The sequence below is a fragment of the Sphingopyxis selenitireducens genome (genome assembly GCF_051550705.1).
GTDB lineage: Bacteria > Pseudomonadota > Alphaproteobacteria > Sphingomonadales > Sphingomonadaceae > Sphingopyxis.
Genome location: NZ_JBPULG010000004.1, coordinates 223,672 through 281,342, shown reverse-complemented (window position 1 = coordinate 281,342; position 57,671 = coordinate 223,672). Strand labels below are relative to the sequence as shown.

Genomic DNA, 57,671 nt, shown 5'->3' with positions numbered 1-57,671 from the left:
GCGCGCACCACAGCGGCGCCCTTCGCGGCGCTGAGAAGCTGAGCATGGGCCGCCGCCAGCGCCGGGTCTGCAATCGGATCGCTCATGACGGCTGGAGCCCGAGGTGCGGACGTGCCGGATCGCAGCGCCGGAAATGCGTGATGAAGTCGGCGACCGCGCCGATGATCCAGTCGGTGAAGCGCGCGCCGGCCTCGCCCGAAGCGAGCGTCGGATCGCCCGCACCGACCCCGTTCGACGCGACTTCGGTGACATCGAGCGGCAGCGCGACCTCGAAGCCGTCGAAGGTCACGCCCGCGAACTGGCTCGTCGACGGCAGGCCGAAGACGTTCGAGCGCATCGCCGGTCGCGCCGCGCCCATGCGCATCAGTTCGGGAGTGAGATGCAGCCCGACCGAGGTCACCGGATCGGCGCCATGCCCGCGCGCCCGCGCGCTTCCCGCGTCATGCACCTCGTCCCAGAGACTGTCCGGGATCATCCGCCACAGGTTGAGCGAGGCGATCATGATGCCGCGTTCGCGCCGCACCTTCTGCGCGACCTGCGCGATCAGCGGCGCGTTGGTCGAATGCCCGTTGCAGATGATGATATGGCTGAGCCCATGATCGAGGAAGGCGGTGACCATATCCTCAAGCAACATGGTGAAGGTCGCCGCGCGAAGTTGGACGCCGCCCGCCGCGCCGCGGAAGAAGTCGGCATGGCCGAAAGGCAACACCGGCGCGCAGATCGCGCCCGCGCGTTCGGCAGCCGCCAGCGCGAGCCGCTCGGCAAGCACATAATCGCCCATCGGCGCGTGCGGCCCCTGCTGTTCCTGGCTGCCGAGTGGAAGCAGGATCGGCGGGTTGCCGGCGAGCCGCGCACGAAACTCCGGCCAGCTCAAATCCTGGAGCGCGTGCGCGCGCTTCGCGGGCGCGTCCGCCGCAAGCGCCGAAGCTGCGACCGTCTCGCTGCCGCCGCGCGCGCGGGCCTTCGTCTTAGCCTCAACGCCGGTCATGGCCCGCACCGAGATAGATGGCGTTGAACAGGAGCTTGAACGCGCCGTGGGTTTGCGCGCGCAGCGCGACCTCGGGGCCGATCAGGATGATTCGACCCTTGCCTCGATCGACCTCGACGATCGCGGCAGCGCCATCGAGCCTTTCGAGACCATGCGCCCAGCCGCTGCGCAGCTTCGGCACGCCGGCGAAACGCACCGGCACCTGAACGCCGGCAGCGCCTGGCTTGAGCTTCCAGACCGGACTGTCATCGAAGAAGAGATCGACCTTGCCGGGCAGCCCGTACGTCAAGGGCGACGAAGGATCGACCGACGCTTCGACCAGCGCGCCCGGCACATAGAATTTGCTGCGCGGCGGGCGGGCGGTCTTGCCATCGACCGTTTCGGCAACCGCGTCTTCGACCGGTAGGCCCATCGCCTGCGCCACCGCCTGCGCCGAGCCGCCCATCGCGATCAGCGAGCCGCCGGCATCGACGAACGCCTGCAAAGCCGGGATTGTCTTTTCGGCGCTCACCTTCCCGAGCCAGCCGCGATATTCGGCCGGGATGTCTTCGGGTTTCGGCTGCTTGTCGTCTTCGCGCCCGCGGAACATGCCGTCGCCGCTCGCCCGCGCCGCCTGGGGCTGGAAAGCAGCGTGCGGCAGGATGACGACATCGAAATCCTTGCGCAGCTTCCCGGCATCGAGTTGCTGCGGATAGACGATGGTGAAGGGGAATTCATGCTGGTCGAAAATCCAGCGCATCCACCCCGTCGGCATGAGCCCGCCATAGATATCGACGAGCGCGACGCGCGGCCGCCTCATGGCGGAGCGCTCGCCAGCTGGTGCCGCCGAAGCACGCTCGACGTCGAGCCCGAGTTCGGCGGCCGCGGTTTCGACGATGCGCGTCGCGGCCGGGGTCGCGGGCACCCAGAGTGCGCCGGGTTCGCGCGGACCGCCCGCGACCGATACCGGCTGCGACAGCCAGGAGACCGGTTGACCGGCCTTCAGCAGCCGGTTGGAGAGGATGAAGCTGTTGTTCGCGCCATGCCCGACGAGATAGCCCGCCTTGCCCGTGCCGACGATCCGCCCCAGATTGTTCGAAAGCAGGGTCGAGACACGCTCGGAAGGCACGTCGAGCGGGTCGAGCACGCGCTCGAAGCCGACCCCCATCTGGACGGCAGGCGTATAACCTGTCGCGTCGGCGGGCGGGATCGGGTGACCGCCTGGATATTCGAAATTCTCGGGATAGTCCTGCGGCTCGAACATATCGAGGATATGCGGGCGATAGGCCTGCGCGGTGCGCACGAAATAGGTGCCCGCGGGATACTGCTTGCCGTTCGCGGCGAAGGACGCGCTGGCGCGATCGACATCGACCCCGAGCTTGATCAGCGCATTGAGGAAGCGGACCGCGGTCGGGTGGTCGCGCTGGCCGGGATCGATGACATAGACGCGCGCATCGCGGTTCGCGGGGTTCCGCATGACCGCCTCGTAGAAGCGGGGTTCGATCGAGCTGCTGCCGCGCGTGCGGGTCGCGACGGGCTTCGCACCGGTCGCCGCCGAGGCGGCATGCATCTCGGCGATCCGCGTCGGGGTCATCGTCCAGCTGTCTTCGTTGCCGCGCGCAATGCTGTTCGCGCCCATGCGGTAGATGTTGAAGAGCAGCTTCTCGCGGTTCGCGGCGGCATAGCTCAACACCGCGCGGTTGATCGTCATGCTATATTCGAGCGACTGGCCGATATGCCACTTCTGCGGCGCGATCGGCGCTGGCTGGTTGTTGCCGGGAAGCTGGCGTTCAGGGACCAGTTCGATATCGATCGGCACCGGCTTGCCGATCGTCTCGGTGAGGATGCCGATCGCATTGTGGAAATAGGAGATCGAGCGAAGATTGCCATTATACCAGGTGTCGTAATGCGCCCCGTCGCGCGACGTGCCCCCACGCTTGCCCTCGGCGAGGAGGCGCGACTGCATCGCCGCCCCGACCTCTTCGAGGCTCGTCATCACGAGCGGATCGAAGTTGAAGTTGAACGGGTCGCGGAACGGCGGGATGAAGACGACGGTGCCCGCGGGGCCGGTCTGGTGCTGGTTGAGCACGACTTGCGGACGCCAGTCGCGGAACAGGACGCGCGTGATATTCTGCGTCTCGGGCATCTCGGCCATGTAGAAATCGCGGTTGTTATCGTGGCCGACATAGGCATGGTAGAGCTTGGGCAGGCTCTCGAACCCCGCTTCACGCTTCGCCGGATCCTTGATCCGCATATACCAGTTGGCGACCAGCTCCTGCCCGTCGGGATTGTTCGCCGCGAAGAGGATGATGACATTGTCGCGGATGCGCTTCGCCTCGACATCGTCGCTGTTCACGAGGTCATAGACCTGCTGGATGATCGCCGAGTGGGTGAGTGTCTCGCTGGCATGGATGCCGCCGTCGACCCAGATTACGGCCTTGCCCTCGGCGGCGAGCGCACGGGCCTGCTCGTCGGTCAGTCCTTCAGCGCGGCCGAGCCGCTCCGAAATATCCTTATATTTGTCGAGCAATGCGAGATTCTCGGGCGACGAGACGATCGCCATGAGCTGGCGCCGTTTCTCGACCGTCGGGCCGATGTCGACGAGTTTGATCCGGTCACTGATTTCGGCGAGCCGCTTCCAATAGGTCTCGGTCTCGCTAAAGCTCGCGACATAGCGGTCCTCGCCCATATCGTGCCCGAGCACCTCCTTCGGTGTCGGGACCGGACCCGCGATCGCGGCACTCGTCGTCATCAACCACGCAAAGGCGGCAGCGGCAGCCAGTCGTTTCATAAATCAGGACCCTCTTGGTTGGCAGTGTGCGGCTAGCGATCGAGCGCGGTGACCTGACCGGGCGCCGTCAGGCCGAGCGGGAGGACGCGTGTCAGCGCAGCGGTCGCCGGCGGTGGCAGCGTCACTTCAGGTCCGCCGGCGGCGACGGCTTGACGAGCGGAGTGGAGATATGGCGCGGGGTGACGAGCCGGCCGTTCTCGATCAACCACTGGCCATCCTTGATGACATGCTCGACGCGCGACAAATCATCCAGATTCTCGTCGGGGCGGCCATCAACGACGATAATGTCGGCGAGCTTGCCGGGCTCGATGCTGCCAAGCTCGTCGCCCATGTCGAGCAATCGCGCGTTGACGATCGTCCCTGCCCTGAGCGCGTCGGTGACCGAATAGCCGCCGCGCACGAACCATTTGAGCTCGGCGATATAGCTGTTGGGCACCATCAGGCTGGCATCGCCGATCGAGTCGGTGCCGATGCCCATGACGATCCCGGCAGCCTTCATCTTCTTGAATTCGTCGAAATTGCCCTGGCTCGTCATCGTGAAGCGGCGCGAGGTCGAGCCATAGAAGCCGCCGGCGCGGTCGAGCAGATTCTGGTAGACCTGCAATGTTGGCACCGCGGCGATCTTCTTCTTCGCCATCTTGGCGATCGCCGCGTCCGAGCGCGGCAACGGATGCTCGATCATGTCGATGCCTGCATCGACCGCCATCTCGGTATAGATGGTCTCGCAGTCGCAGGTGACCTTGAGGCCGAGGAGATGCGCTTCCTCTATGCCCGCGCGAACCTCGTCGGGTGCGAAATGGCTCGCGATCTTGATGACGCTCGCGCCTTCCTTGAAGGCCTTACGCACCATAGCGCGCCACGCATCGGGCCCATCGACTTCCTTGGCATAGTCGGGACCATGGCTGGGGCTGACCGGGCGCTCGGTAGCATGACCGCCGGTGCCGGTGATGATCCAGCCTGCCGCGAACACGCGGGGAGCCGGGATCATGCGCGCCGCGCTCCATTCGCTCAGGAGGAAGGGCGCGTTGCTCACTCCGTTGAGGTCGCGCACCGATGTGAAGCCCGATTCGAGAAAATAGCGCAGGTTGCGTTGACCGCGCAGCGTCCCGCCGCCCTCGCTCGCCTGTTCGTCGATCGGCGTCGCGCGGTCGGGATAGGTGACATGGGTATGCATGTCGATCAGCCCTGGCATCACGGTCTTGCCGGCGGCGTCGATGATCCGCGCGTCGGCGCCCCAGCCGGTCGCATCCGCCGGCAGCACCGCCTTGATCCGGTTGCCCTGGATGATGACGGTCGCCGAACGGACGCCCCCGCTGACCGCATCGAACAGGCGTCCGCCGCGAATGACGAGTTCGGGGCCTGTCTCGGCGACGGGCTTGAGCGGGATGCGCACCGGATCGTCGCTCGTGCGCGCGCCGGGCGCGAGGAACGGGCGGCGATCATTGGGCTGGACGGGATTGTTCGCGGGCGCCTGGGCGGCGGAGCCGGCGGATATGGCGAGTAGCCCCGCCGCGACCGCGGCCGTGAGACAGGTCCGCGCAAGGGGCGGCTGGAAGGACAGTTTCGCGGTCATGGCGGGCAGCGGCTCCTTTGAGGTGAGGGCGGGCACTTGATTCGGCCTGAAAGACCCGCCCTCGTGGGTAGAGACGCAGCCGGGCGAGATGACCCCACCAGCCATTTTCCATTCGCGTGGTTTCCTTGCCAACGCCGCCCGCGGCCGTGCGCGAAGGCGCGCCATTATCGCGGCGCGTCATCGCGGCGCGTTTCACCGGCCGCCGCGCACTGGCGCCGCGGTTCGTCCGGGATTCAGATGCGCGAACGCGCCGCGACGATGTCGGGACGCGGCGCGGGCTGGAAATGCCCGTCGACCTCGCCCGCGGCACCAGCTTCGCGCCGGTGCCGCGGCGAACCGCTAGGCGAGCGGATTTCCCGGCCTCGCGGCCGCGGCGGGGTCAGTAGAAAAGCAGATTGTCGATTTCACCCCAGGCGCTGGCGCCCGCGTCGCGCTGAACGACGACACCGACCTGCACGAGATCGTCGCCGCGCCAGGACGGGGCCACGCCGCGGCCGGGCCGCGTCGCCACGAGCGCGGTGAACGGCACGCGCAGTTCGGACCAGCCTTCCTTGGCCTCAATCGGCGCGGTGAATTCGCCCGCGAGCGTGTTGACGACGAGGAGATAGCGGCCCGCGCCGCGCATATCGAGCCGGACCCCCGCAAATTTGCGTGCATCGACCGGGCGCACCGAACCGCGGCTGAGCGGCACGAGAACGCCGCCCTCGGGCTTGTCCTTGAGGGACATCTGCACCGCAAAGGCGAGCGCCGATCCGTTGCCGCCCATATGCGTCACGCGGTTCGTGACCACAGACGAGCGCTCGACGCCGCCGTCCATGTCGGTCAGGCGCAGCGTATCGAGCGAGCTGCGCCCATCGGCGCGCTCGAAATCGTCGATCAGCGCGGCGGCGGGCGCGGCCGGCAGCGTCGTGGCGAGATTGCCTGCGGGCGGTTTGACGCCGCCGCCATAAACGAGCTTGCCGTCGACGAACACGCGGTCGATCTTCCCCACGTCGCCGATCGTCTCCCAAGGCTTGCCGTCGATGAGGATGAGATCGGCGCGCTTGCCCTTCTCGATCGTCCCGCGATCACCCGAAAGACCGAGCGCGAGCGCACTGTTCGAGGTGCCTGCGAGCAGGGCCGCCTTCGGCGTGAGGCCGGCCGCGACGAGCAATTCCATTTCCTGGAGCGTCGAGACACCATGCTTGGCGCCGCCGATACCTGCGTCGGTCCCGACCGCAATGGTCACGCCGGCAGCATGGAGATTGCGGACATTCTCTTCGGCGAAGCCATATTTGCGGATCCGCTGCCGTGTCGCGGGGTCGTCCTTGCGCCCGGGACCGATCTCGTCGGGCTTCAGCTGGTAGATGGCGAGCGTGGGGGCGTAGAAAGTGCCCGCCTTCTTGATCCGGGCGGTCGCGTCAGCATCGAGCACGCCGTCCTGGATGCTGTGCGCGATCACGTCGATACCGGCGTCGGCCGCGATCTTGCCGCGCTCGACGGTCACCGTGTGGGTGAGCACGCGCTGTCCATGCTTGTGCGCCTCATCGGCGAGCGCCGCGAGCGTCTCGACATTCATCGAGGTTTCCTCGGGCAGCTGGCCGTAGCGCCAGCCGTCGGCGAATGCCTTGATATAGTCGGGGCGGTAGGCCTGGAGCGCTTGCACTTCGCGTCGCGCGCTTTCGGCGGTCGCCACCCATTTGGTCGTGTTGGTGTCGCCCCAATCGGCGCCGTGCCCGCCCGGCGTGCTCATCCGCGCGACGAAATTGACGTGCGGGGCATAGATATCGGCGAGCCAGGCGCGGCGCGGCGCGAAAGCTTCGGGCTGCTGGTGAAAGTCATTCACCGTCGTCACGCCGCTCGCAAGATAGGCGTTGGCAATCTGCGGCAGCGTTCCGGGCGAGCCCGCCGGCGACCAGTGGGTATGAACATCGATAAAGCCGGGGAGCAGCGCCTTGCCGTCAGCCCGCATGACCCGTGCCCCCTTGGGGACCTTGACGTCGGCGCCGACCGCCTCGATCCGCCCGCCGCGCACGACCACCGTGCCGCGATAGGGATCCTTGCCCGTCGCATCGAAGATCGTCGCGCCGGTGATCGCGACAAGGCCATCGCCCGGCTCGGCAAGCACAGCCTGGCTTGCCCAGCCAAGTCCCGCGGCGATAGCCGTTCCTGCTACGAGCATCTTCCGAAAACTGGCCACGCGCGTCTCCTCGATTGTCTGAATATCACCCTGTCCTGCTTTGACGCAGCGGCAGCGGATGTCCCCACCATCCCGTTCGGTCCGGGGACGCCATGTCGCAACAAAATGCGCTTGTCGACCGCATTGCTGCTGCGGAACCCCGGCACGCCTGCGTCTCTGCCTCCTGTACGCCCCGGGCCGGGGCGAAGCCGGAACGGAACAGTCATGAACAGAGCTTTCGCCTTCATCCTCATCTTCGCCATGGTCGCGGGCATCGCGGCGGGCTGGTTCGTCAATTCCCAGTTCCCCGCCACCAGGGCGGCAGAAATCGCCGACAATCTCTCGATTCTCACCGACCTCTTCCTGCGCCTGATCAAGATGATTATCGCGCCGCTGGTCTTCGCGACACTCGTCACGGGCATCGCCCATATGGAAGACGCCGCAGCGATCGGCCGGGTCGGCGCAAAGACGATGGGCTGGTTCATCGGCGCCTCGATCGTCTCGCTCTCGATCGGGCTCGTCATGGTGCATTTGCTCCAGCCCGGCGCGGGCCTCGCGCTCGACCTGCCGACCGGCGACGCCGCAGGTGTCGTCGCGACCGGGGACTTCTCGCTCAGGCAGTTCGTCACGCACCTCATTCCGCAGTCCATCGTCCAGGCGATGGCCGAGAACGAGATTCTGCAGATCGTCGTCTTCTCGGTGCTTGTCGGCTCGGCGGTTGCCGCGATCGACGACAAGGCTCCCGCCGTGCTCGCGCTCGTCGAACAGGTTGCCGCGATCATGCTCAAAGTCACGGGCTTCGTAATGAAGACCGCGCCGATCGCGATCTTCGCCGCACTCGCCTCAACCGTCGCGACGCAGGGTCCCGGGGTGCTCGTGACCTATGCGGGCTTTGTCTCCGGTTTCTATCTCTCGCTCGGCGTGCTCTGGCTGGTGCTGTTCCTCGCCACGCTCGCGATCATCGGCCCGCGCGCCATCAGCCTGTTCCGGGGTATCCGTACCCCCGTCCTGCTCGCCTTTTCGACCGCGAGTTCGGAGGCAGCCTATCCGAAGACGATGGAGGAGCTCGAGAAGCAAGGCGTCAACAGGCGCATCGTCTCCTTCGTCCTACCACTCGGCTATAGCTTCAATCTCGACGGCTCGATGATGTACTGCACCTTCGCGGTGCTGTTCATCGCGCAGGCCTATGGCATCGACATGAGCCTTGGCCAGCAGATCACGATGCTGCTCCTGCTCATGGTGACGTCGAAGGGCATGGCAGGGGTCCCGCGCGCCTCGCTCGTCGTGATCTCGGCCACGCTCGCCTATTTCAAGCTGCCGGAGGCGGGGCTGCTCCTCATCCTCGCGGTCGACCATCTGCTCGACATGGGCCGCTCGGCGACCAACGTCGTCGGCAATTCGGTCGCCGCTGCCGTCATCGACCGCTGGGAAGGCCGCCGCATGGCGCGCGAAGCCGCCGCCGCCGAACCCGTTCCGGCCGAACAACGCCCCTCTCTCGCAACCAAGGAGTAATCATGCCCAAGATCGAAAGCCGCCTCGCCAGTCTCGGGATCAAGCTGCCCCAAGTCTGCCCGCCCGTCGCCAACTATGTCTCGTCGACGCGCTCGGGAAACATCGTGCAGATTTCGGGCCAGCTCTCGACGCAGGCGCAGGGCGGCATCAAGGGCACAATCGGCGTCGATTGCAGCCTTGCCGACGGCATTACGGCCGCACGGCTCTGCGCGATCAACCTCATCGCCCAGTTCAAGGCGGCCACAGCGGGCGACCTCGACCGCGTCGCGCGCGTCCTGAGGCTCGGCGGATATGTCCAGGCGGGGCCCGAATTTTACGAAATCCCGTCGGTTATGAATGGCTGCTCCGATCTCATCGTTGACGTCTTTGGCGAGGCGGGCAAACATGCGCGCTCGGCGATCGGCGTTTACCGGCTGCCATTCAATTTCGCGGTCGAGGTCGATGCGGTCATTGAGATTGTCGATTAAAATAATAGACAATCATCCTTAGGCTGCTATGGGCTCTCCCCACATAAAATTGCCTTCGGGCGCAGCCGGTTGAAACTTTCTGCCGTATCGCGGTGGGGATATCGACCGGCGTTGCGTCAAAGCGAAATGAGATGGGCGTCAACGATCCATCCGCTCGCATGGAGGACGACACAGGGTCGACAACTAGGGGACATTGCATGCTTAAGCTTAACTTGCCGCTTCGCCGGGCCTTGCTGCTCGCTTCCTCGTCACTGTGCCTTGCGAGCGCCGGCACCGCTTTTGCACAGGACACCGCCTCCGCGGAGGCCGCTTCCGCCGACCCCGCGGGTTCCGAAATCGTCGTAACGGGCAGCCGCATCGCCGGCTCGAAGATCACCGAGGCGCTTCCCGTCACTGTCGTCGGCGAGAGCGAGATCGCCGCCACCGCCGCGGTCTCGGGCGATGACCTGTTCCGATCGATCCCGCAGATGGGCGACGTGTCCTTCAACAGCAGCAATGGCCAGACGAGCAGCAACTTCGCCCGCGGCGATATCGGCTCGGTCGATCTGCGCGGGCTCGGGGTCGGCAACACCCTCGTGCTCCTCAACGGCCGCCGCGTCGTCCAGCATCCGGGCAGCCAGGCCAGCGCCTCGCTCGCCCCCGTCATCACATACAACACCAACGCGATCCCAGTTTACGGCATCCAGCGGGTCGAAGTGCTGCGCGACGGCGCGGCAGCGCTCTACGGCACCGACGCGGTTGCCGGGGTCGTCAACACGGTGCTGCGCGACAATATCAACGGCGGTAGCCTGTCACTCCAATATGGCGGCGCCGAAGGCACTGGCCTCCGCGAATTCAACGCCTCGGGCTATCTCGGCAAGGATCTCGCCGAGAACCGTGGCAATATCTCGCTCCTGTTCAACTATACGCGGCGCACCGCGCTGACCTCGCAGGACCAGGATTTCACCGCGACCGCCGACCACCGCGACTTCCCCGATTTCGTGGGCACCGTCTTCGCGGGCAATAATGCGCTCGATGACCGCAGCCCCCTGTCGCCTTGGGGCGATTTCACGACCGGTGCGCGCGTCCGCCGCGGCGCAACCAATATCACGACCAACGCCGGCGTCTTCTCGCTTCAGCCGACCGCGAACGGCGGCTGCTCGGCGACGCTCGCAGGCGATATCTGCATCGACGATGGCACGCGCGCCACGACCGGTGCCGACCGCAACACGCGCTGGAACGGGCAGGCCAATTATCCGATCTCGATCTCGCCGAAGCTCGACCGCGTCAACCTGTTCGCGAGCGGCCATTATGACCTCTCCGACAGCGTGACCCTGTTCGGTGAGGCCGGCTATTATTATGGCAAGACACGCAGCGTGCAGGACAGCGTCTTCACGATCGGTTCGATCCGCATGTCGATCCCGTCGTCAAACTACTGGAACCCCTTCGGCCCCGTCACCTTCGCCAATGGCAGCGTCAATCCGAACCGCCTCGCGGGCATCGATGCCCCCGCCGCGGGCCTCCCGGTGACGATGACCAATTATCGCTTCACCGACCTCGGGCCGACGATCGTCGATGTGACCAATCGCCAGTTCCGCGCATTGCTCGGCCTGCGCGGCGAAGCGCTCGGCTTCCATTGGGAGACCGCGGCGGTCTATTCGGAAGCCTCCGTGCGCGACGTGCAGGACGGGATCAGCGCGACCCTGCTCCAGCGCAATCTCGCCCTCTCGACCCCGGACGCCTATAATCCGTTCAACGGCGGCAACCCCGCCGATCCGACCGGCATCGACACGAGCCCGAGCAACCAGGCCGCGCTCGACGCGATCCGCATCAAGAGCGTGCGCCGCGGCAAGGCGACGCTTGCCATGTGGGATTTCAAGGCATCGAAGGCCGACCTCTTCGCGCTGCCCGCAGGCAATGTCGGCATGGCGATCGGCGGCGAGCTCCGCCGCGATTCCCAGCTCGACGATCGCGACGAACGCGTCGACGGCACGACCAAATGGACCGATACGGTCACCGGGATCGTCCAGGACAGCGACCTGTTCGGGGTCAGCCCGACTCCCGACACCAAGGGCTCACGCACCGTCTTTGCGGCTTATGCCGAACTTGCGGTGCCGCTCATCGCACCCGAGATGGACATTCCGCTCATCCGCAGCCTCGAGCTCCAGCTCGCGGGCCGCTACGAACATTATTCGGACTTCGGCAGCATCTCGAAGCCGAAGGTCGCGGCGGCTTGGGACCTGTTCGAGGGCTGGCGGATCCGCGGCTCATGGGCCCAAGGCTTCCGCGCTCCCAACCTCGAGCAGACCAACGCCACGATCGTCACGCGCGGCAATAGCCGCACCGACTATATCCGCTGCGAGGCAGATCTGCGCGCGGGTCGCATCACCAGCTTCGGCAATTGCGCGCAGAGCTTCGTGACCACGGGCCGCCGTGCGGGCAATCCCGACCTCAAGCCCGAGACCTCGACCACCTTCACCGTCGGCACCGTGCTCCAGCCGCCGATCTTCAACAGCGGCAGCGTTCGCACGACATTCACCGTCGACTATTGGCAGGTGAAGCAGAAGGGGATCGTCGGCGTCTATGGCGAGGGCAATGCGCTCATCAACGACTATCTCCAGCGGCTGCAGGGCTCGACCGATCCCAATGTCGTCCGCGCCGCGCCGACCGCCGACGATATCGCCCTGTTCGCCGGCACCGGCATCGCGCCGGTCGGGTCGGTCCAATATGTCGATGACATCTACCGCAACCTCGAACCGCAGACGGTTCGCGGCATCGACTTCGGCTTCAACCTTTCGGTTCGCGACACCGGCATCGGCACCTTCGACTTCAGCGCCAACGCCGCCTATCTGCTCAAATATTTCCGCGATGCCTCGCCCGACATCCAGACCCTGCTCGATGCTCGCGCGGCGGGAACGATCAACATCGACACGATTATTCCCGAAGGCGGGAGCCTCATCCGTCAGGATGGCCTTCCCAAGTGGCGCGGCTCGGCTTCGCTGACCTGGAAGCTCGGCCAGTTCACCGCGGGTGGCTTTGTGAGCTACACGGGCAGCGTGCTGGACAATGACATTTCGGTGAGCGGCGAGAATCTGCTGCTCAAATCCTATACGACCGGCAATCTCTATCTTCAGTACGACCTCAAGGGCGGCTTCACCGACGGCACCCAGCTCCGCGTCGGCGTTCGCAACATCACGAATGCCCGGCCGCCACTCGATTCAAGTGCCTTCGGCTATATGGGCTCGCTCTATTCGCCGAACCCGCGCTACTGGTATGCGAGTGTGAAGAAGAATTTCTGATCCGCCTCCCGTCCGGCCGCCGCGCATTCCAGCACGGCGGCCGGATTGCCGCCCTTCCCATCGTTCCGCACAAGGTGATCCCGGCGTGACACGACATTCCCCAGATTCTTCCTCCCCGTCCCGCAGCCGCAGCGCCGCGCGCGCCGCGCTGCTCGGCACCGCGCTTGCATTGCTCGCGGGCTGCGCCGCCGACGCCTCGTCGGCTCGCCCGGCGAGTGCCGCGCCGCCGCCCGCCGAACCCGCCGCCGCGCCGGCGCCCGCGCCCTTCGCGAGCACCTATCAGCCGCGTCCCGCCGCCGACACTGCGATCGTCGGTGCATCGATCCTTACCGGGACCGGGACCCGGATCGACAATGGCACCGTCCTGATGGCAGCGGGCAAGATCGTCGCAATCGGCACCGACGTCGCCATTCCCGCCGGGGCGCGCGTCATCGACGGCCGCGGAAAATGGGTGACCCCCGGGATTATCGACGCCCACTCGCACCTCGGCGTCTTTCCCGCACCGGGCGTTCAGGGCCATGCCGACGGCAACGAGAATATCGACCCCTATACGGCGCATGTCTGGGCCGAGCATTCGATCTGGCCGCAGGATCCCGTATTCACCAAGGCGCGCGCCGGCGGCGTGACGAGCCTCCTCATCCTGCCCGGTTCGGCCAATCTCTTCGGCGGCCGCGGCGTGAGCGTGAAGAATGTCCCCGCAGTTACCGTCCAGCAGATGAAATTCCCCGGCGCGCCCTACACGCTCAAAATGGCGTGCGGCGAGAATCCGAAGGGCCGCTATGGCAGCCGCGGCCGCGCTCCCGCCACGCGCATGGGCGAGGTCGCGGGATTCCGCCGCGCGTGGATCGACGCCGCCGAATATGGCCGCAAGGTCGATGCCTATGAAAAGAAGCGCGCGCGCGGCGAAGGCGGCGAGGCGCCGAAGCGCGACCTCGGGCTCGAAACGCTCGCAGGCGTGCTCAAGGGCGATATTCTCGTCCAGAATCATTGCTACCGCGCCGATGAAATGGCGGTGATGCTCGATGTCGGTCACGAATTCGGTTACAAGACGCGGGCCTTCCACCATGCCGTCGAAGCTTATAAAATTGCCGACCTGCTCGTCGCCGACGATGTCTGCGTCGCGACCTGGGCGACGCGCTGGGGCTTCAAGATGGAAGCCTATGATGCGATCGAGGAAAATGCCGCGATCCTGAGCAAGGCGGGTGTCTGCGTCGCGATCCACTCGGACGAGCAGCGACTGATCCAGCGCCTCAACGTCGAAAGCGCGGTGGCGATAGCCGCCGGGCGCCGGGCGGGGATCGACATAGCGCAGGAAGAGGCGATCAAGTGGATCACCATCAACCCCGCGAAGATCATGGGGATCGCCGACCAAACCGGCTCGCTGGAGCCCGGAAAGATGGCCGACGTGGTGCTGTGGAGCAAAAATCCCTTCAGCGTCTATGCGATCGCCGAGAAGGTCTTCATCGACGGCGCGCTCATTCTCGACACGAGCGATCCGGCAACCCGCTACAAGAGCGATTTTGAAATCGGCCAACCGGTCGGGGAGGAATGAGATGCAACGACGGCTCCCAGTTTTCGCAGCACTCGCCCTGGCCCTCGCTGCGGCTGCCCCCCCGGCCGCAGCGCAGACTTTTGCGATCACCAATGCCCATCTGATAACGCCCGGCCCGGTCGGCGACGTCGAGAATGGCACGGTGATTGTCCGCGACGGCCGCATCGCCGCCGCCGGCTCCGGGGTTCTGGTGCCCACGGGCATGCGCACCATCGATGCGCGCGGCGCGATCGTCACCCCGGGGCTCATCGCGGTGAATACCGCGCTCGGCCTGATCGAGGTCAGCTCGGTCGATGGCTCGGTCGATAACAAGACGCGCAGTTCGGGGATCAGCGCCTCGTTCGACGTCCAGTACGGGCTCAACCCGGACTCGACGCTGATTCCGATCGCGCGGCTCGGCGGCGTCACCCATGCCGTCGTGATGCCCGACTATGATGACAGCGACAAGGAACGCGAGCTGCCCTTCGCGGGCAAGGCGGCGCTGATTTCGCTCGGCGCGGGCGCGAACATCCTCCACCGGCCCGGCGTCGGCATGATGCTCGAACTCGGCGAGGATGGCGCCGCGCGCATCGGCGGATCGCGCGCTGCCGAATTCGTGCAGCTTCGCCAGATCTTCGACCTGGCGCGCCAGGCCCCACGCGACGAATATCCCTTCGACCTCTCGCAGGCCGACGTCGCCGCGCTCCGCCCCGTGCTTGCGGGCACGATGCCGCTGATCGTCGTCGTCCACCGCGCCGCCGACATCAAGCAGGTGCTGACGCTCGCGCGCGACTATAAGCTCAAGATCATCCTGAGCGGCGCCGAGGAAGCCTGGCGCGTCGCAGGCGAGATCGCCGCGGCGAAGGTTCCGGTTCTCATCAATCCGACCTCGAACATTCCGTCGAACTTCGACATGCTCGGCGCTTCGCTACAGAATGCGTCGATCCTGAAGGCGGCGGGGGTCGAGATCGCGATCGGCGGCAACGACGCCGGGCACCGCGTCCGCGAGATGCGCTATAATGCCGGCCTCGCGGTATCGCGGGGGCTTCCCTATGCCGCCGGCATCGAGGCGCTCACGCTCGCGCCCGCACGCATCTTCGGGGTCGCCGACCAGATGGGCTCGATTGCGGCGGGCAAGGCCGCCGACATCGTGATCTGGGATGGCGACCCGCTCGAGCCGCTGACCCAGCCGACCGCGATCTTCATCGCAGGCAAGGAACAGCCGCTCACCTCGCGCGCCACCGAACTCGGCAAGCGCTACACGCGCTGACGCACCGCGCCGCGCCCGTTCTGAAGGTCAGGACGGGCGCGGCGTGAGCGGCAGCGCGGTGGTGAATTTGATTTCTTCCATCGAGAAGGCCGAGCTCACATCGGTGAGCCGGACCGAGCGGATGATGCGCCGGTAGACCGCGTCATAGGCGGCCATATTCTCGACGCGCAGCTTGAGCAGATAGTCGACATCGCCGGTCATGCGGTAGAATTCGACGACTTCGGGGATGTCGCGGATCGCCGAATTGAGCATTTCGAGCCACGCCTCACTATGCTCGGAGGCGCGCAGGCTCACAAAGACCGTGAGATCGAGGCCGAGCGCGCTCGCGTCGAGAATCGTGACCCGCCGCGAGATCACCCCGCTCTCCTCGAGCCGCTTGATCCGCCGCCAGCACGCATTCTGCGACATATTCGCCTTCGCGGCGACGCCGGCCACCGACAAGGTCGCATCCTCCTGAAGGATCCCCAATATCCGGACATCGGCATCGTCGAGCGAAACGCGTGTCATGGCTTTCCTCCTTCTGGGTTCGGGACACCGGCGGTGGCCATCGCGAGAGCGGGCTGCGGGGTGTCCGCGACCTCGCCAGCTGCAAATTCATCGGCGCCAATATCGGCGGACGCGCTCGCCGGCGCCATTCGCGCGATCGCCGTCGTCGCGGCGACGTCCATCGTCACATTGCCGACCGTCCGCACAAGGTCGGGGATCATCTCGACCGCGATCAGCAGCGCGAGCGGCTCGATCGGTATGCCCATCGCGACGCAGATCGGCGCGATCGAGGTCAGGAAGCTCACCTGTCCGGGGAGGCTCACCGACCCGATCGTCGTGATCGCGGCCACCGCGGCGCCCGACGCGATCGCCGATGGCGCGAGGGGGATGCCGAGCCAGTGCGCGACATAGATGGCGACCGCGAGATTCATCGCGGGGCTGGTGACGCGGAAGATCGCCACCGCGACGGGCAGCGAGACCCGGGCGACCGATCGCTCGACCCCGAGATCGGCCGACGCTTTGAGCATCGGTGGCAGCGAGGCGAGCGACGACTGGGTGCTGAGCGCAACCGCCTGTGCGGGCGCCACCGCCTTGGCGAAAGCGAGAAGGCGCACGCGGCCGCCGAAGACCGCGACCGGATAGGCAAGCGCCCAGGCAGCGAGCCCGGCGCTCGAGACAATCACGACATAATGGGCAAGCGCCCCGATCGCCGACGTGCCGGCGCGCGCGCCGACGCCAAAGGCCAGCGCAAGCACACCGATCGGCGCGAGCGCGAGGACCCAGCCGACGATCAGCAGCACCGCGCTCGCGATCGTGTCGAAAAAGGCGGTCACGGGTTCGCGCTGCGCGGCGGGCAGCCGCGCCAGTGCGACGGCGAATACCGCGGTGAAGAGAATGAGCGGAAGCAGCGCGTCGTTCGCTGCCGCTGCAATGGGGTTGGTCGGTACGATCGAGCGCAGGAAAGTTCCGATCCCGACCGTCGGCGCTTCGACATGGTGCCCATGTCCGGTTGAGATGCTCGCTGCAAGCGATCGCGCCGCCTCGGCAGGCATCGGAAAGAGCCCGAGCAGCGTGGGAACAAGGACCGCCGCCATCGCTGTCGAAATCCAGAGCAGCGCGATGAAGGTGACCACCGATCGCATCGCGACGCGGTCGCCGCGGGCGCTGTCGACCGTCTTTGCGATCCCGGTGATCAGCAGCGAGACGACGAGCGGAATGATCGTCATCCTGAGGCCGTCGAGCCAGACGCCTCCGACGCTATCGGAAACGGCGACGGCATCGTCCAGACCTTCGAGCCCGAACCGCGTCCATCCCACTCCCAGCGCCAGCCCGGCGACCAGCGCCGACAAAATGAGCCAGGTTCTCGCCATGCGACCACTCCTCCTGCCTCCTCGATGCGGGAGACCCCTTGGCTTTGACGCGCTGCGCACCGAATACCCCATCGCGCAAAGACCGTTTCCGCGAGGAAGTTTCACCCTCCTGTGGCGATTATTGCAGTTCAAAGGCGAATCCGGGACAGGTGATTCGATTGAACCAGCGACGTTCATGTAGGAATTAGATCATTTGATCGACCAAATACCGTAATAGCGGTTCAAACATCCCATGATTCGATAAAAGTGTGTCAAAGTCGGTGATGAATTCACCCCCGGAACCATGTCATAAAATGTCGCCATAAGGGGACGCACGATGACATTCAGCGCCTGTAGGGCAGATCAAGAGAATGAAAGCATCGCGACCGAAGAGGTCTGGCAAAGGTTCGAATTCAGCGCTCCGCCAGCGGAACGCCCCCCAGTAGAGGCCGCAGCGGTCTCAAACGCAGGCTCCCCCGACCTTGTTGCGGCCTTCTGGCCGCATCTTCCGCTGCTCAAGAAGTATCTCCGTCGCCGGGTGCCGGTCTCCGATCTCGACGATGTCCTGCAGGATGTCCTGCTCAGCATCATCCGCCGCGCCGACGTCGCCGCGGTTGACCATCCCAAATGCTATCTCTTCCAGGCCGCCCAGGCTGCGCTCATCGATCGCCATCGCCGCCGGACAACGCGCCGCAGCGACAGCCATTGCCAGCTCGACGAGCCCGACCATCCGGTCGACGAGATGTCGCCGCTGCGTATCCTTCTCGCGAAGGATGAGGTCCGCGCGGTCGAGAGCACGCTGAGCCAGCTCCCGGAACGCACGCAGGAAATTCTCGTGGCGATCCGCGTCGAGGGATCGAGCCTGAAGAGCCTCGCGAGCCGCTACAATGTCTCGACGAGCGCGATCGAAAAACATGTGACCAAGGCCGCCAAGGCGCTCTCGATCGTCCGCCGCAGCGATCTCGTCGCGGCGAACCGCAACGGCCCGACGCCGCAGCGGCAGAAACTCCTCTCCAATTCCATCTGAGAAAGAAAAGATAAATGACGCTTTGCAGCACGGTTCATGAGCAGACGCGGCTTATCCACGGCGACAGTCCGTGCGATGCGCTCCAGCGGACGCCGGGCCCTCCCATCCAGCGCGGCTCGACCGTGCTGCTGCCAAGCTGCGAAGCGCTCTACTATGGCGGCAAGGTGACTTACGGCCGCGTCGGCCTCTCCACCCAGCGCACGCTGCGCGATGCCTTGCGCGACCTCGAAAACGCGGATGAGGCCTTCATCTACCCCTCGGGCCTCACCGCGATCACCGGCACGCTGCTTGCGCTGCTCTCGGCAGGCGACGAGGTGCTCGCCTGCGACACCGTCTATAATCCGACCCGGCGCTTCCTCGCCGGCACGCTCGCGCGCTACGGCGTCACCGCGCGCTATTTCGATCCGGCCGACGACGCCGAGACGATCCGCGCGATGATCACCCCGGCGACGCGCGTGCTCTTCCTTGAATCTCCCGGCTCGCTGTCCTTCGAGATGCAGGACATTCCTGCCATCGCCGCGATGGCGAAGGAAGCCGGCGTGATGACGGTGATTGACAACACCTGGTCGGCGGGCGTCCTGTTCAAACCGCTCGATCATGGCGTTGATGTCAGTATCCAGTCGCTGACCAAATATGTCTGCGGCCATTCGGATGTGTTCATGGGTCTCGCTGCGGCCAAGGGCCATGCCGCCGAATTGCTCGCGACGTCGAGCTACGAGACCGGCTGGGCGGTGTCGCCCGACGACGCCTATATGGCGATCCGCGGCCTGCGCACGCTCCACACCCGCCTCGCGCAGCATGGCGCCGCCGCGCTCCAGGTTGCCGAATGGCTCGAGGCGCAGCCCGAGGTCCATTCGGTCATGTGCCCGGCGCTGCCGAGCGATCCTGGCCATGCCATCTGGAAGCGCGATTTCACCGGCATCTGCGGTCTGATCGGCGCGGTTCTTCATCCCGCGCCCGAGGCGGCGGTCGCAGCGATGGTCGAACGGCTCGAGCTTTTCGGGCTCGGCTTCAGCTGGGGTGGCTATGAAAGCCTCGCCATTCCGGTCGATCCGCAGCTCAAGGCGCGGAGCCACAAGCTCAGCTATCCCGGGCCCTTGCTAAGATTGCACATCGGCCTCGAAAGGGTGGATGACCTCATCGCGGATTTGCGGCAAGGGCTCGACACCCTTTCGCAGGAAACCTCCGCACCCCAGCACAAGCTGAGGGTCGCGGGATAAGCGCCGAAACCGGCGGAAAACAAAAATGCAGCAGGTTCAACAGGGGGAACATTTTACCGTGCTCAGGAGCAAGACCATGAAATCATATACGAGACTGCTGATAGGGGCGTCTTGCATCGCAGCGGCCACGTCGATGCCCGCCTTCGCGCAGGCCACCGCGGCCGACGACGCCGCCGGGGAGGCGGCGTCCCAGTCCGATATCATCGTGACCGGCACGCGCGGCAAGGGGCGCACCGTCATTTCGAGTCCGACCCCGATCGACGTGATCGGCGGCGAGGAACTGGAACGGCTCGGCGGCGGCATGCAGCTACGCGACGCGCTGACCCAGCTCGTGCCGTCCTTCCAGTCGACGACGGTTGGAAGCTCGTCGTTCAACAGCCTGACGCGCCCCGCGGGCCTGCGCGGCCTCTCGGGCGTCCATGTGCTCGTGCTCGTCAACGGCAAGCGCCGTCACAACAGCTCGATCATCGACTTCAACTCGGGTGCGACGTCGCAGGGCGGCAACCCGGTCGATCTCGATCTCATCCCGTCGAGCGCGATCGAGCGTATCGAAGTGCTGCGCGATGGCGCGTCGGCGCAATATGGCTCGGATGCGATCGCCGGCGTCATCAACGTCATCCTGAAAACCAATGACTCGGGCGGCAAGGCGACGCTCGAGGCTGGCCAGCGCTATGGCCGCGGCGGCAGCGGCAGTGATGGCGAGACCATCTCGGCGAGCGTCTCGCACGGCTTCGCGATCGGCGATGGCGGCTCCTTCACGCTTTCGGTCGAAGGCAAGAAGGCGAAGGCGGCCGTCCGCAACACCGACGTGACCGGCGCGCTCTACTTCCCGCTCCCCGGCGGGGCGGCCGATCCGCGCGAACTGACGGCTAACCGCCGCACCTATCTCGGCGGGCTGCCCGAAGTGAAGGACGTCAAGGTCGCGCAAACGCTCGTCCTGCCGCTCGGCAATGTCACATTCTACTCGGACGGCACCTTTGGCTATCGCGATGCGCGCGTCGGCCAGGCCGGCCGACGCCCGAACAGCAACCAGAATATCATACAGATCTATCCGGACGGCTTCTCGCCATTCTATACGCTCAAGGAAACCGACTTCCAGTTCACCGGTGGCCTGCGCGGCGAAGCAGCGGGCTGGAACATCGATCTCAGCAGCACCTATGGACGCAACCATGCCGAAAATGGCGCTGACAATACGCTCAACGCGTCGCTCGGCCCGTCGAGTCCGACCGAGTTCAAGACCTTCAGTTCGGCGTTCGACCAGTGGACGAACAATCTCGATTTCACCCGCCGCATCGAGTTCGGCGGCGAAACCGCGCTGCAGGTCTCGATGGGAGCGGAGTATCGCTACGAATCCTATGTGACCAAGCCGCTCGACGTCGATAGCTACCGGGCCGGTGGCTATTTCTATCCGTCGGGGCCGCTCGCCGGGCGTCCGGCGCAGGTCGGCGCACAGGGCGCCATCGTCGTCACCCCGGAGGATGCTGCGGACGTAAACCGCAATATCTGGGCAGGCTATGTCGACCTCGCGCTCGACGTCAGCCCGCGCTTCCTCGTCACGGCCGCGGGCCGGTTCGAACATTTCGACGACAGCTCGGGCAGCGTCTTCAGCGGCAAGGTCAGCGCGCGCTATGAACTGACCGATTGGCTCGCGCTGCGTGGCGCGTTCAGCAATGGCTTCCGTGCCCCCTCGCTCGCGCAACAGGACTTTGCGCAGACTTCGACCTCGATCAATCTCGTCGGCGGCGTCTATATCCCTGTGCTCACCAAGATCGTGAAAACGAACTCGGCGGTCGCGCAGGCGCTTGGAGCACAGCCGCTCAAGCCGGAGAAGTCGAAGAACTTCAGCCTCGGCTTCACGCTGACGCCGGCGGCGGGCCTCTCGCTGTCGGTCGACGCCTACCAGATCGATCTCGACGACCGCATCACCCTCACCGGCCTGTTGTCGGGGGCGGGGATCCGGAACATCCTGATCGCCAACGGCTTCTCGGGCGACCAGTCGGTGCGCTTCTTCACCAACGCCGTCGATACGCGCACGCGCGGAGCCGATGTCGTCGGCACCTATGCGTTCGATGTCGGCAGCGCCGGACGCCTGCGTACGAGCGTCGGCTTCAATTATAATGATACCGACATCAGGAAGATCGCAGCCAACCCGAGCGAACTCGCGGGCCTCGGCCTGACCCTGTTCGACCGGCGCACGCAGGGCTGGTTCACCTCGACACCCAAGACCAAGCTGATCCTCGGCGCCAATTTCGAATCGGGCCCGCTCACGATCAACGTCAAGGAAACCCGCTACGACAAGTTCAAGTCGCTCGATAATCTCGTCAACAACCTTCCCGTCAACGACCAGAGCTTCGGCGCCAAGTGGATCACCGATCTTGAGGTGTCGTACGGCGTGACCGAGAAATTGCGGGTTGCCGCGGGCGCCTATAATCTCTTCGACGTCTATCCCGACCGCACGACCATCGCCAACACCATCGGGCTCGCGCCCTATGGGGCGGGACCGTTCGGCCAATATGGCGGATATTATTATGGCCGGATCTCGCTCGATTTCTGATCTCGCGCCTCGACCCTGCGGCTTGCATCATGCGCGATGAATTGATGCAGCTGCTGTCGTGGGTTGTCCTGTCCGCCGGCATTGCCGGCGGCGGGGCACCCGCGGCGCCCGGCCCGGCCTTCACGCCGGTCCAGCCCGGCACCTTCGCTATCGCGGGATCGCTTTCGAACAGCTGGGCGGACTTCGACAATGACGGCGATCCCGATCTTGCGGTTTCGCTCAAGACCGGCGAGATTCGCCTGTACCGTAATGATGCCGGAACCTTCACCAACATCGGCCCGGCACTGGGCCTTCCTGTCACAGGCGCCGAAATGCGCGGCCTGTCGTGGGGCGACTTTGATGGCGATGGCTGGATCGATCTCTACGCCGGTGCCACCAAGACAAGCGAAGCCAATTTGCTGTTCCGCAATGAGGAGGGCCATCGCTTCGTCGATCAGGGCTCCCCGCCAACCGCTCCGGGCCGCTCGGCCCGGCAGTCGAGCTGGGTCGACTATGATAATGACGGCGACCTCGACCTCTTCGCAGCCAACCGTGCCGGGCCCAATGCGCTGTTCCGCCAGGATGCGGGCCGCTTCGTGCGGGCCCCGGCCGAGCAGGCCGGCGACGATGCGCGCCCGACCGTGGGCGCCTGCTGGTTCGATTATGACCGTGACGGCGATCTCGATCTCTTCCTCGCCAACCAGGCGGGCGCGACCGACGCGCTGTGGCGCAACGATGGCGATCGATTCGTCGACGTCGCCGCCGCGCTCGGAATGGACCGTCCGGGGCGCGCGGCCGAAGAGGGCAGCGTTGGCTGCGCGGTCGGCGACTATGACAATGACGGTCAGCTGGACCTGTTCGTCGCAAGCTATGGCGTCAACATCCTCTATCGCAACCGGGGCGACGGCAGCTTCGAGAATGTTGCCCCGCGCCTCGGCCTTGCAGACGATAATCATGCCGTCGCGGCCGCATGGGGCGACTTCGACAATGACGGCTATCTTGATCTTTTCCTGACCGCCTACACAAGAACGACGGGTCAGCAACAGCCAGCGAACAAGCTCTATCGCAACCTCGGCGGCAAGGGCTTTGCCAATATCCTGCCCGCAGGCTCGACGCTCAACGTCGCCGATCACGGGGTTCAGTGGGTCGACTATGACCGCGACGGCGCGCTCGATCTGTCGGTGACCCGCGGATACACCGACACTGGCGGCCATTTCCTCTTCCACAATGATCTCGGCAAGGCGGCCGCACGGCGCAGCCTCGCGGTGCGCGTCCTCGACAAGGCCGGGCGCTTCACGCGCATGGGCGCCGAGGTCCGGCTCTACGACGCCGCCGGCAAGATCCTTGCGACCCGCCAGGTCTCGACCGGCGAGGGCTATAACTCGCAGGGAACGCAGCCAGTCCATTTCGGCCTCGTCTCGACCGCGCCGGTGACAGCAGAGGTGACGTTCATGAGCAAATCGGGACGAAAGACACAAAGACTGAACGGCATCCATCCTACTCGCCACGCCGGGTCCGAACTCATTGTCCGCGAACGGTAGATGAGCCTATCCGCCTATGACGGCGGTTGCTTCCACCGCCGCCGACAAGAATTTCGAACTGGCGATCGCGGTCACCGCCTTCGGCCTCGCCCCGCCAGTTGCCTTCGCCGCGGTCGTCGGACCGCTTGTTGGGTTCCCCGTCCTCATTCTGCTCGTCAATGTCGCCTTCTAATTCGGAAGGCGCTGGCTCACCGCACTCACACCGGCGCGGGAATCCAAGTCATGGCCCTACTGATCCGTGAAATAACGACGCATGAAATTGCCGTCGAAGCGATGGCTATCGAAATTCTTTTCCAGCGCGGTCCCATCAATCTTGATTGCCGCTTGGCAAAACATTTACGGAATGCATCGATGTAACAATCTATTTTATCTATAGAAGTTGAGAAGGCTCGGCACCTCGCCAATCCGAGGGTCTGTAGTGGTGCATTGTGGAGACGAAGATGCTTGATTTTGGGGCCTTGGCAGGTGGTGATGGCAACGGTTCACCCGTACTTGAACCGAGAAAAATCTTCACCACCCTCGTTCACCATCCCCGATTCAAGTTCCCTTCCGCCAATCAGGGCGAAGTTCTGGACAAATGGTTCGACCTCCGGAACCGGCGCGACAACAACGATGAGCGAACCGGCAAGCGGATATCCGATGCGCTCGGCACGGCGACAGAGCAACGCGCGATGAAGAATAGCGCTCGAGGATCTGATCGGCGGGACTGGGCGGACGCGGTACCGCCGGAGCGACGATCCCCGCCTCGCGGAGGACTTCCACAAATCTGTCGATCGACGCCGGATCGACGCCGCGCAAGCCGCAACCCCGGTTCTCATCCTCAAAAAAGCGGGTCACGAGTTGGTCGCTGATATCGCCGCGATCGAAACGGTGCTTGATCAGCCACTGGATGAAGCAGTTGACGATCCCGACCGAATATCTTGCCGTGACCGTGCTGTAGCCGTCTTTGCGCAGCCGGGCCGTGTACAGGTCGATGCAGTCCCTGAAAGGCCCCGCCCGCAAATCGCGGATCGTCCAGCTGCCGTTCAAAAAATCATCCAGCGTCATAGCTTCCTCCTCTGCGATGAGTGCAGAGGAAGAGCGTAAAACTATGCCGAGCCGATCACCGCACAGTTACTGGAAAGCCGGGGCATCCAGCGCCCACTCGGCATAGTGGGCCGCTCGGCATAATCAAAATTATGCCGAGCTCGGCATAACTTGGAGTAGCGCGCCTTCACGTAGGCTTCCTTCAGCTTCTCGAAGCGCGCGCGATCGGCGCGCGTCTCGCGCGGCCAGGCATCGAGGAGCCGCATATCGATGCGTTCAGCCTGCGTGCGGAGGAAGCCAAGATTGTGAACATGCGGCGTGTAGAAGGTGCAGACCAGCAGGACACAGTGATAGAGAAATTCGGAGCTTTGATGGAGATCGAATGCTGCTGGCTTCAGAAAGCCCTTCTCCCGACCGACTGCCGATAACTCGAACCGCTGCATGGCGAGCGGAAACCACTCGTCAAAATATTCCTTCGCCATCGCCAGCGCTTGCTCGGGCGTTTTCGGCTTGGGCTTGTGCAATTCCTTGTCGTCATATTCGTAGAGCGCGATGCCGTCCTTCGCGACGTCCATGAAGAAATAGCGACCGTGCGCGAGCCCGTCATTCACCTCCTGCAGCGTGTGGACGATTAAATTGACCGGCGTGTGCAGCGTCTTGTCGATCGCGAGCTCGCGGATCAGCCGATCCTCGAGCTTCAGCCAGAAATCGACCCGCTCGGTCAGGCGCTTGTCGTTGACGATGATGAGCAGATCGAAGTCCGAGCGATAGCCCTTGGCGGTATGCGGCTCGTCGACCCAGCCGCCGCGCGCATAGCTGCCGTAGAGGATGAGCTTGTCGATACGGCCCTTTTTCTTCCAGCTCATGGTCGCGAGCGCGATCGCATCCTCGAATTCTTCGAAGATGATGGCCTTAACGCGTTCAAGTTCACGCTGCTTGTTCGGCGGTAGATGATCGAGATCGGTTCGCATGACTATTCTCACCCTGTAATTCCGCTCGCCGGATGGCAAGCGCCGTTGCACTCAAATCCGCGCTCAACTTCCGGGCGGCACGCGAAAATCCCAGACGGGGATGCCGAACGCGCGTGCCTTGTCGACGAGATTGTCCTGGATGCCGGTGCCCGAGAAGACGACCAGCCCGGCGGGCATCGCATCGATCATCCGGTCGTTGCGCTTGAAGGGCGCCGCCTTCTTGTGGCGGTTCCAGTCAGGACGGAATGCGACCTGCGGCACGCGGCGGGTATCGGCCCAGCAGGCGGCGGCACGCTCGGCACCGGTCGGCGTCGCGCCATGGAGCAATATCATGCCGGGATGCCTGGCATGGATGCGATCGAGCGCGGCCCAGATATGCTGGTGATCGTTGCAGGTGGGACCGCCGCTGAAGGCAACGCGGGTGCCTTCGGGGATCAGGGCAGCGGCCTTTTCACGGAGCCTCTTGTCCATGAAATCACGGCTGTCGATCACCGACGCGGTCATCGCCTTATGCTGGGCGCGCGATCCGGTGCGCGGCATCCACGCCTTGCGGACATAAAGACGGAACTGCTCGGCGGCGCATCCGCGGAAATATTCCATGGCATCGCGGCGCTCAATCATCGTGATGCCTTCGGCGATCTTGCGCTCCAGTTCGACCGAGCGGATTTCGCTGCCGTCCTGCTCGCGCTGCTGCTCGCGCTGCGCCTGCTCGTTGCGATCGAGGTCGCGTTCGATCCGCTCGCCGGCACGGTGAAAGATATTGACGATGTTCCAGGGCAGATCCTCAAGATCGGGCTCGATGCGCGTGTCGATCAAACAGCCCGCCATTGCGTCGAAGATGTCGGCGACGGCGCCGCCGGCAAGCCGGTCGTCGGGCAGCGGCCGCCCGTCGAGCTCATCGTCATAGGGCCGGTGACCGTAGAGCTGCATTTCCTGGAGAAGATATGCGCTGGCGCCGGGCCCGTGCGGTTCGCCGGGTTCGGGAAGGTCGGACAGGTCGGTCATGGCGTTTCTCTTGTCTGGCGGCCGCGCCTCTCGCGGCCTTCGCGGCGACGCCTCCGCGGCGGCGGGTGCGGGTCCGCACCGCACGGGCGCAGCCCGGGCGGCCGAAGCGAAGCGAAGGATGGTGGACGCGTGGCTATTTTGCCTCGCGATGCAAAGGGGCGCAGCCCCGGCGGAAAATAGCCGCGCGCCAAGCCATTGCGCAGCCCGCGCCCGCTACCGCAGTCGCCCCCTAGCGAAGGCCGGAGGCGCGACCGCCCGGGAAAAGGGGTGCGATCACCCTGTTTTTCACCTGTACATGGCGAGCTGCACGGGCACGGCGTTGGTCACGAAATATGGGGTCGGCGCTGCGCTATTCGAAGGCTCTGCTCCGGGCAGGCTCAACCAGATACTCGGCGAGGCGATGTGGTCGAAGATGTCCGAAATACTGCTGTATATTTCGGACATGGAGAAACCCGCATCCGGATTGAAAGCCGCCATCCTCGATCGTGCCGAGGTGCCCGGCAGCCTCTGACCGATGCGCGGTGGAGCCGGTCTTTTCGGTTTTGGCCTGGTCTGCGGCAAGGGTATCCGGCGGCGACCCGCGTAACTTCAGCTATGAATTAACTCTTGGAATCAATCATATCGCACAATAACCTAAATATCGTCTAACATGATAACCTAAAATATGTCTTGCGCGATAACCTAAAAACCGTACACCACGATAACCTAAAAACCATCCAGCAGAATAGCCTAAAACTTAACCCGGAGGCACCATGGCCACCCCGCAAGAAAAGCTCGCCGATGCGCTCGAAACGCTGCACCAGTTGCAGGAGAAGGGTCGGATTGCCATCCGCGGCGAGGATCTCGATCGCCCCCAGCGCGAACTGCTCCTCAAGCATGGCTTTCTGCGCAGCGTGATGAAAGGTTGGTACATCGCCAGCCCGCCCGAAAGCGCGCAGGGCGAGAGCGGCATCTGGTTCACCGCCTATTGGAGCTTCTGCGCCCAATATCTCGCCGACCGCTTCGGCGACGACTGGTCGCTCACCCCCGAGCTGTCGCTCGCGCTCCAGACCGGCAACCGCACCGTGCCGCAGCAACTGCTCGTTCGCGCCGAGAAGGCCGGAAACAAGGCAACCGGCCTGCTGCTCGGCACCTCGCTCTTCGATACGCGCGCTGCTCTCCCCGAGGCGAACGACCTCGTCGTGCAGGACGGTCTTCGGCTCTTCTCGATCCCCGCCGCGCTGATCGCGGCGAGCCCGGGTTATTTCGACGCAAACAGGATCGACGCGCGCGCAGCGCTTGGGACGATCCGCGATGCGTCGGAGCTGCTCGAGCGGCTGCTCGAAAAGGGCCAGAGCGTCGTTGCCGGTCGGCTCGCGGGCGCCTTCCGCAACATCGGGCGCGGGCGGATCGCCGACGACATTCTCAAGACCATGGACCGCGCCGGCTATCGGGTCCGCGAAGTCGATCCTTTCACGGAAAAACTCGCCAACGCGATGCCGCTGCGCGAACGGTCCCCTTATGCCGGGCGCATCCGCCTGATGTGGGAGGCGATGCGGGGCCCGATCATCGAGCGCTTTCCCAAAGCGCCCGGGCTCCCCGCCGATGTCGAGGCCTATCTCCAGCGCGTTCAGGACGTCTATGTGACCGACGCTTATCATTCGCTGTCGATCGAGGGGTATCGCGTGAGCCCTGACCTGATCGAGCGGGTGCGCACCGGCGCCTGGAATCCCGACCTCGATGCCGCCGACCGCGAACTGCGGAACGGCCTCGCCGCGCGCGGCTATTGGCTCGCCTATCAGGCGGTTCTGGCAAGCGTCCGCAAGGTCGTCGGCGGCGCCAATCCCGGCGAGGTCGCCGACGCTGACCATGGCGACTGGTATGGTGAGATGTTCAGTCCCAATGTCGAGCTCGGTTTCGTCGAAGCGAAGGATCTCGCAGGCTATCGCAGCGGGCAGGTCTATCTGAGCGGCGCGCTCCATGTGCCGCTCAGCCCCGACGCGGTGCGCGACGCGATGCCGGTCTTTTTCGAACTGCTCAGCGAGGAGACCGAAGCCTCGGTCCGCGTCGTCCTCGGCCACTTCATCTTCGTCTATATCCATCCCTATATGGACGGGAATGGACGAACCGGCCGCTTCCTCATGAACCTGATGCTCGCAGCCGGCGGCTTTCCGTGGACGGTCATCCCGGTCGAACGGCGCAAGGATTATATGGCCGCGCTGGAAGCAGCGAGCAGCGAACAGAATATCACGCCCTTCGCCGACTTTATGGCAGGCCTTGTCGAAAGCACCCTGAAAGGCGAAGCGGCTGCCCAGTTGCCCGGCGCGCGCTGATCGCGCCGTCCCATCCGCAGACGATGCGCCTGCTTACCGGGCGAGAAGGCGCATCGCATCGACGGGCTGCATCTGGTTCCGAACCCACGCGCGGCCCGCCAGCGCATATTCGGTCGGACAATGGCCCGGAGTTCATCGCGACTGCCGTGCAGGAATGGCTGGCGAAGGTCGGCGTGAAGACGCTCTACATCGCCCCCGGATCGCCATGGGAGAATGGCTATTGTGAATCGTTCAACGGGTCGCTGCGCGATGAACTGCTCAACGGCGAGATCTTCTACTCCCTCGCCGAGGCCCGGATCCTGATCGAAGCCTGGAGGCGACATTACAACACCGTCCGGCCGCACAGCTCGCTGGGATATCGGCCACCCGCGCCGGAAGCCGTTCCATCGCCAGTGTCGCCCCCCGGTTCCGCTTCGCTCCACCTACGGCCAACACTGGCGATGGAGGCGTCAATGCACTAACAATCCGAACGGACCAACCGGTGGGAGCCGGTCAGGTGCGACCAGTGCTCGACGCCGATGCGCATACTGTTCCGCCGCATCCCATGGCTCGACGGAATGGAATATACCGAACCAGATGCACGCGCCTGCATGCCCTAAATCCTCGTCGGAGCCGGGTTCGGCGCCCTGGAAGGTTAAAGGTCATCGCGGCGCCAACGGGATCAATTTAAATCTAGCGTGCGCAGCGATAACATTCTTCGGCCACCCCGAGATCGGGTCTATCCGCGCCAGTGGCGGCCGCGATGATGATGGTGCATCCGGCGCTTCTGGGCGCGTCGCTCGTAGCGATGATCATTTCCGCTGGAATATCGGTCATTCGAGCGGTAGCCCCCGTCATAGTCATGCCGGGGTACGTCGTGGCGCGGCGAGCGATAATCGCGGTCATGCCCCCGCGGGGCGTCGTGGGCGCGGCTCCAGCCACCACGATCGCCATGAGTCTGGGCGACAGCCGTGCCGGGAACGGCAAAGGCAAGCATCCCTGCCACCATGGTTAGGAATTCGCGCATGTCAGTCTCTCCTTTGCAGCTTCCGGAACCCCCCCTTCGTCGTTGAGTGACTTCTGAACATGCGGCTTTGCCTGGGCCGGGCGGCGATCCGGGCCATGTTCGCGGCAAGGCGGCAGAAATCTGGGGCTTCATCCCGGCAACGAAGGCCCGCCCCGGCATTCGCCGGGACGGGCGACCAGTCATTTTCCCTTCGCTGCAACGGCAGCGCGAACTTCGGCTTCGAGCTGCTCCGGCGAGGAACTGGACAGCTTCCGGCCGTTGATGAAGAAGGTCGGCGTTCCGCGCACGCCGACCGCGCGCGCATCGGCGATATCCTGCTCCATCCACGCCATCGCTTCGGCCGAAGGCATGGCGCGCGCCTTCGCGACATCGAGGCCCGCCTTTTCGGCTGCGGCCCATGCCGCGTCCATCTTGCCGTCATGCCAGTCGGGCTGAGCTTCGAGGACCGCGGCCATCACCGGTTCGAGCTTGCCCTGGACGCGGGCAGCCTCAAGCAGGACGATCGCTTCGGCCGATCCCGGGTGGAGGGGCAGATAGCGCATCACCAGCCGAACATCCTTCGGATAGGTCGCGAGAATTTCCTTCACTTTCGGAAAGAAGGCGCGGCAGGCTTCGCATGACGGGTCGAAGAATTCGACGATGGTCACCGGCGCCTTTTTTGGCCCGATGACGGCCGAGTGCGGCCGGATGAGTTCGTCGACGGGACCGGGCGCCGCTAATGGCGCCGGCTCGCCAGCGACCGATCCGCTGTAGAACATGGCGCCGCCGGTAAATGCGAGCGCCGATACGACCAGGGTCGCAACGACTCCGAAACGTCGATTCATGATTTCAGTCTCCTTTGGAAGTTCAACAAGAGGGTAAGGATCAGCGCGAAGGCGACCAGCGACAGGAGGGGCAGCGGCACGCCTCCAATTGTCATGCTCTCGCCCGAGCATGACGGACCGCCGGTACAAGGGACGATCGGGGCCGGAATGACACCGACGTAGAGCAGGCTATGATAGAGGGCGACGAGACCACCGCCCGCTGCAAGCGCGAGTCCATAAGGAACGACGGCGCGGTCCGACTTGAACGCCGCGATGCCGAGAATGATCGCGAGCGGGAACATGAAGGCGCGCTGGAACCAGCAGAGGTCGCACGGTGTCTGGCCCATGACCTCGCCGACGAAGAGGACGGCAAGACTCGATAAAAGTGCGATTGCCCAGGCCGAACCAAGCGAGCGCCATTTGTGCGGGGCGAGAAGGGGAAAACTCGTCATCGCCGTCCGGTCCGATACTTGGGCTTCGGGCGGGTCGGCGGCGATTGATGCTTTCCATATTTCGATTTGAGATAGCTGAGCAAAATGCCGTCGATCGAAGCGATCATTCTCTCGAAGCTCGTCTTTATTCCGGGGAGACGCAGCCAGGCAAAGAGCCCGCGGCAGCGGTAGCGATGGACGAGCTTGGTGCCATTGCCGGTCGGAACAAGAGTGTAGCTCTCCTCGTAACTCACGAGGAAGCTGGTACGCACGTCGATGGCAAGCTGCCGGTCGGGATGCGCCACTACGGCCGTTGCCGGGACCTCATGAAACTTCGGCTTGTGCGGGTCCATGCGCACCGAATAGCGGATCGTTATCGGGTCCTCGGAGAGCCGTTCGATCCGCACATACGGATTCCATATTCTATGATTTTCGAAATCATCGAGAACCGCCCATATTTGGGCCGGGGTGTAGGGGAGTTGATACTCCCGCTGAAACTCCATCACCACATCCGCTTCCTCTATCGGTCCGTCGCCGGAACAGGGTTTGAACAGCCTCCCTCGACCACTGGTGCCGGGCCAGTTTCGGCGCCGCCGGTGGTGAACCATCGACGAAGGCGAGGTGCGATTGCGCGCTCGAAGCCGATAGCGAGACTGAAGGAGGCGGGGACGATCAACAGCGTGAGCACGGTCGAGAGGGTCAGCCCGCCGATCACGGTCACCGCCATCGGCGCACGCCAGGCACCGTCGCCGGTGAGCGACAGGGCGGTCGGAATCATCCCCGCGACCATCGCGACCGTCGTCATCAGGATCGGCTGCGCGCGCTTATGGCCGGCATCGATGATCGCCTCGTCGCGCGGGACCCCTGCCGCCATTTCCTCGATCGCGAAGTCGACGAGCAGGATGCTGTTCTTGCCGACGATGCCCAGCAGCATCAGTACGCCGATGAACACGGGAAGCGACAGCGGGTAGCCCGTCAACAGCAGCGCGATCGCGCCGCCGAGCGGGGCGAGCAGCAACGAACCCATGTTCACGAAAGGCGGGATGATCTTGCGGTAAAGCAGGATCAGGACCGCGAGCACGAGGAAAATGCCCGACACAACCGCGATCGCGAAGTTGCGAAGCATCTCGGCCTGCCATTTGGCGCTCCCGAGGACGAGCCGCGTGACGCCGGCGGGCAGCGCCTTGAGCGCCGGCAGCGCCTCCAGCTTCTCCATCGCCTGACCCGTCACGAGTCCCGGAGCGAGGTCGGCACCTATAGTGAGCTGGCGCACCTGGTTGGTGCGATTGATCTGGGTGGGGCCGGCGCCGAACCCGATCTCGACGACGACCGACAGCGGCACCGTTCCCCCGTTCCGGGTCGGAACCGGCATGTTGCGGAGCGTATCGAGGCGTTCGCGGGCGGTTTCCGCAAGCGCGACGCGGACCGGAATCTGCCGGTCAGACAGCGAGAATTTCGCGCTGTTCTGGTCGATCTCGCCAAGCGTCGCGACGCGGATCGACTGGCTCAGCGCCTGGGTCGTCACCCCGAGCTGCGCCGCGAGCGCGAAGCGCGGGCGGATAACGATCTCGGGTCTCTGGAGATTGCCTTCGACGCGTGGCGACCTGATTTCCTTCACACCTGCCATTTCGGCAAGCAGCCGGCTGCTGACATCTTCGAGCTTCTTCGGGTCATCGCTGCCGAGCGTGATCGAGATGTCGCGGCTGCTACCGCCGCCGCCGCCATGCTGCGACTGGAAGTTGATGCGGGCATCCGGCACTTGGGCCAGCAGCGTCGCGCGATCCTTCTCGAATTCGGTCGAGGTGAGCTCTCGGTCCTTGCGAAGCTTGAGATATACCGTCGCTGTGCCAACGTCGATCCGCGAGAGGGCGGAGACGACGAGCGGATCGCGCTTCATGAGTCCCGTCACCTGGTCCGCAACGACCTCTGTTTGTTCGAGCGTCGCGCCCGGCGCGAGCTGGATCGATACCCGGCTTGTGTCGGAGTCGATCGAGGGCTGGAAGGTCATTGGGAGAAGCGAGAAGCTGAAGATTGTCGCGAACAACGCCAGCACGCCGATGCCGACGACCCAGATGCGATGATCCCGGATATAGCCGAGCCATTTCCAGCGCCCGCCGCGCGCTCGCGCGGTATCGGCGGCCCTGGTGTCCAGGCTCCAGCGCAGTACGCGCATATAGGTGTCGATCAGCGGCCCCTCGCCATGCTTCTGCTGACCTTGCGCTGCGAGGAAATAGGCCGCGAGCATGGGCGTTATCATACGCGCGACCGCGAGGCTCATCAGAACCGCGGCCACGACTGTCAGCCCGAAATTCTTGAAATATTGCCCGGCGACGCCGGGCATCAGCCCGACAGGCAGGAACACCGCAACGATCGTCATGGTTGTCGCGAGAACGGCGAGGCCGATTTCGTCTGCGGCGTCGATCGACGCTTGATAGGCCGATTTGCCCATCCGCATGTGGCGGACGATATTCTCGATTTCGACGATCGCGTCGTCGACGAGCACGCCGGCAACGAGGCTGAGCGCGAGAAGAGTCATCATGTTGAGCGAAAAGCCCATGAGATCCATGAACAGGAAGGTCGGCACCGCCGACAGCGGTATGGCGAGCGCGGAGATCAGCGTCGCACGCCAATCGCGGAGGAAGAGAAAGACGACCACCACCGCGAGGATGGCGCCTTCGACCATCGCATTGATCGCCGAATGATACTGCCCCTTGGTATATTCGATATCGCTGAAAAGTTCGGTGAATTTGACCTTGGGGTTTTCTTTCTCGAGTTTGCGCAGCTCTTCGACTGCCGCGTCGTAAACGGTGACGTCCGAGGCACCCTTCGCGCGCTCGAATCCGAATGTGAGCACTTGCCGCCCGTCCTGCTTCGAAACGGAGCGCTGCTCGGCGTAGAGGTCCTTGACTTCGGCGATGTCGGCTAGGCGCACGGTCCGGTTCGTCCCGACCGAAATCAGCGTTTCGCCGAGCGCTTTCGCGCTGCTGGCGTTGCCGAGGATGCGGACCGCCTGCTCGGACCCCGCGACCTCCATCCGGCCGCCAGCCGCGTTGACGTTGAGCTGCACGAGCTGGGTGTTCACCGCTGCGGCGGTGAGACCATATGCGCGCATCCGCTCCGGGTTCAGGATGACGCGAATTTCGCGGCTGACCCCGCCTCGGCGATAGGCGTCTCCCATTCCGGGAACCGCGATGAGCCGCTTGGCGACGACATTGTCGACATACCAGCTCAGCTCTTCGAGTGTCATGTCTGTCGCAGAAGCCGACCAGTAAGCAAGCGTGTTGCCCGAAGTCGACAGGCGAATGACCTGCGGTTCGAGAATGCCGTTCGGAAGGTTGCTGCGGATTTGCGTGATCTTGTCGCGAATGTCCGTCACAGCGCGGTCGATCGGCGTGCCGATCGCAAACTGCACGAAGGTCTGCGACTGCCCCTCGGTAACCGTCGAGTTCAGCTCGTCGATCCCCTCGATCGTGCGGACCGCCGCCTCAACGCGCTGCGTAACCTGGGTTTCGAGCTCGGTGGGCGCGGCACCCGGTTGCGCGATGATGACGATCGCTCCGGGGAAGTCGATATCAGGATCGCTCTGCACCCCCATCATCAGGAATGAGACGATCCCGGCCACTGTCAGGCCGAAGAACATGACGAGCGGCGGAATCGGATTCCGGATCGACCAGGCCGAGATATTCTTGAAGCTCATCCTCGCTCTCCCTTCCGGTTTCGTGAAGCGGCGACCGCGCCTGCTCAGCCCATGCTGCGATCACGATAGGCGAGCAGGCGGAGCGCGTTGGCGACGACCACAAGGGTCGAGCCCTCATGGGCCGCTACCGCCGCCCCAATCCCGAGTCCGAAGATCGTCGCCGGCACGAGGACGACGACCACCCCGAGGCTGACGACCAGATTCTGACGAATGATCCGCCGTGTCTGTCGGCTGAGGCCGATCGCGAACGGAAGATGCGCAAGATCATCGGCCATGAGGGCGACGTCGGCGGTTTCGAGCGCCACGTCGGAACCTGCCGCACCCATCGCGATGCCGACGGTCGCGCTTGCCATAGCTGGCGCGTCATTCACGCCGTCGCCCACCATCGCGACCGGCTGCTCGGCCTTGAGATCACGAATGGCGTCGACCTTCTGGTCAGGCATCAGGTCGCCCCAGGCTTCGCCGATCCCGACTTCGGCTGCGATCGATTCGGCGACTTTCTGGTGATCGCCCGAGATCATGATCATACGCCGGATGCCAAGGTCGCGAAGCTTCGCGATCGCGGTCCGCGCGGACTCGCGCGGCGTGTCCATCAGGCCAATTGCCCCGAGGTCGCGATCGCCCATGCGGACCACCATCGTCGTTCGCCCCTTGTCGCGGAGCCCAGAGATCGCCGCAGCGACCTCCGGGCCGATTGGGGCAACCCCGTCAGCACCGAACATTTCGGCCTTCCCTATCAGGACGGTTTCGCCTTCGACCCTCGCGATGACCCCGCGTCCGGTCAGGCTGTTGAGATCGTCGGCAGTCGGGACGCGCGTCGAGGTCAGCATCTCCTCGCCGTCGCGCGCGATGGCCGCAGCGAGGGGATGATCGCTGAGCCGCTCGACCGCCACAGCGATCCGCAGCAGTTCCTCCTTGGGAACCCCTGTGGCTGGAATGACGTCGGTGATACGCGGCTTGCCCTCGGTCAGTGTGCCGGTCTTGTCGAACGCAAGTGCGGTCAGCGATCCCAGATTCTCGAGAGGCCCGCCGCCCTTCACGAGCACGCCGCCGCGCGCGGCACGCGCGACGCCCGAAAGCACGGCGCTTGGCGTCGCGATCGCGAGCGCGCACGGGCTCGCCGCGACGAGCACCGCCATCGCGCGGTAGAAGCTGTCGCGGAAGGGTTCGTCGACGACCACCCAGGCGAAGAGCAGTACGAAGACCAGCGCAAGGACGCTCGGTACGAAGACGCGCTCGAAGCGGTCGGTGAAGCGCTGCGTCGGCGACTTCTGCGTCTCCGCCTCGCTCACCATTTTCACGACCTTGGCGAGCGTGGTGTCTGCAGCAAGGCGGGTCACCGCGATCTCGATCGCGCCATGGCCGTTGATCGTGCCGGCGAAAACGCGATATTTTGCGTCGAGCGCATCAGGCTTCGTGGCGGCCGCCGCGCGATCGGCCACTGGCTCCTTGTCGACTGGGACGCTCTCGCCAGTCACTGGAGCCTGATTGACCGCCGAGCGCCCGACGACGACGAAGCCGTCGGCCGGCAGCCGCTCATTGGGCTTTACCACGACCGTGTCACCGATCTGCAAAAGCTCGACCGAGATTTCGCGGCTGCTGCCGTCTGCGGCTTTCACGACCGCAGTTTGCGGCGCCAGTTCGGCGAGCGCTTCGATCGCGCGCTTGGCGCGACCCATGGCATAATGTTCGAGCGCGTGCCCGAGGCTGAAGAGGAAGAGGAGCAACGCGCCCTCGGCCCAAGCACCGAGCGCCGCCGCGCCCGCGGCGGCCACGAGCATCAGCGTGTCGATCTCGAAGCGCTTGAGCTTCAGATTCTCGATCGCCTCGCGGACAGTAAACCAGCCGCCGAAACCATAAGCAGCGATATAGAATGCGAGCGGCACCCATTCCGGCGCCGCGGCCAGCTTCTCGATGGCAAAGCCGATGCCGAGGACGAGACCGCAGAGGAGCGCGAAGATCAGCTCGGTCCGCTCGCCGAAAATGCCCCCATGATCATGGCCATGGTCGTGGCTGTCCTCGCCCTTGTGGCCATGTTTGTGGTCAGGCCCATGCGCATGATCGGGTCCATGGTCACGGCCATCATCGCCATGTTGGTGGGGGGCTTCTGCCGGGACAGCCGCGACGACGGCAGCCGATTTCTGTGTGACGCCCATATCCGAAAGCACCTTCCTGATGATGTCGACCGAAGTTTCCGAGCGCTGGAACTCTGCACGCAGGGTACCCGCGACGCCGACCTCGGCCTCGATGATGCCGGGGATTTCGCGTAGGCGTGTTCCGATCGTCCGAGCGCGCCGCGAATGGCCTACGCCTTCGAGATCGCCCCAGAAGAGATGCTGATATTGGCCTGTGAGCTCGGCACCAGCGCTGCGCGCGAGCTGCCGCACCCGCTCGAGCGGGAGAATATCCGGACGGTAATGTATGCAGAGCTGCGGGGGCGAACCATCGCTTGAGCGGACCACATGGACCTTGTCGACGCCTTCGCGTCCTTCGAGTTCGCTCGTCAGGCGCGCGACGCAGCGGTCGGCGGTATCGGCGACTTCGGGGAGGAGCAGCGGAATATCGAGCCGCAACTGGTCACTCATGATGCCATCCTTTTCATGTCAGTGCTCGAAGGCGGCCGGGGACGACCGGTCCTGTCAAAAGGATGAGGTGCGGGAGCTTTGGTGGGTTTTGTCCCACTCCCGCACCTCCCTGACCGCCATCGACCCTCGACCGGGGTGGCGGGGGCAAGGAGCCAAGGGCTCCTGGCGGCCAAGATTTCGGATCCCTCATGCGCGCCGACCACTCGGCCGCGCATATCGGGACTGAACTGTCATACGACGGAAATGCTGTTCAAGCGCCATGTTCGACCGCTTGAGAAATACGCTGCAAACCCTGCGAAGGACGGGATAGCCGAGCCACGAGAAGATGCCACGGCATACAAGACGGTGTGTAACCTCTACCCCCTGTCCCAGCTTCTCGAGCTCGTAGCTTTCTTCGATTACGAGAAGACCACGCGTGCCTGTCCGCCACGAGAAGCTAGTCAGCCAGTCGAGACCGGTGATCCGCCCCTCGGATGCAAATTCCGGGCCCTGCTTGCCGCGAGGAGAATAGACATAGCCCACTCGCTCGTCGTCGCCCGGCCGGTCGGTGAACCGAAGCGTGGGGTGCCAGTCGGCATAACGGTCGACATCGACGAGCAAACGCCAGACGCGGCCGATTGGGACCGGCAGGCGGAGCGAGGCACCTACCGAGAACATCGGCACGCTCCTCGCCCCGGAAAGCCGGTCCGCGACGCAAGCCAGGGACCTGCGCCGCGGTGGAAACCGGCAAGGTGCCGGTCAGCTCTGGACATCGGGTGGCGCCGCAGCGGATTTCCCGCCGAGGATGTCTACAGCTTCGATGGTAATGAGTCCGATATCGGGTATCTCCCCCAGCTGCGCCGCGAAGTCGCGGAGCCGCTGCTCCTCGTCGATGATCTCGATCACGACCGCCCTGTCATTTTCCAGCGCATGCTTGCGGTGGAGATGCGCCGAGCGACCGAAACCAAGAACCGCTTCGAGCACCGTCACGCCTGCCAGTTTTTGCTGGCGAGCGAGTTCGGAAATGAACTCGAAGACCCGCTGATCGCCGAAGAAGGCGGACTCATCGGTGTAGATGCGCAAGAGCTTGGATGCTTTTGTCATGACACTCTCTTCCTATTCCGCGACCGGCTCGACCGCCGGCTCTGTTTTCCGCTTCAGGAACTTCGGCTGCCAGTCCGCCCCGAGTACGACCTTTGCAATCGCGGGCAGGACGAGCAGCGTCAGGATCGTCGCCGCGATGAGGCCGCCGATAACGGTCGTCGCGAGCGGCTTCTGCACCTCGGCACCTGTGCCGGTCGCAATCGCCATCGGCACAAAGCCGATAGCGGGCACGAAACCGGTCATAATCACCGCGCGCATCTTCTCGGTCATGCCTTCACGAATTGCTTCCGTGAGCGGGACGTCATTCTCGAGCCGCTCGCGGATCGCCGTCATCACGACGAGACCGTTGAGCACCGCGACGCCGGCAAGGCAGATGAAGCCCACCGCCGCAGACACGGAGAAGTTGATCCCGGTCAGCGCGAGGGTGAACACCCCGCCCGCAAGCCCCAGCGGCACCGCGAGGAACACGGCGGTCGCCCGCCCGAAGGTGCCGAGCGCCATGTAGAGCAGGATGTAGATGCCCGCGAAGCAGAGCGGAACCACGATGGAGAGCCGTTGCGATGCGGCCTGCAGGCTTTCGAACTGCCCGCCCCATTCGAGATAATAGCCCGCCGGGAGCTTCACATTGGCGATCTTGGCCTGCGCTTCTGCGACGAAGGACCCCGCATCGCGGCCTTCTAGGTTCACCTGCACCACGACGCGCCGCTTGCCATTTTCGCGGCTGATCTGGTTGAGCCCTTCGGTCAGCCGGATCTGCGCCACTTGCGCAAGCGGTATCTGTCCGCGGTTCCCGCCTTCCGAGGGAAGGAGGACAGGAAGCGCGCGGATGTCGTCGAGATTGACGCGGGTCGCATCAGGAACACGGACGGTGATGTCGAACCTGCGATCGCCTTCGTAGAGGAGACCCGATTCCCGCCCGCCGAGTGCGGCCGACACCGTGTCGGCGACTTCCTGCACCGACAGTCCGTACCGCGCGATCGCATTGCGATCGAGCTTCACGTCAAGCGTCGGTGCGCCGCCGACCTGATCGGCCTTGACGCTGCCCGCACCCGGAATGCGCTGGAGCACGCGCACCATCTCGTTCGCCGCGAGCGACATTTTGTCGAGGTCGTCTCCGTAGAGCTTGATGGCAACGTCGCCGCGGACGCCCGCGATCAGCTCGTTGAATCGAAGCTGGATCGGCTGGCTGATCTCGTAAAGCTGCCCGAGCTGGCCGCCAGCGGCCTTCTCGATACGCTCGACGACATCGGCCTTCGAATCGACACCTGCCGGCCACTGATCTTGTGGTTTCAGGATCACGAAGCCGTCCGAGATGTTCGGCGGCATCGGGTCGGTCGCCACCTCGGCTGTACCCGTCTTCGAGAACATCAACTCGACTTCGGGCAGGCTCGAGATCGCCGTCTCGACGTTGCGCTGCATGGCGAGTGACTGTTCAAGGCTCACCGAAGGCACGCGCGTCGAGGCGATCGCCATATTCTTCTCGTCGAGCTGCGGAATGAATTCCGAGCCGAGCAATCCGAACGCCGGGATGGCGAGGAGGAAGAAGGCAAAGCCCCCGGCGATGAAAGCCCAAGGTTTTGCGATCGCCTTGTCGAGCAGCGGAAGATAGCGCTCCTTCGACTTGCGGATTACCCAGACTTCCTTCTCTGCAACCTTCCCGCGGATCATCAGAGCGACGAGCGCCGGAACCAGCGTGATCGCGAGAATGAAGGCTGCGACGAGAGCGAGCATGATGGTGATGGCCATCGGCGAGAAGGTCTTGCCCTCGACGCCCGTGAACATCAGCAGCGGCGCGAAGGCGAGCAAAATGATCGCCTGCCCGAAGACGGTCGGTTTGATCATCTCCTGGCTGGCGCGCATTGTCTCCTCGAGACGTTCGCGAAGATTGAGCAATCTCCCTTCATGTTCCTGCCGGTGCGCCAATCTGGCGAGGCAATTTTCGATGATGATCACCGCACCGTCGACGATCAGACCGAAGTCGAGCGCGCCGAGGCTCATCAGATTACCGGGCACCCGGAACGCATTCATGCCCATCGCCATCATCAGGAAGGAAAAGGGGATGACGAGCACCGCGATGATCGCGGCGCGCCAGTTGCCAAGTAGGAAGAAGAGCGCCGCCGCCACGAGCAGCGCGCCTTCGGTGAGGTTCTTTTCAACCGTGCCGACGGTCGCGTTCACGAGCTTGGCGCGGTCTAACACCACCTTCACTTCGACGCCGGGCGGCAGGGTCTTTGACACCTGCGCGAGCTTCGCCGAGACCTCCTCGGCGACAGTCCGGCTGTTCTGGCCAATCAGCATGAGCACGGTGCCGATCACCGTCTCTTTGCCGTTCATGCTGCCCGCACCGGTTCTAAGGTCGCCGCCGATCTTCACGTTGGCGAGCTGTGCGACGGTGACCGGCACGCCCCCGCGCGTCGCGACGACGGCGTTGCGGATTTCGTCGACCGAGCGCACGCGTGCATCGACGCGCACGAGATAGGCCTCGCCGGCCCGGTTGTAATAGTTGGCACCGACCGCAAGATTCGCGCGCTCAAGAGCTTCGCCGAGTTCGCTGTAGGAGATGCCGTAGCTGGTGAGGCGGGTCGGATCGGGCTCGACCACGAAAGTCTTGGCATAGCCGCCGATCGAGTCGACGCCGGCGACGCCGCCGACCGACTTGAGCTGCGGGCTGACGATCCAGTCCTGGACGGTGCGAAGATAACCCGATTTGGCAATCTCGTCGGTGAGGATATCGCCCTCGGGGGTCAGGTAGCCGCCGTCGGGTTGCCAGCCGGGTTGGCCCGCGACCTTCTTGGCTCCCTTCCCGTCGGGATTTTTGTAGCCGACGGTGTACATGACGACCTCGCCGAGACCCGTGGTCACGGGACCGATCTGCGGCTGCGCCCCGTCGGGAAGATTTTCGCCCGCCTGGAGAAGCCGCTCGCCCACCTGCTGGCGCGCGAAATAAAGGTCGGTTTCATCGGTGAAGATCGCCGTCACCTGGCTGAAGCCGTTGCGCGAGATCGAGCGTGTCGTCTCGAGCCCCGGAATGCCCGCCAGCGAGATTTCGATCGGGTAGGTTACGAGCTTCTCGATTTCGACCGGCGAGAGACGCGGGTCGATCGTGTTGATTTGCACCTGCTTGTTGGTGATGTCGGGGACGGCGTCAATCGGCAGCTTGGTTAGCTGCCAGACGCCGAGCCCGGCTATCACGAGGAAGAGAAAAAGGACCGCCCAGCGCGCGCGGACGGATAGCGCCATCAGTTTCGCGATCACGGTCTATTCCTCCTCGCCCGCGCCCTTGCCGAGTTCGGCCTTGAGCAGGAATGCGTTCTTGGTCGCGACGACCTGGCCTGGCTTGAGGCCGGAGAGGATCTCGACACGGCCGGCGCTGCGCTGGCCGACGGTGACCCGTTGCGCTCGGAAGCCCTGCTTCGTGCGCACGAACACCACCTCGCGGCCTTCGAGTGTCTGGAGCGCCTCGTCGGCGATCACGATCGTTGCGGGGCCAGTGGTCCCGGCGCCACCACTCGGAAGCAGACGCACCCTGACCGCAAGCCCCGGCTGCAACGCCCCGGGTACGTCGAGCACGGCGGTTGCCGAGCGTGTGTCACCGGACAGGCCGGGGGTCACAGCCCGCACACGGGCATCGATCGTCCGGCCATCGGGGAGCTCGATGATCGCACGGTCTCCGGGCGAGAGTCGCTGTGCATCGGCCGGGCCGACTGCGGCCTCGATCTGCACCTTGCTGGGATCGGCAACGCGGAACAATTCGGTTTCGGGTTGGACGAAGGCGCCAAGACTGGCGTTCTCGGCCGTGATCCGTCCCGAGATCGGGCTTGCCACGATGACGCTGCTGCCATCGCGCGTCACCTGCGCGGCGCTCGCTGCCGCACGTGCGCGCTGCGCTTCGGCCGCGGCGGCCGCGGCTTCGGCTTGCGCCTGCTCATAGTCGACGCGCGCCGACACTTTCTGGTCGAACAAGGTCTTCTCGCGGTGGAGATTCTTCTGCGCGAGCGTCGAGCGCGCCTCGGCGGCAATCCGTTCGGCCGCAATTTGGGCGGCGTCGCGGCTTTGCACGATCGCGATCGTCTCACCGGCGCTGACCGGATCGCCGAGCCGCTTGAAGAGGCGGGTGACCGCGCCGCCCGCGCGGGCGGTGACGATCGCCTCGCCGCTCGGCGCGGCGGTAACGGTCGCCTGCGAGATGATTTCCGAGCCGAGCCCGCCTGCACCGATCGTCTCGACGCCGATTTCAGCGGCCTTGATCGCGTCCGGCGAGATGGCGAGGGTGCTCGGAAGAGCTTCGCTCGCCGCTTCCGTTTCGCCTTCGGCTGTCGGCGCGGGTGCCGGATCGGCGGTGCAGCGTGCAACGCCGAAGCCTGTGACGGCGGCGAGTAGCATCCCGCCCGCGACAGTGCCGAGGAGACGCTTGTCCTTGGTGATCATTTTCTATCTCCGCTGTTGATGCGGTTCGCGCGCCGGCTGGCGGCGCACCCCTGTTGACTTGGAAAGACGGCGGCGAAGACGCCCCCGCCCACTGAAAGGGCCGGCGCGCTCATGGCTGATGATCCGCATCGCCATCGGCGGCCGCCTGACGGGACAAGATGGCGCGGGCTTCGGCGCGATCCTGGCGTGCCGCGATCAACTCCGCCTGCGTCGCCGCATAAGCCTGTTGCGCGTCGATATACTCGACGAGCGAGGACTTGCCGGCGCGATAGCTGAGCTCGGCGAGCCTCACGCCTTCGCGCGCCTGCTCAATGCCACTGCCCTCAAGCGCCGCGAGGCGGGCCTCGGCGGCTTCGAGTTCGGCCTGGGCATTGGCGATTTCCGTCTCGGCGTTGATTACCGCATTCTCGCGCCGAGCGATCGCCGCGGCGACATCGGACTTGGCAGCCGAAATGTTGCCGCGATTGCGGTCGAAGATCGGGAGCGGAACCGAGACATTGGCAATGAGCGCGCGATCGCCGGTATCGCGAAGCTGTCGTACGCCGAAGCCGACCGAGGGGTCGAGGCGACCATCGGCGCGCTGCCCTTGGAGGCGCGCTTCGGCGATGAGGCGGTCAGTCTCGGCAAGCCGCACGTCGAGCGTAGCCAGCGAGTCCACTGAGGCAGGCATCACCCAGAGGTCCCCTTCGACCAGTTCGGCTGGCGCAACCGAACTACCAAGGAGCGCTGCCAGCGAACGGCGCGCCGTTCGCTCTTCAGCCTCGGCGGTGCGAAGTTCGGCGGTAGCTTGGACCAACGCCGCATTGGCACGGAAGGCACGTAGCGGCGGCTCGTTGCCGGTGTCGACCATTGCCTGCGCGACGCGGACGAGTTCGCGCGCGCGCGTCTCATTCTCGCGCGCTAGCGCCAGGCCGTCGCGGGCCGCAAGCGCGGTCGCGAATTGGTTGCGAACCTCTAGCGCGAGATCCGCACGGGCAATTTCGAGCCGATATTGCGCGGACAGAAACTCGGCGTCGGCGAGCGTCATGCGCGCACGGCGCCGGCCGCCGATATCGAGGCGCTGGTTCACCGAAACGGTCGTTTCGAGACCGTTGAGGCCCGAATAGGGTCCGGTGCCCGCGAAATTCTCTACATCGACGTTGAGGATGGGGTTGAAGCGATAGCCCGCCTGACGCTGGCGACCGCGAGCGGCCTCCACTTCGGCTTCGGCGGCAACCACGCGCGGCGAACGCGCGTCGGCTTCCTCCATCGCCTGGGCGAGGGACAATCGGGCGGGAAGCGGGCCGGTACGCACCGCCTCGCTATCGGACGAAGGCGGTCCCACCAGCGCCGTCGCTGCCGACTGGGCAGCGGCGGGCGCGGAATTTACGCCTGCAACGAGCGCCGCGAGACTCGCGGCGACAACTATGGATTTCATGAAAAAGAGACTCCTGACGTTTCCAGGGAGAAGCGCACGCGAAGGGCGCGCGCGGACCTAGGGCGTCAGGCGATTGGAGGGCGGAAGGTCCCGATATAGGCGAGGAGCGGCAAGGCGGCCGTCAGGATGCGCGTATGCGCTTCAGAGACAGGGGTTTCGGTCGCTGCCGACAGCGTTTCTGCCGGGACGCCCGCGTGGTGGCCATGGCAACCATGAGCGGCGGCGGGAACCGGCTGCTTTTCGCCGGGGGAGGACTTTTTCTTGCCGCCCTCGTCGCTTTCGATCGCGGGTGCAGAAACGCAGCCCGCTTCGAACGCCGCAACGAAAAGGCTCGCCTCGGCCCGATCCTCGGTCGCATGCACCAGCGACCCCGCAACCGTTCCGGAAGCAAGGAGAAGGGTCAGAAAAAAGAGGATCACCCGTCGCATTGAAACCGGCCCCTAGCATCGAAACGGCGCGGTGAAAAGTAGAAGATTTTCAATCAACTTCGGCGGCACTCTTCGAACCCCCGAACCGGCTCCGTAATATTATCTCATTGAGGTAAGAGAGCAGTGCATCTTGCCCCACGATATTTGCAGAAGCGTCAAAAGAAATAGGATATCCGCCGAACAATCGCGCGTTAAGCACAATAATTCTAGTCTTGTCTTTTGCTCTTACTTCTATCGCTACGCTATTGGCTCCGGCCTCCTTTGTTCAGGACGCCGTTAGAGCGATGCCCTTCCCGTGACAGAAGGGGATAAATCAAAAGCCGAGCGGCACAGCGTCCTGCCGGAACATCAGGGCTTGACCCTGTATCTACTACAGGGTGCAATAGCCTGCCCTGCACAAAAAAGGGGAAAGAGGATGGTGCCGCCGACAACGAATCGCGTGAGCATGGCCTTCATAGAGCCGCTGCTGCGCGATCAATACCGCCTGTTTTGCGAATCACGCCGAATCGGAGATGAAGCCGCTGCGTGGCAGGCGCTGGAATGGAAACATATACTGAGCCAGCCCTATATGGGGGCACATCTCGCCTCCCACTGGCACATGTTTCGCTATGCGATCGAGCTCGGCGATGCCCGTGAAGCTGCCGGTCAGGCGATGCGGTTCCTGCTCGTCCCGCTCGGTTCGCTGACCGGCCGTCTCCCCGCGTGGAATAATGGCCGCGCACGGGTGAGCGCCTTCAATCCCATGCCGATGCCGAAGACTTTGGCCGCGCTGATCGAAACGGCCCGGTCGACGGAGAGCGGCGCTGCGCGAACCGATTGATCCGGATTTGGGCTTCCGGAACAGGTCATTCGCTGTTAGGGGCCCGACCATGTCCGGTGCTCCCCTTCGCCTGTTGCTAGTGTTGATCCTGCTGCTCAGCGGGCTCCACAATGCTGCACCGGCCATGGCGGGCATGACGCACCATGCGACGGATTCTCATCTTTCGCACCATGTCGAGCCGGACCATGCGTCGGACAGCGACACGCAAAAAGGTCAGCAGGAGGCGGACCTCCACGGCAGCCACCATAATTGCCCGGTCGCATCCGATCAGACCCTCGCAGGCCATGACGATCTGTCCTGTTTTTCCGGCGGCCTGCTCTTTGTGCTGCCCGCGACGCGCTTGGCTTCGCGCGCGCTCGCCCCTCCCCTGAACCCTCCCCTCGCCTGAACGACGCCTGCCGCGCAGCTCTTCACGGCCTGCGCTCAGCCGAACCGTTCAGGAGTGAGAATTTATGCATATTCATATGCGCGCCGCCCTGTTGGCCGGGGCTGCGCTGCTGGCGGGGTCCGCATGGGCCCAGCCGCTTACGCTCGACCAGGCGGTCGAGCGGGCCATTGCCGCATCGCCCGAGCTTAGAGCGGGTGAAGCGGGGGTCGACGCCGCACGCGGCGATCAGCTGCAAGCCCGTGTCCGTCCCAATCCGACCGTATCAGTCGACATGGAAAATGGCGTCGGGACGGGCGGCTACGGCTTGTTCCGGCAGTCCGAACTGACCGTCACCTATTCGCAGCCACTTGAGCGCGGGGGCAAGCGCGAGGCGCGCATGGCCCTCGCCGAGCGCGGGGTCGTCCTCGCCGAAGCACAGTGGCGCATCGTACGGCTCGACATCGCGCAACAAGTGCAGCGCGCCTATATCGACGTCCAGATCGCCGAACAAATGGTCTGGATCGCCGAGGATCGCGTCAAACTCGAGAAGGAGATGCGCGTCGAGGCGATCCGGCGCGTGCGCGGCTACAAGGATCCACTCTTCGTCGAAACGCGTGCTGATGCCCGCATTCTCGAGGCCGAACTGGCGCTGAAGGAAGTCCAGGCGAAACGCCAATCGGCACGCGCGCTGCTCGTTTCCTTCTGGGGCGGTGCTCCCGACAGCCTCGTTATTGCCGAGGGGATAGAGAAGCCTGATCCGCGCGACCCGCCGCTGGCCGAAGCGGACACGGCGGTCTTCGACGCAGCAGTCGATCGCGCGCGGGCGCAGGTCGTCGTCGAACAGAGCCGCGCCCATCAGGACTATACGGTCTCGGGCGGGACGCGTTTCTTTCGTGAGACCAACGATGTCGCCGTTCTCGGCGGCATCTCGATCCCTCTCGGACGTTTCGACCGCAACCAGGGCAATATTGCCAGGGCGCAGGCCGAGCGGCGGCAGCTCGAGTATCAGTCCGAGGCAAGCCGCCTCGAGCGGCTGCGGCGCTTGGCGTCGCTTCGCGCGGATGCCGACGCCGCGCGCGTTCGTGCCGAAGGCATCATGACAACCGTCTATCCCAAAGCGGTGAAGACGCTCGCTCAGGTGCGCGAAGGCTATGCTCGCGGAGGCTTCCTGTTCGCCGACGTGCAGGACGCAGCTGACGTCATCATTCAGATCCAGGGTCAGTGGGCCGACGCCATGACGAACTACCGCGACTTGCTCGCACAGATCGATCGCCTGACCGGCCGCTTCGATGCGCCCCCCCTTGCGGAGACTATTCCATGAAGAAATTCCCGTTTCCCGTCGCTGCCGCGGCGCTATTCCTCGCTATCCCGCTCGCTTCCTGCGGGGGCGGTGCCGAAGGCGAAGACAAGCATGAAGAAGGCGAAAGCCATAGCGAGGGCGAGGGCGAAGAAGACGCCGAAGGCCCGAATGGCGGCAAATTGCTCAAGAGTGGCGATTTCGCTGTCGAAGTAACCATCTTCGAAAATGGCACCGAGCCGCAATTCCGCGTCTTTGCAACGCGGGACGGCAAGCCGGTCGACCCCAAGGAGGTCCAGCTCGCCATCACGCTCACCCGCCTTGGCGGCGACGTCGACCGCTTCGACTTCCGCCCGCAGGGCAAGTTTCTCGCGGGCCAGGGCGTCGTCACCGAACCGCACAGCTTCGATGTCGAGGTCGTTGCTGTGGTCGGCGGCAAGCGGCACGTCTGGAAATATGCGAACCCCGAAGGCCGGACCCGGATCGCGGCCGACGCGGCGAAGGCGGGCGGCATCGAAACCGCGGCGGTCGGGCCAGCGACGGTCGGCGAGATGCGTGAACTTTACGGCACCGTGCAATTGTCCCCGACCGCTCGCTCCGAAATTCGCGGCCAGTTCCCCGGCCGCGTCGTCTCGGTGACCAAGGCGGTAGGAGACAGCGTCCGCCGCGGAGACCTGCTTGCGCGCATCGAGTCCAGCGAGAGCCTCCAGGTCTATCCGGTATATGCGACGGTCGGCGGCGTGATCGCCGAGCGTAACGCCAATCCCGGCGACGTCACCGACGGGCGCGCGCTCTATGTGGTCACCGACCCCGCGCAGACCACGGTCGTCTTCAACATCTTCCCCCGCGACCTCGCGATTATTCGTCCAGGCATGCGGGTGACCGTGGAGACGCAGGACGGCGCCGAGATCGCGACCGCACCGCTCGGACAGTTCCTGCCCGACGGCAACGCCGAGGCCGGCACTGCGCTGATCCGCGCGACGATCCCGAACCGTTCGGGAACCCTGCGGCCCGGCATGGCGCTGCGGGGCCGCGTGATGGTCAATCCCGTCACGGTGCCGCTCGCGGTCCGGACCGAGGCAATCCAACCCTTCCGCGACTTCAAGGTGGTCTATGCCAATTTCGGACAGGACTATGAGGTCCGGATGCTGAAGCTCGGCCGCACGTCACCCGAATGGACCGAGGTACTGTCGGGCATCAAGCCCGGCACCACCTATGTCACTAAGGGCAGTTTCCTCGTTCGCGCCGACATCGAAAAGTCCGGCGCGAGCCACGACCATTGATCGGGGAGCAGGATAATATGCTAGCCAGAACCATAGGCTTTTCGATCCGGCAGCGATGGCTCGTCCTCGCGGTGGTCGCGCTCCTGTGCGCGATCGGCGCGTGGAGCGCGACCAAATTGCCCATCGATGCCGTTCCCGACATCACCAACGTCCAGGTCCAGATCAACACCAAGGCCGAAGGTTATTCGCCGCTCGAGTCCGAGCAACGCATCACCTATCCGATCGAGACCGCGATCGCGGGTATTCCGAGCCTCAGCTACACCAGGTCGATCTCGCGCTACGGCCTGAGCCAGGTCACCGTCGTCTTCGAGGACGGGACCGATATCTATTTCGCGCGCCAGCAGGTCAATGAGCGGCTCCAGGCCGCCCGCGGCCAGCTTCCGCCCGGAATGGAACCCGAAATGGGCCCGATCTCCACAGGCCTCGGCGAGATCTTCATGTTCTCGATCGAAGCCGAGCCGGGTGCACGAAAGCCCGACGGCACACCCTATACGGCTGAAGATCTCAGAACGATGTCGGACTGGGTCATCCGCCCGCAGATGCGGACGATTCCCGGTGTTGCAGAAATCAACACGATCGGCGGCTATGCCCGCCAATATCATGTGACGCCGAACCCGGCCTCGCTCGCATCGCTCAACCTCTCGCTCAATGATGTCGTCACCGCGCTGGAGGCCAATAATGCCAACCGCGGCGCCGGTTATGTCGAGCGCAGCGGCGAACAGATCCTGATCCGCGTGCCAGGTCAGGCAAATAATGAGCGCGATCTGTCGCAGATCATCGTCACCACCCGCGGCGGCGTTCCGATCCGGATCGCCGACGTCGCCAATGTCGCGATCGGTTCGGGACTTCGCACGGGCGCTGCGACGGAAAATGGCAAGGAAGTCGTCCTTGCGACGGTCTCGATGCTGATCGGCGAGAATCCGAGGGTCGTGGCGCAGGCCGCGGCCGAACGACTCGTCGAAGCCTCGCGTGCCTTGCCGAAGGGCGTCGTTGCGAAGCCGCTGTACGATCGCACCGCGCTCGTCGAACGTACTATTTCGACCGTGCAGAAGAACCTCGCCGAGGGTGCGCTTCTCGTTATTGTGATCCTGTTCCTTCTTCTCGGCAATTTCCGGGCGGCGCTGATCACAGCGGCGGTCATTCCGGTCGCTATGCTGATGACGCTGACGGGCATGCTCCAGACGCGGACATCGGCAAACCTCATGAGCCTTGGCGCGCTCGACTTCGGCCTCATCGTCGACGGGGCCGTCATCATCGTCGAAAATTGTCTCCGCAGGCTTGGCGAGGCGCAACATCGGCTCGGGCGCCTGCTCGATCGCGACGAACGCTTCGGCCTTGTTGCCTCGGCGAGCGCAGAGGTGATCAAGCCGAGCATCTTCGGCATCATCATCATCACCGCCGTCTATCTGCCCATCTTCGCGCTAGAGGGCGTCGAAGGCAAAACCTTCCATCCGATGGCGATCACGGTCGTGCTCGCGCTCACTGCCGCTCTCCTGCTGTCGCTCACACTGGTCCCGGCCGCGGTGGCGCTCTTCGTGACCGGCAAGGTCGAGGAGAAGGAAAATTGGCTCATGCGCGGTCTCGGCAAGGGCTATCGCCCGATGCTCGACCGCGTTCTGAATTGGCCAAAGGCAGCACTTTCGGGCGCGCTGCTGCTCGTCGCGCTCAGCGGCGTGGCGGCGACGAGTCTCGGGTCCGAGTTCATCCCGGACCTCGATGAAGGCGACATCGCGATGCACGCGATGCGCATTCCGGGAACGAGCCTCACCCAGTCGATCGCAATGCAGGAGGCACTGGAAAAGAGAATCAGACAGTTCCCCGAGGTCGAGCGGGTTTTCGCAAAGATCGGCACGCCCGAAGTCGCAACCGATCCGATGCCGCCATCGGTCGCCGACAATTTCATTATGCTGAAGGACCGGAAGGCGTGGCCCGATCCCAGAAAGCCGCGCGACCAGCTCGTCGCCGAGCTCAACAAGGCGGTGAATGAAGTACCGGGGAACAATTACGAGTTCACCCAGCCGGTGAAGATGCGCATGAACGAGCTGATCGCTGGTGTCCGCGCCGACGTTGCGATCAAGCTGTTCGGCGACGATCTTGACCAGTTGCTCGAATCCGGACAGGCGATCGAAGAAGTTGCCGGCGGGATTGCCGGTGCGCAGGACGTGAAGCTCGAACAGGTCACCGGCCTCCCGATGCTCTCGGTCACGCCCGACCGCGACAAGCTCGCGCGCTACGGCGTCAGCATGGAGACAGTGCAGGATGCGGTTTCGACAGCGACCGGCGGCCGTCAGGCCGGCGAGCTTTTCGAGGGTGACCGCCGCTTCGACGTTATCGTCCGGCTTCCCGAGGCCATTCGCACCGATCTCGCGTCACTCGGCAATCTCCCCGTCGCGCTTCCGGCTGGCGGCTTCGTGCCGCTTTCGGAACTGGCGGAGATATCGCTCGCGGCGGGGCCGAACCAGATCAGCCGCGAAAATGGCAAGCGCCGCGCGGTGATCACCGCGAATGTCCGCGGCCGCGACCTCGGCTCGTTCATCGACGAGTTGACCCAGAAGGTCGAAGCCGAGGTGGTTCTGCCCGACGGCTATTATGTCGAATATGGCGGGACGTTCGAACAGCTTCAGTCCGCGACCGAGCGCCTCCAGATCGTCGTGCCGCTCGTGCTGCTGCTGATCTTCGGGCTGCTGTTCATGCTGTTCGGCTCGGTGCGCGATGCGGCGGTCGTCTTCTCGGGCGTGCCGCTGGCGTTGACGGGAGGGGTGGCGGCTCTGGCGCTGCGCGACATCCCGCTATCGATCTCGGCGGGCGTTGGCTTCATCGCGCTATCGGGGGTCGCGGTGCTCAACGGCGTGGTGATGCTCTCCTTCATCAAGGATTTGCGCGAACGCGGAAAAGGCCTTGTCGAGGCGATCCGCGAGGGGGCGCTCACCCGTTTGAGGCCCGTCATGATGACCGCGCTCGTTGCCTCGCTCGGCTTCGTACCGATGGCGCTCAATGTGGGGGCTGGATCCGAGGTGCAGCGGCCGCTGGCGACCGTCGTCATCGGCGGGATCATCTCATCGACGATCCTGACTCTGCTCGTGCTGCCGGCGCTTTACCTCCTGGTCCATCGAAGAAGCGCGAAGGCCGAAGAGCAAGAGTCGGCGCACCCGAGCGGCGTGCCCAGCCCGGCAGGCTGACATCGTCCCGAACGGCCGCCGTTCCCCCCTGTCGGCGGCAGCCGGGAGTGCTGACTGGGGCGGAACCCAAGCGGGTTCCGCCTCCTTTTAGCGATGGTGAGGATTGAGGAGCTTGCAATGAATGAAAAAGCATCCGGGAGCGAACGCGAAAAGCGAACGCTCCAGATCGTTCTCGTCCTGAACGCGGCGATTGCGATCGCCTTCCTTGTAACAGGCGCTCTTGGCGATTCGAGCGCGCTCATCGCCAATGGGCTCGACAACCTGTCCGACGCCGCCGTTTATGCGTTGAGCCTCGTTGCGCTCAGCCACGGCCTGCAATGGAAAACCCGGGCCGCCACGGTGTCGGGCGTCATGCTGCTGATTTTCGCAGTCGGCGTTTTGTTCGATGTCGGACGCCGCTATTTTGAAGGAAGCGAACCGATCGGCCCGACGATGATGATCATGTCGGCCGTCGCCGCGGTGGTGAACTATGCGTGCCTGAAGCTGCTGCAGCGCATTCAGAATCCGGACGTCAACCTCAGAGCAGCAACAACCTTCAGCTTCAATGACTTCATCTCGAATGGCGGCATATTGATCGCGGGTGTTCTCGTCTGGTGGCTCGGCAAGAACTGGCCGGACCTTCTGGTCGGGTTCGCGACCGCGCTGATCGCCATCAAGGGCGGCATAGAGATACTTCGCGACGCGCGCGCCGAAATGCGCAAGTCAGCAACCGGGCAGGAGTGAAGTCCGGTGTGGACCGCTCCCTCATAACGAACACCGAAGCCGACGCGCATTTTGGGGTACAGGCAAAGGCGCTCGGCCTCGATCCCGACAGCACATGGGTGGGCGGCTCTGTCCCCATGGCAGCGGAGGAAATCAGGCATATCCTCGCCGCCTATGCCGGGGAAACAGAAGGGCAGAGGCTTCTCGAGTTCGGCTGCAATTATGGCGCAAGCGCGATAGTCGCCGCGAAGATGGGAGCCACGGTTGCCGCGATCGACGTCGATGATGAGGCCATTGCGCTCGCACAGCTCAACGCCGAACGATATGGTGCAGACGCGGCCGTCGACTTTCGCCATTTACCCCATTCGCGGCACATTCCCTTTCCGGACGAAAGCTTCGACATCATCCTCGCCATCAGCGTCCTCGAATATGTGCGGCGCGAGGAGTTGGCGAATATTCTGCTGGAGCTGCGGCGGCTGCTGCGCCCGGGCGGTCTTCTTCTCGTGTCGGGAACGGCGAGCCGCCTTGCCCTGCGCGAGGTCCAAACGGGGCGCTGGTTCGTTAACTATTGGCCGCGCTGGGTCGATCGCAAACTGCCGGGACGCACGTCAGAGTTTCAGCGCGGCCTCAATCCGCTTCGCCTCATCCGCGCCTTTGCCGATTTCGAGAATCTCGATCTTGCCGACAAGGGTTCGCGCTGGTGCGCGGCGCGCGCGCGGCGATGGGGCAATCGCCTCTGAAGCTCGGCACCGCACGATGGCTCGCTCGTCTCGCGGCGGCGTTCGGGCTGTCGGTCGGGATGATGGGTTCGAGCTTCAGCGCGACCTGGCGAAAGCCGCGCGCGACCCGCTGACTGCCGCCCCGGAACGCGGTCCTGAGCATTGCGACAAAGAAAAGGGCCGGGACGCGCGATGCGTCCCGGCCCCCTGATGGGACGCTTTCGCGACCCTTACATCGCGCGCTTCATCTCGCTGTGCGCGCCCTGCGCCTTGACGATCACGGTCACAGGGGCATCGCCGCGGTTGCGCCAGAACCAGCCGTGATTCCCGTCGAACTCGGCGGTCATGACGCCTTCGTCGCGCGTCACATTGCGGTCTTTCTTGTAGCTGATCGACTTGCCGCCGCCGTCGCCATGAACGTCGACGTTCACAGGGCCGCCGACCGCGGTCCAGGAGAAGTTGGACTTGCCGCCCGCCTTCATGACCAGCTTCACTTCGGCGCCTTCGCCCGGGGCGAGCGTGATGCGAAGCTCGTCCTGCCGGCCGCCTGCCACGGCGGCGGGGGCCGCGGCGCCAGCTTCGGCCGGTGAATCCTGCGGCGCGGCCTCGGTTTCGCCGACCGACATGCCCGATGCCGCCGCCTCGATCTGGGCGCTCGTGTCCGCAGCGCGGTCTGCGGCGGCCTCCTCTGCAAGCTGCGTCTTGATTTCGCCCATTTCGGTCAGACCGAGCACGCGGCCGACGCCCGTCGGGTCGATCGCATATTCGGAGGGCATGACGACGGTGACGAGCAGCACGCCCGCGGTCGCCATGGCGATGACGGTCGAGGTGATGAGCTTGCCGGTGCTCGGCAGCTCGGACTTCGAGGGAATGTTCGAATTATACATGAGAAGAGCCCTTGATTAGGAGACCGCGTAGCCGGTCAGCTGATATCCGATGAGAAGGAAGCCCGCGGCCATCATGACCACGTTCGCGGTGTAGGCGTGCTTCCAGAAGCTGTCGGTCCGGCGCCAGAAGCCCATCATGATCAGGATCGCCCCGAGCGCCAGAAGCTGGCCGATTTCGACCCCGACGTTGAAGGCGAGCAGGTTCGGCAGCAAGCCGTCCGGCGAGATGTCATATTCGATGATCTTCGTGGCGAGGCCGAAGCCATGGCAGAAGCCGAATATGAGCGTCGCAACCTTGGTGTTCGGCTGGAAATCGAACCAGCGCTGATAGGCGCCGAGATTGTCGAGCGCCTTGTAGACGATCGAGAAGCCGATGATGGCATCGATGATATAGCTGTTGATCCCGAAGTCGAAGAAGACCCCAAGCAGCATCGTCGTCGAATGGCCGATCGCGAAGAGGCTGACGTACAGCGCGATATGCTTCATCCGGTAGAGGAAGAAGATGATGCCGAAGAGGAAGAGGATATGGTCGTAACCGGTGACCATATGCTTCGCGCCGAGATACATGAAGGCGAGGATGTTCACGCCGCTGATCTCCTGGATATATCCCTTGTCACCTTCGGCGACGGCATGGGCCATGGCCTCGCCCGTCGCGAAGACGAAGGACATGGCGGCGAGAACGAAAAACAGCAGCAATCGCCAGCGCGCATTATCCATGCGCCCTGGCCCTGTAAGAGCCTTGATCATAAAATTATCCTGAAATGCGTAGATGGATGCCGCGACGAGCGGCGCCGGTATCGCAGTCTGGCGAGGTCGGGTGGGCGGTCGAGCCTTGACCCCCTGCGACCGTCGAGCGCCGCAGGCGCAAAGCCGGTCCAGGTCGCTGTCACAACCGACGGGTCGATCCGCAGAGCCGCCGTTGCCAGCGGCGGATCATGATTATGATCGGCCGGGTTATGCCCGTGCATGTGACCTGCACCGCGCTCATTCTCGTCGCCGGTGTCATGGGAATGTCCATGATCGGCAACCTCGGCAGCGAGCTCGGCGTGCCGCTCGGCCTCGGCCGCGAGCATCGCGACCGGGCTGTGGCTGAGCGTCGTGTTGGCGACGGACAGCAGCATCGCCGCCGCCGTCAGGCAGAGCATTATCAGCGGCAATAGGCTTGGGCGCGAGCGGCGGAGCATGAGCGGGTCAGAGAATATCCGTGATGGACCGGAGCTAGAGATATTTCGAAATGGCGCGAAACTCGGCCATCGCCTTGCCGCCCACATCCGCTTCGCCGCCGATGCAATGACCGATATGATCCTCGATCAGGGTGCGCTTGGCATTGGCAACCGCTTTCTCGACGGCCGACAGTTGCATCGCGATATCGGTGCAGGGACGGCCTTCCTCGATCATGCCGACGATGCTCTTCAGATGCCCCGTCGCGCGGTTGAGGCGCTTGATGATGGCGGGATGGGTTGTGTGTTGGTGGGAGTGATGATCGGCCATGGTCAATTCTCTTAGGTCACGACGCCCCTCAGGCGCGTGGCCTCAATATCTCTCAAACCACTGCGGTACAGTTGACGGCATCGCGGTAGCTTTTCTATAGGGCCTATATCCCCCCGGGGGGATATAGTTCAAGTCCGGAAAAATGCTCACAGTCCTCGCCAACCGCACTTATCGGCATCTTCTGCTTGCCCAGGTGATCGCATTGATCGGGACGGGGTTGGCAACAATTGCGCTCGGGCTTCTTGCCTATGATATCGCTGGCGGCGACGCGGGGGCCGTCCTCGGGACAGCGCTCGCGATAAAGATGGCAGCCTATATCGGCATCGCGCCAATCGCCGGTGCCTTTGCCGACCGCCTGCCACGCCGTGGCCTGCTTGTCACGCTCGACCTAGTTCGCGCCGCGGTCGCGATCTGTCTGCCATTCGTCAGCGAAATCTGGCAGATTTATCTTCTGATCTTCGTACTCCAGTCGGCGTCCGCTGCCTTCACGCCCACTTTCCAGGCGACGATTCCTGACGTGCTCCCCGACGAGCACGACTATACCCGTGCGCTGTCGCTTTCGCGGCTCGCCTACGACATGGAAAATATATCCAGCCCTCTTCTCGCGGCCGCGCTCCTCACCATGATCAACTTCCACTGGCTCTTCTCCGGGACTGCCGTCGGCTTCATCGCTTCAGCGGTTCTGGTGCTTTCGGTAACCCTGCCGCGCCCCGAGCGTTCGGCAACCCGCGAAAGGAGCATCTATGCCAAAACGACCCGCGGCATCCGCATTTACCTGAAGACACCCCGGCTCCGTGGGCTGCTCGCTATCACCCTCGCCGCCGCTGCCGCCAGTTCGATGGTCATCGTCAACACCGTAGTGATCGTCCGAGATCGGCTCGGCATGACGCAGCAGGACGTCGCGCTCACGCTCGCTGCCTATGGCTTCGGATCGATGGCCGCCGCCTTCATCCTGCCGCCCATCCTCGATCGGATCTCTGACCGTCGCGTCATGCTCCTCTCGGCGTCGATCCTCGCTGCGGTGCTCGCCGCGCTCGCTTGGATCAGCGGCATCGTCCCGGTGAACACGACCTATTGGTACATCCTCCTCGGCGGTTGGGCGGTGCTGGGCATCGGCTATTCGATGAGCATCACGCCGTCAGGAAGGCTGCTAAAGCGGTCGGCCAATGCCGAAGATCGTCCGGCGCTGTTCGCTGCACAGTTCGCACTCAGTCACATCTGCTGGCTCATCACCTACCCTCTTGTCGGGCAGCTTGGTGCGGGCGTATCGATGACCGCTGCCTTTGCCGCGATGGCGGCGATCGCCCTCTTTGGGACAATACTCGGCAGCCTGTTCTGGCCTGCCAGCGACCCCGAATCGGTTGCGCACGATCACCCCGGCCTGCCGCCCGATCATGACCATCTTCGCCGCCATCATCCCGAGGGTGCTAGCCACCCCTATGTGATCGACGATCTGCACGAGCGATGGGAGAGCAAATCATGACAAGACTTCCTCACCCGGCGGAGGCGGTGCCGCGGCGCAAAATGACGAAGTGACGCTGCTCCGACGCGCCGAAGGTCAGCGATCGATAGCGGATTGATTCGGAATTGAAGCGCTTACGACAGCTGTCTGGTGCGTCACCTCCGCGAGCGTTGCGGTCATGCGGTTGATCTGAGGTTCTGCTTCAAGACCATTGGGACCGTAGCGAGTGACGAGATTCTCACGCGACACACTTAACATACGAGACGGCATGGGTCCGCTTTCACACGACAAGCTATCACGGCGGCATCCGCCCTCAACACAAGATGATGCTCCGTACGGCGCACCTCAACGGCGCTACTCCCGCAATGAAGAAGAAACGCCGTCAGATAGAACTCGATTGCCTGACCGCTGTAAGTTGGAAAGGTGCCCAACTCATGGGGTACCCTAGCTGGCCCCTCGCAGGACAATGATACTGATCGGACAATAGCCGCAGTGCAATGGGCCCAGCCTATTCGCCCGGATAGGTTTTGACGTCGCTCGTCATCTCGCGCCCACACCCAACATTGGTT

At 64.3% G+C, this 57,671-nt stretch carries 48 protein-coding genes and 1 pseudogene (1 of these 49 running past the window's edge); 23 read left to right on the top strand and 26 right to left on the bottom strand.

Going from position 1 to position 57,671, the window contains the following annotated elements:
* The 5 genes from ACSYDV_RS14620 to ACSYDV_RS14600 all read right to left on the bottom strand — a co-directional run.
* Nucleotides 1-86, bottom strand: the 5' end (the start) of a protein-coding gene (locus ACSYDV_RS14620) for an MBL fold metallo-hydrolase (RefSeq protein WP_438324544.1). It extends 844 nt beyond the left edge of the window; the window shows 86 of its 930 coding nt (coding positions 1-86); it begins with the start codon at nt 84-86; its stop codon lies beyond the left edge, outside the window.
* Nucleotides 83-988 carry a creatininase family protein gene (locus ACSYDV_RS14615; RefSeq protein ID WP_438324543.1) on the bottom strand — a complete coding sequence of 302 codons (906 nt, stop codon included), beginning with the start codon at nt 986-988 and terminating at the stop codon, nt 83-85. The genes ACSYDV_RS14620 and ACSYDV_RS14615 overlap by 4 nt, the downstream gene beginning before the upstream one ends.
* Nucleotides 975-3,758 (bottom strand): M14 family metallopeptidase, encoded by a 2,784-nt coding sequence (locus ACSYDV_RS14610; RefSeq protein ID WP_438324542.1) that lies wholly within the window; start codon nt 3,756-3,758, stop codon nt 975-977. The genes ACSYDV_RS14615 and ACSYDV_RS14610 overlap by 14 nt, the downstream gene beginning before the upstream one ends.
* A 121-nt stretch (nt 3,759-3,879) precedes the next feature.
* Entirely contained in the window at nt 3,880-5,331 is a 1,452-nt protein-coding gene (locus ACSYDV_RS14605; RefSeq protein WP_438324541.1) for an amidohydrolase family protein, read from the bottom strand.
* 379 nt (nt 5,332-5,710) lie between these two features.
* Nucleotides 5,711-7,510, bottom strand: a complete 1,800-nt coding sequence (locus tag ACSYDV_RS14600) for an amidohydrolase family protein (protein ID WP_438324540.1) — start codon at nt 7,508-7,510, stop codon at nt 5,711-5,713.
* Nucleotides 7,511-7,714: 204 nt separating this feature from the next.
* Here ACSYDV_RS14600 and ACSYDV_RS14595 point away from each other — a divergent pair, with 204 nt between their 5' ends.
* The 5 genes from ACSYDV_RS14595 to ACSYDV_RS14575 all read left to right on the top strand — a co-directional run bounded on the left by ACSYDV_RS14595 (nt 7,715) and on the right by ACSYDV_RS14575 (nt 15,547).
* The gene (locus tag ACSYDV_RS14595; RefSeq protein ID WP_438324539.1) at nt 7,715-9,001 is read left to right on the top strand and encodes a dicarboxylate/amino acid:cation symporter; all 1,287 of its coding nucleotides are present in this window, start codon (nt 7,715-7,717) and stop codon (nt 8,999-9,001) included.
* 2 nt (nt 9,002-9,003) lie between these two features.
* Complete coding sequence (locus ACSYDV_RS14590) at nt 9,004-9,468, top strand: RidA family protein (RefSeq protein WP_438324538.1); 465 nt, start codon at nt 9,004-9,006, stop codon at nt 9,466-9,468.
* A 197-nt stretch (nt 9,469-9,665) separates the two neighbouring features.
* Nucleotides 9,666-12,746 carry a TonB-dependent receptor domain-containing protein gene (locus ACSYDV_RS14585; RefSeq protein WP_438324537.1) on the top strand — a complete coding sequence of 1,027 codons (3,081 nt, stop codon included), beginning with the start codon at nt 9,666-9,668 and terminating at the stop codon, nt 12,744-12,746.
* 169 nt (nt 12,747-12,915) lie between these two features.
* Complete coding sequence (locus tag ACSYDV_RS14580) at nt 12,916-14,298, top strand: amidohydrolase (protein ID WP_438324808.1); 1,383 nt, start codon at nt 12,916-12,918, stop codon at nt 14,296-14,298.
* Between the two features lies 1 nt (nt 14,299).
* Entirely contained in the window at nt 14,300-15,547 is a 1,248-nt protein-coding gene (locus tag ACSYDV_RS14575) for an amidohydrolase family protein (RefSeq protein ID WP_438324536.1), read from the top strand.
* A 27-nt stretch (nt 15,548-15,574) separates the two neighbouring features.
* On the opposite strand, the gene ACSYDV_RS14570 is transcribed toward ACSYDV_RS14575, so the two are convergent.
* On the bottom strand, nt 15,575-16,054 hold the full coding sequence (locus ACSYDV_RS14570) for an Lrp/AsnC family transcriptional regulator (protein ID WP_438324535.1): 480 nt from the start codon (nt 16,052-16,054) through the stop codon (nt 15,575-15,577).
* On the bottom strand, nt 16,051-17,403 hold the full coding sequence (locus tag ACSYDV_RS14565) for a dicarboxylate/amino acid:cation symporter (RefSeq protein WP_438324534.1): 1,353 nt from the start codon (nt 17,401-17,403) through the stop codon (nt 16,051-16,053). Before ACSYDV_RS14565 ends, ACSYDV_RS14570 begins: the two co-directional genes overlap by 4 nt.
* A gap of 316 nt (nt 17,404-17,719) precedes the next feature.
* On the opposite strand from ACSYDV_RS14565, the gene ACSYDV_RS14560 reads away from it, so the two are divergent.
* The 6 genes from ACSYDV_RS14560 (at nt 17,720) to ACSYDV_RS14535 (ending at nt 24,060) form a co-directional block, all read left to right on the top strand.
* Nucleotides 17,720-18,409 carry an RNA polymerase sigma factor gene (locus ACSYDV_RS14560; protein ID WP_438324533.1) on the top strand — a complete coding sequence of 230 codons (690 nt, stop codon included), beginning with the start codon at nt 17,720-17,722 and terminating at the stop codon, nt 18,407-18,409.
* 14 nt (nt 18,410-18,423) lie between these two features.
* Nucleotides 18,424-19,629, top strand: coding sequence for a cystathionine beta-lyase (gene metC / locus ACSYDV_RS14555; protein ID WP_438324532.1), 1,206 nt, complete (start codon nt 18,424-18,426; stop codon nt 19,627-19,629).
* 76 nt (nt 19,630-19,705) lie between these two features.
* The gene (locus ACSYDV_RS14550; RefSeq protein ID WP_438324531.1) at nt 19,706-22,183 is read left to right on the top strand and encodes a TonB-dependent receptor plug domain-containing protein; all 2,478 of its coding nucleotides are present in this window, start codon (nt 19,706-19,708) and stop codon (nt 22,181-22,183) included.
* A 29-nt stretch (nt 22,184-22,212) separates the two neighbouring features.
* A complete protein-coding gene (locus tag ACSYDV_RS14545) occupies nt 22,213-23,703 on the top strand; it encodes an FG-GAP repeat domain-containing protein (protein WP_438324530.1) in 1,491 nt (496 codons plus the stop codon).
* 16 nt (nt 23,704-23,719) lie between these two features.
* A complete protein-coding gene (locus ACSYDV_RS14540; protein WP_438324529.1) occupies nt 23,720-23,875 on the top strand; it encodes a hypothetical protein in 156 nt (51 codons plus the stop codon).
* Nucleotides 23,876-23,925: 50 nt separating this feature from the next.
* A complete protein-coding gene (locus tag ACSYDV_RS14535) occupies nt 23,926-24,060 on the top strand; it encodes a hypothetical protein (protein WP_438324528.1) in 135 nt (44 codons plus the stop codon).
* 180 nt (nt 24,061-24,240) lie between these two features.
* Here the strand turns inward: ACSYDV_RS14535 and ACSYDV_RS14530 are convergent, their stop codons facing one another.
* The 3 genes from ACSYDV_RS14530 to ACSYDV_RS14520 all read right to left on the bottom strand — a co-directional run bounded on the left by ACSYDV_RS14530 (nt 24,241) and on the right by ACSYDV_RS14520 (nt 26,705).
* Nucleotides 24,241-24,750, bottom strand: coding sequence for a hypothetical protein (locus tag ACSYDV_RS14530; protein ID WP_438324823.1), 510 nt, complete (start codon nt 24,748-24,750; stop codon nt 24,241-24,243).
* A 41-nt stretch (nt 24,751-24,791) separates the two neighbouring features.
* Nucleotides 24,792-25,700, bottom strand: coding sequence for a nucleotidyltransferase and HEPN domain-containing protein (locus ACSYDV_RS14525; protein WP_438324527.1), 909 nt, complete (start codon nt 25,698-25,700; stop codon nt 24,792-24,794).
* A 63-nt stretch (nt 25,701-25,763) separates the two neighbouring features.
* On the bottom strand, nt 25,764-26,705 hold the full coding sequence (locus ACSYDV_RS14520) for a DUF2493 domain-containing protein (protein WP_438324526.1): 942 nt from the start codon (nt 26,703-26,705) through the stop codon (nt 25,764-25,766).
* 295 nt (nt 26,706-27,000) lie between these two features.
* Between ACSYDV_RS14520 and ACSYDV_RS14515 the strand changes: the two genes are divergently transcribed.
* From ACSYDV_RS14515 to ACSYDV_RS14505, 3 genes and pseudogenes are all read left to right on the top strand, one after another.
* Entirely contained in the window at nt 27,001-27,216 is a 216-nt protein-coding gene (locus ACSYDV_RS14515) for a hypothetical protein (protein ID WP_438324525.1), read from the top strand.
* Nucleotides 27,217-27,457: 241 nt separating this feature from the next.
* Nucleotides 27,458-29,017: a Fic family protein gene (locus tag ACSYDV_RS14510; RefSeq protein ID WP_438324524.1), complete on the top strand. Its 1,560-nt coding sequence runs from the start codon at nt 27,458-27,460 to the stop codon at nt 29,015-29,017.
* A gap of 89 nt (nt 29,018-29,106) precedes the next feature.
* Nucleotides 29,107-29,478 (top strand): annotated as a pseudogene (locus ACSYDV_RS14505) (integrase core domain-containing protein); the annotation flags it as partial.
* A gap of 257 nt (nt 29,479-29,735) precedes the next feature.
* Here ACSYDV_RS14505 and ACSYDV_RS14500 read toward each other — a convergent pair.
* The 12 genes from ACSYDV_RS14500 to ACSYDV_RS14445 form a co-directional block, all read right to left on the bottom strand.
* A complete protein-coding gene (locus tag ACSYDV_RS14500) occupies nt 29,736-30,023 on the bottom strand; it encodes a hypothetical protein (protein WP_438324523.1) in 288 nt (95 codons plus the stop codon).
* A 179-nt stretch (nt 30,024-30,202) separates the two neighbouring features.
* A complete protein-coding gene (locus tag ACSYDV_RS14495; RefSeq protein ID WP_438324522.1) occupies nt 30,203-30,847 on the bottom strand; it encodes a DsbA family protein in 645 nt (214 codons plus the stop codon).
* Complete coding sequence (locus ACSYDV_RS14490; protein ID WP_438324521.1) at nt 30,844-31,278, bottom strand: disulfide bond formation protein B; 435 nt, start codon at nt 31,276-31,278, stop codon at nt 30,844-30,846. Before ACSYDV_RS14490 ends, ACSYDV_RS14495 begins: the two co-directional genes overlap by 4 nt.
* Nucleotides 31,275-31,760, bottom strand: a complete 486-nt coding sequence (locus ACSYDV_RS14485; RefSeq protein WP_438324520.1) for an SRPBCC family protein — start codon at nt 31,758-31,760, stop codon at nt 31,275-31,277. The genes ACSYDV_RS14490 and ACSYDV_RS14485 overlap by 4 nt, the downstream gene beginning before the upstream one ends.
* 17 nt (nt 31,761-31,777) lie before the next feature.
* On the bottom strand, nt 31,778-34,954 hold the full coding sequence (locus ACSYDV_RS14480; protein WP_438324519.1) for an efflux RND transporter permease subunit: 3,177 nt from the start codon (nt 34,952-34,954) through the stop codon (nt 31,778-31,780).
* A gap of 44 nt (nt 34,955-34,998) precedes the next feature.
* The gene (locus ACSYDV_RS14475; RefSeq protein WP_438324518.1) at nt 34,999-37,539 is read right to left on the bottom strand and encodes a heavy metal translocating P-type ATPase; all 2,541 of its coding nucleotides are present in this window, start codon (nt 37,537-37,539) and stop codon (nt 34,999-35,001) included.
* Nucleotides 37,540-37,725: 186 nt separating this feature from the next.
* Nucleotides 37,726-38,196 (bottom strand): SRPBCC family protein, encoded by a 471-nt coding sequence (locus tag ACSYDV_RS14470; RefSeq protein ID WP_438324517.1) that lies wholly within the window; start codon nt 38,194-38,196, stop codon nt 37,726-37,728.
* An 81-nt stretch (nt 38,197-38,277) separates the two neighbouring features.
* Entirely contained in the window at nt 38,278-38,622 is a 345-nt protein-coding gene (locus ACSYDV_RS14465) for a DUF190 domain-containing protein (RefSeq protein ID WP_438324516.1), read from the bottom strand.
* A 12-nt stretch (nt 38,623-38,634) separates the two neighbouring features.
* A complete protein-coding gene (locus ACSYDV_RS14460) occupies nt 38,635-41,877 on the bottom strand; it encodes an efflux RND transporter permease subunit (protein ID WP_438324515.1) in 3,243 nt (1,080 codons plus the stop codon).
* Nucleotides 41,878-41,880: 3 nt separating this feature from the next.
* On the bottom strand, nt 41,881-43,050 hold the full coding sequence (locus ACSYDV_RS14455; protein ID WP_438324514.1) for an efflux RND transporter periplasmic adaptor subunit: 1,170 nt from the start codon (nt 43,048-43,050) through the stop codon (nt 41,881-41,883).
* A gap of 109 nt (nt 43,051-43,159) precedes the next feature.
* Nucleotides 43,160-44,467 carry a TolC family protein gene (locus ACSYDV_RS14450; protein ID WP_438324513.1) on the bottom strand — a complete coding sequence of 436 codons (1,308 nt, stop codon included), beginning with the start codon at nt 44,465-44,467 and terminating at the stop codon, nt 43,160-43,162.
* A gap of 65 nt (nt 44,468-44,532) precedes the next feature.
* Nucleotides 44,533-44,895, bottom strand: coding sequence for a hypothetical protein (locus tag ACSYDV_RS14445; protein WP_438324512.1), 363 nt, complete (start codon nt 44,893-44,895; stop codon nt 44,533-44,535).
* Nucleotides 44,896-45,190: 295 nt separating this feature from the next.
* Between ACSYDV_RS14445 and ACSYDV_RS14440 the strand changes: the two genes are divergently transcribed.
* The 8 genes from ACSYDV_RS14440 to ACSYDV_RS14405 all read left to right on the top strand — a co-directional run bounded on the left by ACSYDV_RS14440 (nt 45,191) and on the right by ACSYDV_RS14405 (nt 53,396).
* Nucleotides 45,191-45,715: a DUF3703 domain-containing protein gene (locus ACSYDV_RS14440; protein WP_438324511.1), complete on the top strand. Its 525-nt coding sequence runs from the start codon at nt 45,191-45,193 to the stop codon at nt 45,713-45,715.
* Between the two features lie 49 nt (nt 45,716-45,764).
* Nucleotides 45,765-46,103, top strand: a complete 339-nt coding sequence (locus ACSYDV_RS14435) for a hypothetical protein (protein ID WP_438324510.1) — start codon at nt 45,765-45,767, stop codon at nt 46,101-46,103.
* Nucleotides 46,104-46,167: 64 nt separating this feature from the next.
* The gene (locus tag ACSYDV_RS14430) at nt 46,168-47,403 is read left to right on the top strand and encodes a TolC family protein (RefSeq protein WP_438324509.1); all 1,236 of its coding nucleotides are present in this window, start codon (nt 46,168-46,170) and stop codon (nt 47,401-47,403) included.
* Nucleotides 47,400-48,662 (top strand): efflux RND transporter periplasmic adaptor subunit, encoded by a 1,263-nt coding sequence (locus ACSYDV_RS14425; RefSeq protein WP_438324508.1) that lies wholly within the window; start codon nt 47,400-47,402, stop codon nt 48,660-48,662. The genes ACSYDV_RS14430 and ACSYDV_RS14425 overlap by 4 nt, the downstream gene beginning before the upstream one ends.
* A 17-nt stretch (nt 48,663-48,679) precedes the next feature.
* Entirely contained in the window at nt 48,680-51,841 is a 3,162-nt protein-coding gene (locus ACSYDV_RS14420) for an efflux RND transporter permease subunit (RefSeq protein WP_438324507.1), read from the top strand.
* 117 nt (nt 51,842-51,958) lie between these two features.
* Complete coding sequence (locus ACSYDV_RS14415; RefSeq protein WP_438324506.1) at nt 51,959-52,564, top strand: cation efflux transmembrane domain-containing protein; 606 nt, start codon at nt 51,959-51,961, stop codon at nt 52,562-52,564.
* Nucleotides 52,565-52,572: 8 nt separating this feature from the next.
* Nucleotides 52,573-53,283 (top strand): class I SAM-dependent methyltransferase, encoded by a 711-nt coding sequence (locus ACSYDV_RS14410; RefSeq protein ID WP_438324505.1) that lies wholly within the window; start codon nt 52,573-52,575, stop codon nt 53,281-53,283.
* The gene (locus ACSYDV_RS14405; RefSeq protein WP_438324504.1) at nt 53,244-53,396 is read left to right on the top strand and encodes a hypothetical protein; all 153 of its coding nucleotides are present in this window, start codon (nt 53,244-53,246) and stop codon (nt 53,394-53,396) included. The genes ACSYDV_RS14410 and ACSYDV_RS14405 overlap by 40 nt, the downstream gene beginning before the upstream one ends.
* Before the next feature lie 96 nt (nt 53,397-53,492).
* On the opposite strand, the gene ACSYDV_RS14400 is transcribed toward ACSYDV_RS14405, so the two are convergent.
* The 4 genes from ACSYDV_RS14400 to ACSYDV_RS14385 form a co-directional block, all read right to left on the bottom strand.
* A complete protein-coding gene (locus tag ACSYDV_RS14400; RefSeq protein WP_438324503.1) occupies nt 53,493-54,149 on the bottom strand; it encodes a transmembrane anchor protein in 657 nt (218 codons plus the stop codon).
* A 15-nt stretch (nt 54,150-54,164) separates the two neighbouring features.
* A complete protein-coding gene (locus ACSYDV_RS14395; RefSeq protein WP_438324807.1) occupies nt 54,165-54,818 on the bottom strand; it encodes a HupE/UreJ family protein in 654 nt (217 codons plus the stop codon).
* A 74-nt stretch (nt 54,819-54,892) separates the two neighbouring features.
* Complete coding sequence (locus tag ACSYDV_RS14390) at nt 54,893-55,270, bottom strand: hypothetical protein (RefSeq protein WP_438324502.1); 378 nt, start codon at nt 55,268-55,270, stop codon at nt 54,893-54,895.
* Between the two features lie 97 nt (nt 55,271-55,367).
* Complete coding sequence (locus tag ACSYDV_RS14385; RefSeq protein WP_438324501.1) at nt 55,368-55,640, bottom strand: metal-sensing transcriptional repressor; 273 nt, start codon at nt 55,638-55,640, stop codon at nt 55,368-55,370.
* A 142-nt stretch (nt 55,641-55,782) separates the two neighbouring features.
* Between ACSYDV_RS14385 and ACSYDV_RS14380 the strand changes: the two genes are divergently transcribed.
* Complete coding sequence (locus ACSYDV_RS14380) at nt 55,783-57,123, top strand: MFS transporter (RefSeq protein WP_438324500.1); 1,341 nt, start codon at nt 55,783-55,785, stop codon at nt 57,121-57,123.
* The last annotated feature ends 548 nt before the right edge of the window (nt 57,124-57,671 follow it).

Excerpts from the sequence above, each read along its gene's own strand:
- ACSYDV_RS14450 (WP_438324513.1), bottom strand. The coding sequence starts at position 44,467 with ATGAAATCCATAGTTGTCGCCGCGAGTCTCGCGGCGCTCGTTGCAGGC.
- ACSYDV_RS14425 (WP_438324508.1), top strand. The coding sequence starts at position 47,400 with ATGAAGAAATTCCCGTTTCCCGTCGCTGCCGCGGCGCTATTCCTCGCT.
- ACSYDV_RS14570 (WP_438324535.1), bottom strand. The coding sequence starts at position 16,054 with ATGACACGCGTTTCGCTCGACGATGCCGATGTCCGGATATTGGGGATC.
- ACSYDV_RS14535 (WP_438324528.1), top strand. The coding sequence starts at position 23,926 with ATGGCCCTACTGATCCGTGAAATAACGACGCATGAAATTGCCGTCGAA.
- ACSYDV_RS14485 (WP_438324520.1), bottom strand. The coding sequence starts at position 31,760 with ATGGAGTTTCAGCGGGAGTATCAACTCCCCTACACCCCGGCCCAAATA.
- ACSYDV_RS14415 (WP_438324506.1), top strand. The coding sequence starts at position 51,959 with ATGAATGAAAAAGCATCCGGGAGCGAACGCGAAAAGCGAACGCTCCAG.
- ACSYDV_RS14470 (WP_438324517.1), bottom strand. The coding sequence starts at position 38,196 with ATGTTCTCGGTAGGTGCCTCGCTCCGCCTGCCGGTCCCAATCGGCCGC.
- ACSYDV_RS14540 (WP_438324529.1), top strand. The coding sequence starts at position 23,720 with ATGACGGCGGTTGCTTCCACCGCCGCCGACAAGAATTTCGAACTGGCG.
- ACSYDV_RS14430 (WP_438324509.1), top strand. The coding sequence starts at position 46,168 with ATGCATATTCATATGCGCGCCGCCCTGTTGGCCGGGGCTGCGCTGCTG.
- ACSYDV_RS14455 (WP_438324514.1), bottom strand. The coding sequence starts at position 43,050 with ATGATCACCAAGGACAAGCGTCTCCTCGGCACTGTCGCGGGCGGGATG.
- ACSYDV_RS14575 (WP_438324536.1), top strand. The coding sequence starts at position 14,300 with ATGCAACGACGGCTCCCAGTTTTCGCAGCACTCGCCCTGGCCCTCGCT.
- ACSYDV_RS14565 (WP_438324534.1), bottom strand. The coding sequence starts at position 17,403 with ATGGCGAGAACCTGGCTCATTTTGTCGGCGCTGGTCGCCGGGCTGGCG.
- ACSYDV_RS14595 (WP_438324539.1), top strand. The coding sequence starts at position 7,715 with ATGAACAGAGCTTTCGCCTTCATCCTCATCTTCGCCATGGTCGCGGGC.
- ACSYDV_RS14525 (WP_438324527.1), bottom strand. The coding sequence starts at position 25,700 with ATGCGAACCGATCTCGATCATCTACCGCCGAACAAGCAGCGTGAACTT.
- ACSYDV_RS14475 (WP_438324518.1), bottom strand. The coding sequence starts at position 37,539 with ATGAGTGACCAGTTGCGGCTCGATATTCCGCTGCTCCTCCCCGAAGTC.
- ACSYDV_RS14520 (WP_438324526.1), bottom strand. The coding sequence starts at position 26,705 with ATGACCGACCTGTCCGACCTTCCCGAACCCGGCGAACCGCACGGGCCC.
- ACSYDV_RS14495 (WP_438324522.1), bottom strand. The coding sequence starts at position 30,847 with ATGAATCGACGTTTCGGAGTCGTTGCGACCCTGGTCGTATCGGCGCTC.
- metC (WP_438324532.1), top strand. The coding sequence starts at position 18,424 with ATGACGCTTTGCAGCACGGTTCATGAGCAGACGCGGCTTATCCACGGC.
- ACSYDV_RS14590 (WP_438324538.1), top strand. The coding sequence starts at position 9,004 with ATGCCCAAGATCGAAAGCCGCCTCGCCAGTCTCGGGATCAAGCTGCCC.
- ACSYDV_RS14560 (WP_438324533.1), top strand. The coding sequence starts at position 17,720 with ATGACATTCAGCGCCTGTAGGGCAGATCAAGAGAATGAAAGCATCGCG.
- ACSYDV_RS14550 (WP_438324531.1), top strand. The coding sequence starts at position 19,706 with ATGAAATCATATACGAGACTGCTGATAGGGGCGTCTTGCATCGCAGCG.
- ACSYDV_RS14420 (WP_438324507.1), top strand. The coding sequence starts at position 48,680 with ATGCTAGCCAGAACCATAGGCTTTTCGATCCGGCAGCGATGGCTCGTC.
- ACSYDV_RS14610 (WP_438324542.1), bottom strand. The coding sequence starts at position 3,758 with ATGAAACGACTGGCTGCCGCTGCCGCCTTTGCGTGGTTGATGACGACG.
- ACSYDV_RS14385 (WP_438324501.1), bottom strand. The coding sequence starts at position 55,640 with ATGGCCGATCATCACTCCCACCAACACACAACCCATCCCGCCATCATC.
- ACSYDV_RS14605 (WP_438324541.1), bottom strand. The coding sequence starts at position 5,331 with ATGACCGCGAAACTGTCCTTCCAGCCGCCCCTTGCGCGGACCTGTCTC.
- ACSYDV_RS14395 (WP_438324807.1), bottom strand. The coding sequence starts at position 54,818 with ATGTCCTTCGTCTTCGCGACGGGCGAGGCCATGGCCCATGCCGTCGCC.
- ACSYDV_RS14500 (WP_438324523.1), bottom strand. The coding sequence starts at position 30,023 with ATGCGCGAATTCCTAACCATGGTGGCAGGGATGCTTGCCTTTGCCGTT.
- ACSYDV_RS14480 (WP_438324519.1), bottom strand. The coding sequence starts at position 34,954 with ATGAGCTTCAAGAATATCTCGGCCTGGTCGATCCGGAATCCGATTCCG.
- ACSYDV_RS14545 (WP_438324530.1), top strand. The coding sequence starts at position 22,213 with ATGCGCGATGAATTGATGCAGCTGCTGTCGTGGGTTGTCCTGTCCGCC.
- ACSYDV_RS14445 (WP_438324512.1), bottom strand. The coding sequence starts at position 44,895 with ATGCGACGGGTGATCCTCTTTTTTCTGACCCTTCTCCTTGCTTCCGGA.
- ACSYDV_RS14390 (WP_438324502.1), bottom strand. The coding sequence starts at position 55,270 with ATGCTGCTGTCCGTCGCCAACACGACGCTCAGCCACAGCCCGGTCGCG.
- ACSYDV_RS14615 (WP_438324543.1), bottom strand. The coding sequence starts at position 988 with ATGACCGGCGTTGAGGCTAAGACGAAGGCCCGCGCGCGCGGCGGCAGC.
- ACSYDV_RS14380 (WP_438324500.1), top strand. The coding sequence starts at position 55,783 with ATGCTCACAGTCCTCGCCAACCGCACTTATCGGCATCTTCTGCTTGCC.
- ACSYDV_RS14435 (WP_438324510.1), top strand. The coding sequence starts at position 45,765 with ATGTCCGGTGCTCCCCTTCGCCTGTTGCTAGTGTTGATCCTGCTGCTC.
- ACSYDV_RS14530 (WP_438324823.1), bottom strand. The coding sequence starts at position 24,750 with ATGACGCTGGATGATTTTTTGAACGGCAGCTGGACGATCCGCGATTTG.
- ACSYDV_RS14585 (WP_438324537.1), top strand. The coding sequence starts at position 9,666 with ATGCTTAAGCTTAACTTGCCGCTTCGCCGGGCCTTGCTGCTCGCTTCC.
- ACSYDV_RS14465 (WP_438324516.1), bottom strand. The coding sequence starts at position 38,622 with ATGACAAAAGCATCCAAGCTCTTGCGCATCTACACCGATGAGTCCGCC.
- ACSYDV_RS14400 (WP_438324503.1), bottom strand. The coding sequence starts at position 54,149 with ATGTATAATTCGAACATTCCCTCGAAGTCCGAGCTGCCGAGCACCGGC.
- ACSYDV_RS14515 (WP_438324525.1), top strand. The coding sequence starts at position 27,001 with ATGGCGAGCTGCACGGGCACGGCGTTGGTCACGAAATATGGGGTCGGC.
- ACSYDV_RS14510 (WP_438324524.1), top strand. The coding sequence starts at position 27,458 with ATGGCCACCCCGCAAGAAAAGCTCGCCGATGCGCTCGAAACGCTGCAC.
- ACSYDV_RS14490 (WP_438324521.1), bottom strand. The coding sequence starts at position 31,278 with ATGACGAGTTTTCCCCTTCTCGCCCCGCACAAATGGCGCTCGCTTGGT.